General features: G+C 72.5%; 49 protein-coding genes and 1 pseudogene (1 of these 50 running past the window's edge). 36 read left to right on the top strand and 14 right to left on the bottom strand.

The window, feature by feature from the left end:
* Positions 1–495: the 3' portion of a tRNA pseudouridine(55) synthase TruB gene (truB, locus tag IH26_RS0110880; protein WP_030436026.1), read on the top strand. It extends 393 nt beyond the left edge of the window; 495 of the gene's 888 nt are visible here — the last part of the coding sequence; the start codon falls outside the window, past its left edge; it ends in the stop codon at positions 493–495.
* On the opposite strand, the gene IH26_RS0110875 is transcribed toward truB, so the two are convergent.
* Positions 492–869: a response regulator transcription factor gene (locus tag IH26_RS0110875; RefSeq protein ID WP_030436025.1), complete on the bottom strand. Its 378-nt coding sequence runs from the start codon at positions 867–869 to the stop codon at positions 492–494. The two genes, truB and IH26_RS0110875, sit on opposite strands and share 4 nt — an antisense overlap.
* Positions 866–2,743, bottom strand: a complete 1,878-nt coding sequence (locus tag IH26_RS55770) for a sensor histidine kinase (RefSeq protein WP_051807944.1) — start codon at positions 2,741–2,743, stop codon at positions 866–868. Before IH26_RS55770 ends, IH26_RS0110875 begins: the two co-directional genes overlap by 4 nt.
* 85 nt (positions 2,744–2,828) lie before the next feature.
* On the opposite strand from IH26_RS55770, the gene IH26_RS0110865 reads away from it, so the two are divergent.
* The 6 genes from IH26_RS0110865 to dapB all read left to right on the top strand — a co-directional run bounded on the left by IH26_RS0110865 (position 2,829) and on the right by dapB (position 9,725).
* Positions 2,829–3,761, top strand: a complete 933-nt coding sequence (locus tag IH26_RS0110865) for a bifunctional riboflavin kinase/FAD synthetase (RefSeq protein ID WP_030436023.1) — start codon at positions 2,829–2,831, stop codon at positions 3,759–3,761.
* A 114-nt stretch (positions 3,762–3,875) separates the two neighbouring features.
* Complete coding sequence (gene rpsO, locus IH26_RS0110860) at positions 3,876–4,145, top strand: 30S ribosomal protein S15 (protein WP_026206975.1); 270 nt, start codon at positions 3,876–3,878, stop codon at positions 4,143–4,145.
* Positions 4,146–4,337: 192 nt separating this feature from the next.
* Positions 4,338–6,677: a polyribonucleotide nucleotidyltransferase gene (locus IH26_RS0110855; protein WP_030436022.1), complete on the top strand. Its 2,340-nt coding sequence runs from the start codon at positions 4,338–4,340 to the stop codon at positions 6,675–6,677.
* Between the two features lie 6 nt (positions 6,678–6,683).
* Positions 6,684–8,012, top strand: coding sequence for a M16 family metallopeptidase (locus IH26_RS0110850; protein ID WP_034214687.1), 1,329 nt, complete (start codon positions 6,684–6,686; stop codon positions 8,010–8,012).
* 80 nt (positions 8,013–8,092) lie between these two features.
* On the top strand, positions 8,093–8,989 hold the full coding sequence (locus IH26_RS0110845; RefSeq protein WP_030436020.1) for a phosphatase PAP2 family protein: 897 nt from the start codon (positions 8,093–8,095) through the stop codon (positions 8,987–8,989).
* Positions 8,982–9,725 carry a 4-hydroxy-tetrahydrodipicolinate reductase gene (gene dapB, locus IH26_RS0110840; RefSeq protein ID WP_030436019.1) on the top strand — a complete coding sequence of 248 codons (744 nt, stop codon included), beginning with the start codon at positions 8,982–8,984 and terminating at the stop codon, positions 9,723–9,725. The genes IH26_RS0110845 and dapB overlap by 8 nt, the downstream gene beginning before the upstream one ends.
* Positions 9,726–9,885: 160 nt before the next feature.
* Here dapB and IH26_RS0110835 read toward each other — a convergent pair whose 3' ends face one another.
* The gene (locus tag IH26_RS0110835; RefSeq protein ID WP_030436018.1) at positions 9,886–10,551 is read right to left on the bottom strand and encodes a TetR/AcrR family transcriptional regulator; all 666 of its coding nucleotides are present in this window, start codon (positions 10,549–10,551) and stop codon (positions 9,886–9,888) included.
* A 136-nt stretch (positions 10,552–10,687) separates the two neighbouring features.
* Here IH26_RS0110835 and IH26_RS0110830 point away from each other — a divergent pair, with 136 nt between their 5' ends.
* Positions 10,688–12,181 (top strand): DHA2 family efflux MFS transporter permease subunit, encoded by a 1,494-nt coding sequence (locus IH26_RS0110830; RefSeq protein ID WP_030436017.1) that lies wholly within the window; start codon positions 10,688–10,690, stop codon positions 12,179–12,181.
* Positions 12,182–12,349: 168 nt separating this feature from the next.
* Here IH26_RS0110830 and IH26_RS0110820 read toward each other — a convergent pair whose 3' ends face one another.
* Entirely contained in the window at positions 12,350–13,186 is an 837-nt protein-coding gene (locus IH26_RS0110820) for a polysaccharide deacetylase family protein (protein WP_030436016.1), read from the bottom strand.
* A gap of 297 nt (positions 13,187–13,483) precedes the next feature.
* Here IH26_RS0110820 and IH26_RS0110815 point away from each other — a divergent pair, with 297 nt between their 5' ends.
* From IH26_RS0110815 to IH26_RS0110805, 3 genes are read left to right on the top strand one after another with little or no spacing between them, the layout of a single operon-like run.
* Entirely contained in the window at positions 13,484–14,719 is a 1,236-nt protein-coding gene (locus tag IH26_RS0110815) for a hypothetical protein (protein ID WP_051808028.1), read from the top strand.
* A 7-nt stretch (positions 14,720–14,726) separates the two neighbouring features.
* Positions 14,727–15,905 (top strand): AAA family ATPase, encoded by a 1,179-nt coding sequence (locus tag IH26_RS0110810; protein ID WP_030436014.1) that lies wholly within the window; start codon positions 14,727–14,729, stop codon positions 15,903–15,905.
* On the top strand, positions 15,898–17,088 hold the full coding sequence (locus IH26_RS0110805) for a vWA domain-containing protein (RefSeq protein WP_030436013.1): 1,191 nt from the start codon (positions 15,898–15,900) through the stop codon (positions 17,086–17,088). Before IH26_RS0110810 ends, IH26_RS0110805 begins: the two co-directional genes overlap by 8 nt.
* Before the next feature lie 90 nt (positions 17,089–17,178).
* On the opposite strand, the gene IH26_RS0110800 is transcribed toward IH26_RS0110805, so the two are convergent.
* Positions 17,179–17,574 (bottom strand): thiol-disulfide oxidoreductase DCC family protein, encoded by a 396-nt coding sequence (locus tag IH26_RS0110800; RefSeq protein ID WP_030436012.1) that lies wholly within the window; start codon positions 17,572–17,574, stop codon positions 17,179–17,181.
* Between the two features lie 4 nt (positions 17,575–17,578).
* A complete protein-coding gene (locus tag IH26_RS0110795) occupies positions 17,579–18,142 on the bottom strand; it encodes a GNAT family N-acetyltransferase (RefSeq protein WP_030436011.1) in 564 nt (187 codons plus the stop codon).
* A 47-nt stretch (positions 18,143–18,189) separates the two neighbouring features.
* Between IH26_RS0110795 and IH26_RS0110790 the strand changes: the two genes are divergently transcribed.
* The 6 genes from IH26_RS0110790 to IH26_RS57830 all read left to right on the top strand — a co-directional run bounded on the left by IH26_RS0110790 (position 18,190) and on the right by IH26_RS57830 (position 24,639).
* Positions 18,190–19,407 carry a winged helix-turn-helix domain-containing protein gene (locus IH26_RS0110790; protein ID WP_030436010.1) on the top strand — a complete coding sequence of 406 codons (1,218 nt, stop codon included), beginning with the start codon at positions 18,190–18,192 and terminating at the stop codon, positions 19,405–19,407.
* Positions 19,408–19,412: 5 nt separating this feature from the next.
* The gene (locus IH26_RS0110785) at positions 19,413–19,922 is read left to right on the top strand and encodes a DUF2752 domain-containing protein (protein WP_245665103.1); all 510 of its coding nucleotides are present in this window, start codon (positions 19,413–19,415) and stop codon (positions 19,920–19,922) included.
* Between the two features lie 25 nt (positions 19,923–19,947).
* On the top strand, positions 19,948–20,841 hold the full coding sequence (gene dapA, locus IH26_RS0110780) for a 4-hydroxy-tetrahydrodipicolinate synthase (RefSeq protein ID WP_030436008.1): 894 nt from the start codon (positions 19,948–19,950) through the stop codon (positions 20,839–20,841).
* A gap of 15 nt (positions 20,842–20,856) precedes the next feature.
* The gene (locus IH26_RS0110775) at positions 20,857–22,545 is read left to right on the top strand and encodes a ribonuclease J (RefSeq protein WP_030436007.1); all 1,689 of its coding nucleotides are present in this window, start codon (positions 20,857–20,859) and stop codon (positions 22,543–22,545) included.
* A gap of 77 nt (positions 22,546–22,622) precedes the next feature.
* Complete coding sequence (locus tag IH26_RS0110770) at positions 22,623–24,176, top strand: S1 family peptidase (RefSeq protein ID WP_030436006.1); 1,554 nt, start codon at positions 22,623–22,625, stop codon at positions 24,174–24,176.
* A 49-nt stretch (positions 24,177–24,225) separates the two neighbouring features.
* Complete coding sequence (locus IH26_RS57830) at positions 24,226–24,639, top strand: DUF2784 domain-containing protein (RefSeq protein WP_169789744.1); 414 nt, start codon at positions 24,226–24,228, stop codon at positions 24,637–24,639.
* Here IH26_RS57830 and IH26_RS0110765 read toward each other — a convergent pair.
* Positions 24,536–24,937 carry a type III secretion system chaperone family protein gene (locus tag IH26_RS0110765; protein WP_034214845.1) on the bottom strand — a complete coding sequence of 134 codons (402 nt, stop codon included), beginning with the start codon at positions 24,935–24,937 and terminating at the stop codon, positions 24,536–24,538. The two genes, IH26_RS57830 and IH26_RS0110765, sit on opposite strands and share 104 nt — an antisense overlap.
* An 88-nt stretch (positions 24,938–25,025) precedes the next feature.
* Here IH26_RS0110765 and IH26_RS0110760 point away from each other — a divergent pair, with 88 nt between their 5' ends.
* A complete protein-coding gene (locus IH26_RS0110760; protein WP_034214683.1) occupies positions 25,026–27,542 on the top strand; it encodes an FtsK/SpoIIIE family DNA translocase in 2,517 nt (838 codons plus the stop codon).
* On the opposite strand, the gene IH26_RS0110755 is transcribed toward IH26_RS0110760, so the two are convergent.
* Positions 27,490–28,752: a DUF2029 domain-containing protein gene (locus IH26_RS0110755; protein ID WP_030436003.1), complete on the bottom strand. Its 1,263-nt coding sequence runs from the start codon at positions 28,750–28,752 to the stop codon at positions 27,490–27,492. The two genes, IH26_RS0110760 and IH26_RS0110755, sit on opposite strands and share 53 nt — an antisense overlap.
* Before the next feature lie 101 nt (positions 28,753–28,853).
* On the opposite strand from IH26_RS0110755, the gene rimO reads away from it, so the two are divergent.
* The 6 genes from rimO to pspM all read left to right on the top strand — a co-directional run bounded on the left by rimO (position 28,854) and on the right by pspM (position 33,854).
* A complete protein-coding gene (gene rimO, locus IH26_RS0110750) occupies positions 28,854–30,311 on the top strand; it encodes a 30S ribosomal protein S12 methylthiotransferase RimO (protein ID WP_030436002.1) in 1,458 nt (485 codons plus the stop codon).
* Positions 30,304–30,900, top strand: coding sequence for a CDP-diacylglycerol--glycerol-3-phosphate 3-phosphatidyltransferase (gene pgsA / locus IH26_RS0110745; RefSeq protein ID WP_030436001.1), 597 nt, complete (start codon positions 30,304–30,306; stop codon positions 30,898–30,900). Before rimO ends, pgsA begins: the two co-directional genes overlap by 8 nt.
* A gap of 9 nt (positions 30,901–30,909) precedes the next feature.
* Complete coding sequence (locus IH26_RS0110740; protein WP_030436000.1) at positions 30,910–31,410, top strand: CinA family protein; 501 nt, start codon at positions 30,910–30,912, stop codon at positions 31,408–31,410.
* Between the two features lie 157 nt (positions 31,411–31,567).
* Positions 31,568–31,960 carry a helix-turn-helix domain-containing protein gene (locus IH26_RS0110735; protein ID WP_030435999.1) on the top strand — a complete coding sequence of 131 codons (393 nt, stop codon included), beginning with the start codon at positions 31,568–31,570 and terminating at the stop codon, positions 31,958–31,960.
* 241 nt (positions 31,961–32,201) lie between these two features.
* Complete coding sequence (locus tag IH26_RS0110730; RefSeq protein ID WP_030435998.1) at positions 32,202–33,056, top strand: PspA/IM30 family protein; 855 nt, start codon at positions 32,202–32,204, stop codon at positions 33,054–33,056.
* Between the two features lie 30 nt (positions 33,057–33,086).
* Positions 33,087–33,854: a phage shock envelope stress response protein PspM gene (gene pspM / locus IH26_RS0110725; protein ID WP_030435997.1), complete on the top strand. Its 768-nt coding sequence runs from the start codon at positions 33,087–33,089 to the stop codon at positions 33,852–33,854.
* Here the strand turns inward: pspM and IH26_RS0110720 are convergent, their stop codons facing one another.
* Positions 33,855–34,640 carry a DNA-formamidopyrimidine glycosylase family protein gene (locus IH26_RS0110720; protein ID WP_030435996.1) on the bottom strand — a complete coding sequence of 262 codons (786 nt, stop codon included), beginning with the start codon at positions 34,638–34,640 and terminating at the stop codon, positions 33,855–33,857.
* A 17-nt stretch (positions 34,641–34,657) separates the two neighbouring features.
* Complete coding sequence (locus IH26_RS0110715; RefSeq protein ID WP_030435995.1) at positions 34,658–35,449, bottom strand: SAM hydrolase/SAM-dependent halogenase family protein; 792 nt, start codon at positions 35,447–35,449, stop codon at positions 34,658–34,660.
* Between the two features lie 51 nt (positions 35,450–35,500).
* On the opposite strand from IH26_RS0110715, the gene IH26_RS0110710 reads away from it, so the two are divergent.
* Entirely contained in the window at positions 35,501–36,427 is a 927-nt protein-coding gene (locus tag IH26_RS0110710; RefSeq protein ID WP_030435994.1) for an LLM class F420-dependent oxidoreductase, read from the top strand.
* Positions 36,428–36,446: 19 nt separating this feature from the next.
* On the opposite strand, the gene IH26_RS0110705 is transcribed toward IH26_RS0110710, so the two are convergent.
* A complete protein-coding gene (locus IH26_RS0110705) occupies positions 36,447–38,345 on the bottom strand; it encodes a LamG-like jellyroll fold domain-containing protein (protein ID WP_084598809.1) in 1,899 nt (632 codons plus the stop codon).
* Positions 38,346–38,414: 69 nt separating this feature from the next.
* Here IH26_RS0110705 and IH26_RS55765 point away from each other — a divergent pair, with 69 nt between their 5' ends.
* Positions 38,415–39,329 (top strand): hypothetical protein, encoded by a 915-nt coding sequence (locus IH26_RS55765; protein ID WP_051807940.1) that lies wholly within the window; start codon positions 38,415–38,417, stop codon positions 39,327–39,329.
* Positions 39,330–39,746: 417 nt separating this feature from the next.
* Here the strand turns inward: IH26_RS55765 and IH26_RS0110695 are convergent, their stop codons facing one another.
* Positions 39,747–44,276, bottom strand: coding sequence for an ATP-dependent helicase (locus IH26_RS0110695; protein ID WP_030435991.1), 4,530 nt, complete (start codon positions 44,274–44,276; stop codon positions 39,747–39,749).
* A gap of 178 nt (positions 44,277–44,454) precedes the next feature.
* Here IH26_RS0110695 and IH26_RS0110690 point away from each other — a divergent pair, with 178 nt between their 5' ends.
* From IH26_RS0110690 to IH26_RS0110675, 4 genes are all read left to right on the top strand, one after another.
* The gene (locus IH26_RS0110690; protein WP_030435990.1) at positions 44,455–45,309 is read left to right on the top strand and encodes a DUF4397 domain-containing protein; all 855 of its coding nucleotides are present in this window, start codon (positions 44,455–44,457) and stop codon (positions 45,307–45,309) included.
* A 300-nt stretch (positions 45,310–45,609) separates the two neighbouring features.
* Positions 45,610–46,179 (top strand): sortase domain-containing protein, encoded by a 570-nt coding sequence (locus IH26_RS0110685; protein WP_211268631.1) that lies wholly within the window; start codon positions 45,610–45,612, stop codon positions 46,177–46,179.
* 78 nt (positions 46,180–46,257) lie between these two features.
* A complete protein-coding gene (locus IH26_RS0110680; RefSeq protein WP_030435988.1) occupies positions 46,258–47,919 on the top strand; it encodes a serine/threonine-protein kinase in 1,662 nt (553 codons plus the stop codon).
* Between the two features lie 85 nt (positions 47,920–48,004).
* Positions 48,005–49,111: a sporulation protein gene (locus tag IH26_RS0110675; protein WP_030435987.1), complete on the top strand. Its 1,107-nt coding sequence runs from the start codon at positions 48,005–48,007 to the stop codon at positions 49,109–49,111.
* 309 nt (positions 49,112–49,420) lie between these two features.
* Here IH26_RS0110675 and IH26_RS0110670 read toward each other — a convergent pair whose 3' ends face one another.
* On the bottom strand, positions 49,421–50,683 hold the full coding sequence (locus tag IH26_RS0110670) for a bifunctional pyridoxamine 5'-phosphate oxidase family protein/GNAT family N-acetyltransferase (protein ID WP_030435986.1): 1,263 nt from the start codon (positions 50,681–50,683) through the stop codon (positions 49,421–49,423).
* Positions 50,684–50,734: 51 nt separating this feature from the next.
* Between IH26_RS0110670 and IH26_RS0110665 the strand changes: the two genes are divergently transcribed.
* Positions 50,735–52,081 (top strand): aminotransferase class I/II-fold pyridoxal phosphate-dependent enzyme, encoded by a 1,347-nt coding sequence (locus IH26_RS0110665; RefSeq protein WP_030435985.1) that lies wholly within the window; start codon positions 50,735–50,737, stop codon positions 52,079–52,081.
* A 96-nt stretch (positions 52,082–52,177) separates the two neighbouring features.
* Positions 52,178–52,852: a UdgX family uracil-DNA binding protein gene (locus IH26_RS0110660; protein WP_030435984.1), complete on the top strand. Its 675-nt coding sequence runs from the start codon at positions 52,178–52,180 to the stop codon at positions 52,850–52,852.
* Here the strand turns inward: IH26_RS0110660 and IH26_RS0110655 are convergent, their stop codons facing one another.
* A complete protein-coding gene (locus IH26_RS0110655; RefSeq protein WP_030435983.1) occupies positions 52,853–53,581 on the bottom strand; it encodes a hypothetical protein in 729 nt (242 codons plus the stop codon).
* An 86-nt stretch (positions 53,582–53,667) separates the two neighbouring features.
* On the opposite strand from IH26_RS0110655, the gene IH26_RS0110650 reads away from it, so the two are divergent.
* The 4 genes and pseudogenes from IH26_RS0110650 to IH26_RS62075 all read left to right on the top strand — a co-directional run.
* Complete coding sequence (locus tag IH26_RS0110650) at positions 53,668–53,868, top strand: DUF3046 domain-containing protein (RefSeq protein WP_030435982.1); 201 nt, start codon at positions 53,668–53,670, stop codon at positions 53,866–53,868.
* Positions 53,869–54,066: 198 nt separating this feature from the next.
* Positions 54,067–55,113: a recombinase RecA gene (recA, locus tag IH26_RS0110645; protein WP_030435981.1), complete on the top strand. Its 1,047-nt coding sequence runs from the start codon at positions 54,067–54,069 to the stop codon at positions 55,111–55,113.
* Between the two features lie 566 nt (positions 55,114–55,679).
* Positions 55,680–56,285, top strand: a pseudogene (locus tag IH26_RS0110640) (regulatory protein RecX); the annotation flags it as partial.
* 689 nt (positions 56,286–56,974) lie between these two features.
* Positions 56,975–57,671 (top strand): hypothetical protein (locus IH26_RS62075; protein WP_425394372.1); only part of this gene is annotated, 697 nt, incomplete at its 3' end.

The following is a 57,671-nucleotide window of genomic DNA, read 5'->3' as shown; positions in this document are numbered from 1 at the left end:
CGGGTCCGAGACGGCGAGACCGTCGAGCTACCCCCGAGGCGGGTGACGATCACCAAGCTGGACGTACGAGAGATCCGGCGCGTGAACGAGCCAGCGGTGATCGACGTGGACATCGACGTGGACTGTTCCTCCGGGACGTACATCCGGGCGATCGCCCGCGACCTGGGCAAGACACTCGGCGTGGGCGGCCACCTGACCGTCCTGCGCCGAACCGCGGTCGGCAGGATGACCCTGGCCGAGGCGGTGACGCTGGAGCAACTCGAGGAACGGGCCCCCGACGTGATCGGCCTCTCCCTCGCCGAGGCCGCCCGCCAGGCGTTCCCGCAGCGCACGGCCACCCCCGAGGAGGCGAAGGTGCTCAGCCACGGCGGCACCCTGGACCCGGTCGGCATCACCGGCCCCTACGCGGTCTTCGACCCGGGCGGCGAGGTGCTGGCGATCGTCTCGGAGCGGGCCGGCCGCGCCCGAGCGGAAATAGTGCTGGCCCCCGCTTAGGACGTCAGATGGCGGGACACGACCGCCACCAGGTCCGCCGCCGCGTACGGCTTGTCCAGGAAGTCGTCGCAGCCGGCCTCGATCGCCGCGACCCGGTCCTGGGGCAGGACGCTGGCGGTGACCGCCACCACCGTCGGCCGCGGAGAGCGCGACGACAACTCCCGCGCGAGCGTCAACCCGTTCCCGTCCGGCAGGTTCATGTCGAGCAGGATCAGGTCGATGTCGTCGTCCGCCAGGCGCTCGCGGGCCGCCGCCAGGCTGGTCGCGTCGACCACCGCGGCCGAGCGCACCGACGGCTCGGCCGAGCGGGACAGCACCGCCTTGACCAGGGTGCGGTTCAGCTCCTCGTCCTCGACCAGCAGAATCGTGCTCATACTTGCTCCCTCGGGCGGGCCGCCGGGTGGTTCGTGTGGGGCAGGTCGTCGGGCGGGGCGGCGGGCAGCCGTACGGTGAAGGCACTGCCCTTGCCGAGGACCGAGACCAGGGTGATCTCGCCGCCGTGCGCCTCGGTCAGGCGTTTGGTGAGGGCCAGCCCGAGGCCGGTGCCGGCGCGCTGCCGGTCGGGGTCGCCGACCTGCTGGAACTCCTCGAAGACGCGCTCCTGGTCGGCCTCGGCGATGCCCACACCGGTGTCGATCACCGACACGTACGCGTCATCGCCGGCCCGCTCGACCTCGACCGTGACCGAACCGCCCGGCTCGGTGAACTTTATGGCGTTGGAGAGCAGGTTCTCCACGATCTGGCGGAAGCGGACCCGGTCGGCCATCGCGGTGGCCGGCGGCAGGTCGGTGCGGACCTCGATGTCCTTGGTCGAGAAGAGCGGGGCCAGGCCGGTCAGCAGTTCGGCCACCGCGGTGTCGATGCGCAGCGGGGCGGGGCGCAGGTCGAGCCGGCCCGCCTCCACCTTGGCCAGGTCGAGGATGTCGTTGATCAGGCCGAGCAGGTGCCGGCCGCTGGTGTGGATGTGCTCGACCCATTCGGCCGGCACCCGGCGGCGGTCGCCGTCCGGCTCCTCGCCGCGCATCAGGTCGCTGAACCCGATGATGGCGTTGAGCGGGGTGCGCAGCTCGTGGCTCATGTTCGCCAGGAACGCGCTCTTCGCCTGGTTGGCCCGGGTGAGCGCGTCGACCGAGGCGGTCAGCGCGGCGGCCACCTCCTGGCGGTCGGCGAGGATGCCGGCCTGGCCGCCGAGGGCCGCGAGCAGGCGCAGGTCGTCGTCGCTGAACAGGGTGCGGTGCCGGTTGAACAGCAGCGCCGCGCCCTCGATGTCGGGCGGCACCGGCAGGGTGAGCAGCGTGACGAAGTCGTCGCCGAGCCGGTCGCCGTAGTGCGCGACCAGCACCGGGGCGCCTTCGCGGAGGCGGGCGGGCCGGCCGGCCCGGACCAGCGCGGTGAGGTCGGCCGGGTCGAGCTCGGGGTGGGAGAGCACCGGCGGGCCGGCGAACGCGGTCCGCTCGAGCTGGCCGTCCGGGCGGGGCAGGAAGACGGCGACCGCGTCGGCGCCGGTCTGTTCCCGCATCAGGTCGGCGTACAGCTGCCAGACCTCGGCGGACGACTCGACGGGGGCGCGCAGCAGCAGTTCGGTGATCCGGTGCGCGGCGCTGCCCGCGAAGACCCGGCGCAGCCGGCGCGGCGGCAGGAAGGTGATCAGGTAGCCGAGGCCGCTGGCCAGGGCGAGCAGCCGGCTCGCGGTGAGCAGCGCGGGGTGGCCGTGCCAGACCCCGGCGAGGCCGACGAGGAGGATGAAGATGGCGAACGCGAGGGTGGCGGCGGCCGCGATCATCAGGCGGGCCCGGTTCGCGCCGGCCCGGGTGCGGGCCTTGCCGAAGAGCAGGGCGGCCGGGATCGTCTCGCTCACGCCGAAGCCGATCACGATGGTCATCAGCGCGGTGGTGTCCAGCGGGCGCGGCTCCCGGACGATCGGGACGGCCAGCGCCACCCATCCGCAGAAGACCAGCCGGTCCAGCCAGCGCGGCACGTGCCGGAGCCGGGCGGCCAGCCGGACCGTGAGGTAGGGCTGGGCGAGCAGCACCGTGGTGGAGACGAGGGTCACCCAGGCCGGCGGGTCGCCGCCGATCCGGCGGGCGATGTCGGCGCAGAAGACCACCGTGCAGGGCAGGAAGACGAGCGTGACGTTGCCCTGCAGGGAGTCGCGCCGGCGTAGGTAGCCGCCGAGCGCGCGAAGGAAGAGCACCGCGAAGGTGAACTCCGCCGCGAGCAGGACGAGAGCACTCCACTCGATGCGCATATCGGTCTCAATCGTACCTTTTTGGCCGCACGGACAGACCGATACGCTGGGGCGACAAGCGACCTACGCGGAGAGGGCGGAGACGATGCAGCGGTGGCGCGGCTACGAGTCGGTGCCCGGTGGGTGGGGCCGGTCGGTGGTCACGATCGGCGTCTTCGACGGCGTGCACCGCGGCCACCAGGCGATCATCGGGCACACGGTGAAGCGCGCCCACGACCTCGGCATGCAGTCGGTGGTGATGACCTTCGACCCGCACCCGGCCGAGGTGGTCCGCCCCGGGTCGCACCCGGCGGTGCTCACCGAGCCGGTCCGCAAGGCCGAGCTGGTCGAGCAGCTGGGCGTCGACGCGCTCTGCGTGGTGCCGTTCACCCCCGCGTTCTCCCGGCTGCCGGCCGAGGCGTTCGTGCACGACGTGCTGGTCGAGGCGCTGCACGCGGCGGTCGTGGTGGTCGGCGACAACTTCCGGTTCGGGCACAAGGCGGCCGGCGACGTGGCGCTGCTCGAGCGGCTCGGGCGGTCGTTCGGGTTCACCGTCGAGGACGCGCCGCTGGTGTCGGACGACGGCGTGGTCTTCTCCTCGACGTACATCCGCAGCTGTGTCGACGCCGGGGACGTGCGCGCGGCGGCGGCGGCGCTCGGCCGGCCGCACCGGCTCGGCGGCGTGGTGGTCCGTGGTGACCAGCGCGGGCGCGAGATCGGCTTCCCGACCGCCAACCTGATGGTCCACCGGTACGCCTCGGTGCCGGCCGACGGGGTCTACGCGGCCTGGCTGATCCGCGGCGGCGAGCACGCCGGCCGGCTCCCGGCGAGCGTCTCGATCGGCACCAACCCGACCTTCTCCGGCCGCGAGCGCCGGGTCGAGGCGTACGTGCTCGACTTCGCCGGCGACCTGTACGGCGAGCGGGTCAGCCTCGACTTCGTCGCCCACCTGCGGGAACAGCGGGTCTACGACGGCATCGAACCGCTGGTCGCGCAGATCCGGCAGGACGTGGAGGAGACCCGCGCGCTGCTCCGGTGACCCCCTGGTAGGGTTGGTACGACGTTGGCTATCCAACGGCCGGTTTCCGCGTGCCTGCCCGACGCCGCGGGTGCGGAAGACCGTGTTTGCCGGCAACACAGAATCCTGGAGACCATGGCGCTCGATCAAGAGACCAAGACCAAGATCATCGACGAGTACAAGGCGCAGGACGGCGACACCGGGTCGCCCGAGGTCCAGGTCGCGATGCTGACCAAGCGGATCGCCGACCTCACCGAGCACCTGAAGGTGCACAAGCACGACCACCACAGCCGGCGTGGCCTGCTGCTGCTGGTCGGCCGCCGCCGGCGCCTGCTCAACTACGTGCAGAAGAAGGACATCCAGCGTTACCGGTCGCTCATCGAGCGGCTCGGCCTGCGCCGATGACTTGAAGGGGGAGCTGCCAACGGGCGGCTCCCCCTTGCAACAACCCACGGACCCGCGCGGTTGGAGGCCAACAGACACCGGTCCTCGGTAGTGGTTCCCAGGCAGACTTCCTGGGCACTTCGATCGAAGACCGGCCGCCTGAACCACCGCGTAGCAGACCGCCGGGTCCTCGACGAAGGAGTACCGCAACACATGCCAGAGCAGAACAACGCTCTCGGGACCGAGTCCCGCACTGCCATCATCGACAACGGTGCCTTCGGCACCCGCGAGGTGACCTTCTCGACCGGCCGCCTCGCGAAGCAGGCCGCCGGCTCGGTCATCGTCCAGCTGGGCGAGACCGTGGTCCTGTCCGCGACCACCGCCAGCAAGGCGCCGAAGGAGCACTTCGACTTCTTCCCGCTGACCGTGGACGTCGAGGAGCGGATGTACGCCGCGGGCCGCATCCCCGGCTCGTTCTTCCGCCGCGAGGGCCGCCCGAGCGAGGACGCGATCCTCACCTGCCGCCTGATCGACCGGCCGCTGCGCCCGTCGTTCACCAAGGGCCTGCGCAACGAGGTCCAGGTCGTCGAGACCGTCCTCGCGCTGGACCCCGCGCACCCGTACGACGTGGTCGCCATGAACGGCGCCTCGATGTCGACCAAGCTGTCCGGCCTGCCGTTCTCCGGCCCGATCGGCTCGACCCGGGTCGCCCACATCGACGGCCAGTGGGTCGCCTTCCCGACCATCGAGGAGCTCGAGCGGGCCACCTTCGACATGGTGGTCGCCGGCCGCGTCGTCGCCGACGGCGATGTCGCGATCATGATGGTCGAGGCCGAGGCCACCCCGAACGCGGTCAAGCTGATCGCTGGTGGCGCCGCCGCGCCGACCGAGGAGATCGTCGCCGGTGGCCTCGAGGCCGCCAAGCCGGCCATCCGCGAGCTCTGCCGCGCGCAGAGTGAGCTGGCCGAGATCGCCTCGAAGCCGGCCGTCGAGTTCCCGGTCTTCCTGGACTACCAGGACGACGTGTACGCCGCCGTCTCCGAGGCCGTCCGCGAGGAGACCGCCGAGGCCCTCAAGATCGCTGCCAAGCAGGAGCGCGAGGAGGCCCTCGACCTGGTCAAGGCCAAGGCGCACGAGCTGCTCGACGAGCGGTTCGAGGGCCGGGAGAAGGAGATCTCCGCCGCCTTCCGGTCGGTCACCAAGACCGAGGTGCGCCAGCGGGTGCTGCGCGAGCAGATCCGCATCGACGGCCGCGGCCCGCGCGACATCCGCCCGCTGAGCGCCCAGGTCGGCGTGCTGCCGCGGGTGCACGGCTCGGCGCTGTTCGAGCGGGGGGAAACCCAGATCCTGGGCGTCACCACGCTGAACATGCTGCGCATGGAGCAGGCGCTGGACACCCTCTCGCCGGAGAAGTCCAAGCGCTACATGCACAACTACAACTTCCCGCCGTACTCGACCGGTGAGACCGGCCGGGTGGGCTCGCCGAAGCGCCGCGAGATCGGGCACGGCGCGCTGGCCGAGCGGGCCCTGGTGCCCGTGCTGCCGTCGCGCGAGGAGTTCCCGTACGCGATCCGCCAGGTCTCCGAGGCGCTGGGCTCCAACGGCTCGACCTCGATGGGCTCGGTCTGCGCCTCGACCCTGTCGCTGCTGCAGGCCGGCGTGCCGCTGAAGGCGCCGGTCGCCGGCATCGCGATGGGCCTGATCTCGGACGAGGTCGACGGCAAGACCCAGTACGTGGCGCTGACCGACATCCTCGGCGCCGAGGACGCGTTCGGCGACATGGACTTCAAGGTCGCCGGCACCAGTGAGTTCGTCACCGCCCTGCAGCTGGACACCAAGCTCGACGGCATCCCGTCGGACGTGCTGGCCGGCGCCCTGCAGCAGGCGCACGACGCCCGCACGACGATCCTCGGCGTGATGGCCGCCGCGATCGAGGCTCCGGCCGAGATGAGCGAGTACGCCCCGCGGGTCACCACCGTGAAGATCCCGGTCGACAAGATCGGCATGGTGATCGGCCCCAAGGGCCAGACGATCAACGCGATCCAGGACGAGACCGGCGCCGACATCTCGATCGAGGACGACGGCACGATCTACGTCGGCGCGACCAACGGCCCGTCGGCCGAGGCCGCGGTCGAGCGGATCAACGCGATCGCCAACCCGACGATGCCCAAGGCCGGCGACAAGTTCCTCGGCACCGTGGTGAAGACGGCCGCGTTCGGCGCGTTCATCTCGCTGCTGCCCGGCCGCGACGGCCTGCTGCACATCTCCAAGGTGGGCGACGGCAAGCGGGTGGAGAAGGTCGAGGACTTCCTCAACGTCGGCGACAAGGTCGAGGTCTCGATCGCGGACATCGACGCCCGCGGCAAGATCTACCTCGACAAGGTCCGCCCCGAGGGCGAGGAGGCGCCGGCCCCGGCCGAGGGTCAGGCCCGCGAGTCCCGTCCGCGCGAGGACCGCGGTCCCCGCGGCGACCGCGACGGCGGCGGCGAGCCGCGGCGACGCCGGCAGCGCACCGGCGGCGAGCGCGGCGACCGCGCGCCGCGCGCCGAGTAACGACCGGTGACAACCAGTTCGCGCGGGTCGGCCGGCAGGCCGACCCGCGCGGTCACCACTGCTCTGGAGGGCACCGCGCGACGGACGGTGCTGCCCAGCGGCCTGCGGATCGTCACCGAGTCGATCCCGAGCACGCGCAGCGCGTCGCTCGGCGTCTGGGTGGGCATCGGCTCCCGGGACGAGACGCCGGCCATGTCCGGCGCCTCGCACTTCCTCGAACACCTGCTCTTCAAGGGCACGCACAAGCGCACCGCGCTGCAGATCTCGGCCGAGATCGAGGCGGTCGGCGGCGAGACCAACGCCTTCACCACGAAGGAGTACACCTGCTACTACGCGCGGGTGCTCGACGAGGACCTGCCGCTGGCGGTGGACGTGCTCTGCGACGCGGTGGCCGACTCGCTGCTGGAGCCGGCCGACGTCGAGATCGAGCGGGGCGTCATCCTCGAAGAGATCGCCATGCACGAGGACGAGCCCAGCGACGAGGTGCACGACATCTTCACCGAGGCCATCTTCGGTGACCACCCGCTGGGGCGGCTGATCTCGGGGACCGAGGAATCGATCACCCCGATGACCCGGAACCAGATCAACGGCTTCTACCGCCGCCGGTACACCGCACCGCACATCGTGATCGCGGCGGCCGGCAACCTCGAGCACGCGACGGTGGTCCGGCTGGTCCGCAAGGCGCTGGCCGGCACCCCGCTGGACGCGTCGGCGGCCGACCCGGCCGGTCCGCGCGCCCGGAAGCGGGTCCGGCACCAGAAGCCGCACACGGTCGTCCGCAACCGGGACACCGAGCAGGCGCACGTGGTGCTGGGCGGGGTCGGCATCGGCCGCCTCGACGAGCGCCGGTTCGCCCTGGGCGTGCTCAACAACGTGCTCGGCGGCGGCATGTCCAGCCGGCTCTTCCAGGAGATCCGGGAGAAGCGGGGACTCGCCTACTCGGTCTACTCGTACGCGAGCCAGTACGCCGACGCCGGCCTGTTCGGGGTCTACGCCGGCTGCGCGCCCGGCAAGGTCGAGGAGGTCCTGGACATCACCCGGGCCGAGCTCGAACGGGTGGCCACCAAGGGCCTCACCGCCGAGGAGATCGCCCGCGGCAAGGGCATGGTCAGGGGTTCGTACGTGCTGGGCCTCGAGGACTCCGGCTCGCGGATGAGCCGGCTGGCCAAGTCCGAGCTGCTCTATGGCGACCTGATGGGCGTGGACGAACTGCTCGGCCGGGTCGACGCGGTGACCGCCGAGGACGTGGACGCCATCGCGTCCGAATTGCTGACCCAGCAGATGTCGTTGGCCGTGGTGGGGCCGTTCGATGAGGCGGAGTTTGGCCGCCGTTAACCTTGGACCTCGTGACGACCCTGGAGACACCGCCCGAGACCCCCGTCGTGCCCGATGTGCGCAAGCGCCGGATCGCCGGGATGGCTACTTGGGCGGTGGCCTTCGCCCTGTTCGTCGCCTTCGTCGGGGTGCCAACCAGCGACCCGCTCGTCGCGTTCGGCTGGCTCTGGCTGGCCACCATCGCCTGGCGCAACTTCCGGCCGTGGCGGGAGCATCTGCTGTTCCTGCGCGACTGGCTGCCGGTCGTCGCGCTGCTGGAGTTCTACAACGTCTCCCGCGGCTCGGCCGACGACTTCTTCGCGCCGCACGTCCACTTCATGATCGACGCGGACGAGCGGATGTTCGGCTGGCTCACCGGCGGCCGGATCCCGACGATCTGGCTGCAGCAGCACCTCTACCAGCCCGGCCACGTGCAGTGGTGGGAGGTGGTGGTCACGCTGATCTACGTGTCGCACTTCCTCACCGTGCCGACCGTGGCGGTGGTGCTCTGGGTGCGCAACCGGGCGCTGTCCTACCGCTTCATGCGCCGCTGGATCACGCTGAGCCTGGCCGGGCTGATCACGTACTTCCTCTACCCGGCCGCGCCGCCGTGGTGGGCCTGGGAGCACGGGGCGCTGACCGAGCCGGTGGCGCGCATCTCGTCGAACGGGTTCGCCGCGATCGGCCTGCACAGCGCCGGGAACACGTTGAACGCGCTGCAGGCCGACCAGTCCAACCCGGTGGCCGCGATGCCGAGCTTGCACACGGCGTACGCCATGATGGCGGTTGCTTTTTTCCTGCCGATGGTGGGCAGGCGCTGGTGGCCTCTGCTGCTGGCGTATCCGCTGGCGATGACCTTCACGCTGGTGTACACGGGCGAGCACTACGTGGCGGATGTGCTGGTCGGCTGGCTCTACGTGGTGTTGACCTTCGTCGCGGTGGGGCTGGGGGAGCGCTGGTGGGCCCGGCGGCGTGCGGTAGCTTCACCGGGTGACTGACTCGATTCGCGTTGGTGTGCTCGGTGCCCGCGGCCGGATGGGCCTCGAGGTGTGCAAGGCGGTGGATGCCGCCGACGACCTCGAGCTGGTCGCCATGATCGACCAGGGCGACGAGCTGTTCAGCGGCGCCACCGCCCAGGTGCTGGTCGATTTCACCAGCCCCGACGTGGTGATGGATAACGTGCGCTGGGCGATCGGGCAGGGCATCAGCCTGGTGATCGGCACGACCGGCTTCACCGAGGAGCGCCTCGACCAGGTGCGCGGCTGGCTCGCCGAGAAACCGGGGGCGAATGTGTTGATCGCCCCGAATTTCGGCATCGGCGCCTTGCTGATGATGCGCTTCGCCGCGACCGCCGCCCGCTATTTCGAGTCCGTCGAGATCATCGAGCAGCACCACCCGCGCAAGTTCGACGCCCCCAGCGGCACCTCGGCACACACCGCCCGCCTGATCGCCGAGGCGCGCGCGGCCGCCGGCAGTCCGCCGATGCCCGACGCCACCAAGGAGGAGCTCGACGGCGCCCGCGGCGCGCTGGTCGAGGGCGTCCGCATCCACTCGGTCCGCGCCGCCGGCCTGGTCGCCCATCAGGAGGTGCTGTTCGGCAGCGCCGGCGAGACCCTGACGATCCGGCACGACTCCCTCGACCGCGTCTCGTTCATGCCGGGCGTCCTGCTGGCGGTCCGTAATGTCCTGCGTTTGCCGGGCCTCACCGTGGGCATCGACGAACTGCTTTCCTGAAACCATGCGGCCGTACGCTCGACGGCTCCCTCAACCGCAGGGCGGGCCGCACCCGCCCGCGCCGGCGAGCTTGCTGCAACGCAAGCCCGTGCCGCCACCGCCGGGCTGAGCTGCCGCTCCCTCCGCTCCCCGGTCAGCGGACCCATCGGGCTGAGCCGCTCTAGGCGCGGCTCGCCCGGTGCCGGCCCGGCATCCACTCGCGGGCGAGGGCCTCGACGTCGTCGCTGGTCAGCGGCTGGCCGAGGGCGCCGTTGTCCGGTGCGGGGCGCAGCCCGTCGAGGAGCAACTGCAGGTAGCGGCCGTAGATGTCGGGCCGGATCGCCTGGCTGTGGTGGGCCACCTCGCTGACCATCATCATCACCAGCGGCAGGTCTTCCACGGTCACGTCGGGCCGCAGCGACCCCTCGGCGTGGGCGCGGTCGATCAACTGCTCCAGAACCGGTAGGACGCGGTCCCGCATCCGAGTGAAGTGCCGCAAGTCGATCTCGGCGCCCAGGGCGATGTCCCGCAGGCCGCGGTCGGCCGCGTGCATCTCGGCGGCCTCGCGCAGGAACGCGGTCAGCCCCGCCCAAGCGGTCGGCGCCCGGAGCGCCTCCTCGGCGGATCGGGCGTGCCGCTCGAGCAGTTCCTCGAGGGCCACCTCCAGCAGCGCCTCCTTGGTGGGGAAGCGCCGGTAGACGGTGCCGATGCCGACACCCGCCCGGTGCGCGATGTCGTCGAAGGTGGCGGCCAGGCCCCGCTCCGCATACACCACGCGGGCGGCCTCGATGATGCGCTGCCGGTTGAGCTCGGCATCCCGGCGCAACGGGCGTTCGACGTCGGTCACCCACCCAGAGTAACAAGTGGAGAACGTTCCTCAACTTTTGTGATCCGGCCGACAAAGTGGAGCGCCTTCATCAACTTAGCGGCTACCGTTCCGAACCGGACGGCATCACTCAACTTAGGGGCAGCGAGGATCCGAGATGACGACCACGGCGCAAGCGCAGGGCAAGACGGCGGCCGGTGCCGCCGTCGACAGGCATTCCGGCAGGTGGTGGGCGCTCGTGGTGCTCGCCGTGGCGCAGCTGATGGTGGTGCTCGACGCCACTGTGGTGAACATCGCGCTGCCCACCGCCCAGCACGACCTGGGCTTCTCCGACTCCGGCCGGCAGTGGGTGGTGACCGGCTACGCCCTCGCCTTCGGCAGCCTGCTGCTGCTCGGCGGCCGCCTCTCCGACCTGGTCGGCCGCAAGCGGATGTTCCTGATCGGCCTGGTCGGCTTCGCGCTGGCCTCGGCTCTCGGCGGGGCCGCCAACGGCATCGAGATGCTGATCGTCGCCCGGGTGCTGCAGGGCATGTTCGGCGCCGTGCTCGCCCCGGCCGCCCTCTCGCTGCTCTCGATCACGTTCACCGACCCCGCCGAGCGCGGCAAGGCGTTCGGCATCTTCGGCGCGATCTCCGGGGCCGGCGGCGCCGTCGGCCTGCTGCTGGGCGGCGTCCTGACCGAGTACGCCTCGTGGCGCTGGTGCCTCTACGTCAACCTGGTCTTCGCGGTCGCCGGCGTGATCGGCGGCATGCTCAAGCTGCGCGACGAGCCGGTGCCGCACCGCGACCCGCTCGACTGGCCCGGCGTGATCACCGCGGTGGGCGGCCTGGTGGCCCTGGTCTACGGCCTCGGCAACGCGTCGAGCGACGGCTGGAGCGATCCCCGGACGTACGGTTTCATCGCCCTCGGCGTGGTCCTGCTCGCCGTCTTCGTCGTCATCGAGCGCCGGGTGGCGCATCCGCTGCTGCCGCTGCGGGTCGTGACGGACCGCAACCGCGGCGGGGCGTACGCGGCGGTCGGCATCGCCGGCATCGGCATGTTCGGCGTGTTCCTGTTCCTCACCTACTACCTCACCGGCGTGCTCCACTTCTCCCCGATCCAGTCGGGCCTGGCGTTCCTGCCCATGCTCGGCGGCGTGATGATCTCGGCGACCACGATCGGCTCGCTGCTCACCCCGCGGATCGGCCCGCGCCCGCTGGTGCCGATCGGCGCGCTGATCGGGGCCGCCGGCATGGTCTACCTCACCCGGATCGGGCTGGACTCCGGCTACGTCACCGGCGTGCTGCCCGGCCTGATCATCACCGGCCTCGGCATGGGCCTGATCTTCGCGCCCACCCAGAACGCGGCCACCTCCGGCGTGCAGCACCACGACGCCGGCGTCGCCTCGGCGATGGTCAACACCGCCCAGCAGATCGGCGGCTCGATCGGCACCGCGCTGCTCAGCTCGGTCGCCGCCTCGGCCGCCACCGGCTACCTGGCCGGCCGGATCCCCAGCGCGCAGACCGCGGCGCTGGCCCAGATGCACAGCTACCACACGGTGTTCTGGTGGTCGGCCGGGTTCTTCGTGCTCTGCGCCGTCATCGCCGCGCTGTCCTTCCGGAGCGGCCCGCTCGCGGTCGACCCGGACGCGGAGCCGGTGCTCGCGCACTGAGCTCCGGGCAGCGGGGTCAGGACAGCTCGAGGCCCGCGGGCAGGCCGGTCAGGATGGTGCCGTCGAACGACACCTCCTGGCCGGCTATCCGCAGGCCACCCACCGCCGGCGCGCCGGGGAGCGGGCGCGGCCGCACGTCTTGGCCGGCCGCACGACGCGGGGCGGTCGTTACCTCGTGCCGATCGCCCGGACCGCCGCCGGCCCCGGCAGCGGCTTCGCCGAGGCGGTGGCCAGCAGTTCGGAGACGGTGACCATGCGGAACCCGCGGCGGCGCAGCCCGTCGAACATGGCGGCCAGGCCGCGGATGGTGACCAGCCGCTGGTCGCCGCCGGCGTCGTGGGCCAGGATGATCGATCCGGGCCGCGCCGACGCCACGATGTCGCGCGCCTGCCCGGCCGGGTCGCCCTTGTACGTGTTCTCGTGCATCTCCATCGACCACAGCACGACGTCGTATCCCCGCTGGTCCGCGGCGAGCACGGTGGATCCGCCCAGGTGCCCGTACGGCGGCCGGAACAGCGTGGCGGTCCGGCCGGTGTACTTGCGGATCGCGGCCTGGGTGCGGTCCAGGTCGTCGCCGACCCGGGCCAGGTCCTCGGTGGCCAGGTCGTCGTGCTTCCACGAGTGGTTGCCCACCTCGTGCCGGGCCAGCCGGCCGTCGACCAGCGCGGAATGCTGCGACAGGTTGCGCCCGACCATGAAGAACGTGGCCGGGACCTGGGCCTTGTCCAGCTCGTCGAGCACCATCGGGGTCCAGTGCGGCGCGGGGCCGTCGTCGAAGGTGAACGCCACCACCGGCTCGGTCGTCCGCGCGTAGTAGTGGATCGACACGCCCGGGTTCGCCACGGCCTCGAGATGGTCGGCCGAGGCGGCGTACCCGCCGCTGACCGGCGGCCGGTCCAGGCCCAGCCACCCGCGGACCAGCGGCGTCCCGGCCACGCCGGTGGCCACCCCGGCCGCGCCGAGAACGGCCCCGCCGAGGAGGGCCCGGCGGCTCAACCCAGCCATGGTTCGTCCCGGTTTCGGAGGCACCTGAGTGCTGCCAGCGTCATGAAAATCTCCCCCGTGCACGTGGTACTCGCTTGCAGCATCGTCGATCGCGTCAAGCGACGCTTCGGCCATTGGGTCGGATTCCGCCCCCGGGCATCGGTCGATCGGCCGATCTCACCGCCGGCGGTATCCTGGCGGCCGATCTCACTGGCGGCGGTATCCTGGCGGCCGATCCCACCGCCGGGCGGTATCCTGGCGCACGATGAGAATCTTCTCGTGCCGAAGGGAGGCCCCGTCCCCGCAAGGTGAGTGCTGATGCGCTCGATCCCTGCCGACGGTGACCTCCGTCTTCTCCGCTGGCTGCGCGTGCGCGAGTTCGCCGTGCCGCCCTCGATGATCGAAACCGCGACCGCCCGCCGTACGGTGGGCGACTGGGCCGGCGCCTGCGCCGCCGCGCGGATCGACGTGGATCTGGACCCCCGGACCGTGGCCCGGGTCCACGGCCGGGAGCTTGCCGCACTGCTCCGCGCCGACCTGCGCCATCTCGCCCCCGACCTGCTGCGCTGGCACCTGCCCCGGATCGCCCCGGACGGCCTGCTCCGCCCGGGCCTCACGGTCGCCCTGGCCCGCTACCCGCAGGGTCCCCAGTTGGTCGTCCGAACCGCGCCGGCCTGGGCGGACTCCGGTCAACGGATCAGCCTCGCCCTCTGGGACGGCCGGCCCGGGCCGAACCGGTCGCATCCGCACGCGCGACCGGACCGGCGCTTCCGGCTTGATCTCCACCGGCATCTGTGGGACGCCCGGCGCGCCGGCGACCTGCGGGAACGCTCCGGCGCGGCGACCTGGCGAGCCGCCGCGGGCGGCCTGGCCGTCCATCGGTGGGCGGCCGAGGCGGCGATCGTGCGGCGGGCCGGCGAGCCGGTGATCGTCCGGGTGGCGAGGCGTCGCCGTCTCGCCGTTTACCCGGGCGATCCGGTCCCGCGGGCCTTCAGCGGCCCGGTGCTGGCCGCTCCGCTGCTGCCGGACGCGGCCGTCTGGGTGTCGCCCGATCTCGCACTGCTGCGCGCCGGGCTGATCGAACCCGGCCGGCTGCATCCGCTGGTAGCCGCCGCCCTCACCGGCGATACCACGATAAATCGGGAAATAGAAGCCTCGGGCGTGCGTCTGATCGCGTGCGGCGACGCCCGGCATCGGATCGGGATCGTGGACGGGGTGCTGTCGGCGCTCGACCACGACCCGGCGGAGCTGCGCCGGGAGGCGGCGCTCGTCGCGCTCGGCGGGAAGCCGCTGCCGTGCCTGCGGGCGATCGACCTGGCCGCGCGGGAGCCGACCGAGCTGGACGCCATCCGGGGGCGGCTCGACCACGGCGACACCGCCGGCGCCCTCGCGGTCGTCGAAGGGCTGCTCGGCGCCGCCGCCGCGCTGCCGGACGGGGCCCTGCGCGACGAACTCGACCGCGCGGCCGAGCGCCGCGTCACCCACGGGCTGTACCGGGCCGGGCTGGCCGGGCGCGGCCCGCTCAAGACCTTGCCCTCCTCTCGCCGAAGGTGATGATCGGATGACCGAAACTCTTGACCTCGCCGCCGGCCTGCTCGGCCTGCTCGCCGACACCGCCACCGAGCCGCGGGCGAACGCCCAGCTCGAGGCGCTCACCCTGGCCGTCGCGGCCGACCTGCCCGTGCTGCTCTGGGGCGAGCCGGGAATCGGCAAGACCGCCGCGCTCGGCCAGCTCGCCGAGTCGCTCGGGCTGCCGCTGACCACCGTGATCGCCAGCGTGCACGAGCCGACCGACTTCGCCGGACTGCCGGTGGTCGGCGCCGACCCGGCCGCGCACGGCGTGCCGCTGGCCCCGCCGGACTGGGCGGTCCGGCTGGCCCGGGCCGGGCGCGGGCTGCTCTTCCTGGACGAGCTCTCCACCGCGCCGCCGGCGGTGCAGGCCGCGCTGCTGCGGCTGGTGCTCGAACGGCGGGTCGGCGCGCTACGGCTGCCGCCGGGCGTGCGGATCGTGGCGGCGGCCAACCCCCGCGCCTCCGCCGCCGACGGCTGGGAGCTGAGCGCGCCGCTGGCGAACCGCTTCGTCCATCTGGACTGGACCTTCGACCACGACGTGGTGGTACGCGGCCTGGGCGGGACCTGGCCGCGGGCGTCACTGCCCCGGCTCGATCGGGCCGCGTTGCCGGAAGCGGTGGACTACGCCCGGCGCGCGGTCTGCGGGCTGCTCGCCGCCCGGCCCGCGCTGGTGCATCAGCTGCCGAAGACCGAGACCCGCCGGGGCGGGGCCTGGCCGTCGCCGCGGACCTGGGACATGGCGCTGCGGCTGATCGCGTTCGCCACCGCGGCGGGCGCGTCCCGCGAGGTGCTGTCGATGTTGGTGCGCGGGGTGGTCGGGGACGGGCCGGGGCTGGAGCTGCTGGCCGGTCTGGACCGGATGGACCTGCCCGACCCGGAGGACCTGCTGGCCGACCCGGCCGGCGCCCGCCTGCCGGAGCGCGGGGACCTGCGGCAGGCGGTGCTCGACGGGGTGGTGGCGGCGGTGCGGCGGCGGCCGGAACGGGCTCGCTGGGACGCGGCCTGGCAACTGCTCGCCCGGGCGCTGGAGACGGGCGCGCCCGACCTGGTGGTGGTGCCGGCGAGCACGCTGGCGGCGCTGCGCCGGGACGACTGGCCGGTCCCGGCGACGATCGACCGGCTGGCCGGCGCGATCTCGGTATCGGAGCTGGCCGACGCGCATGGATGAGCGGAAGTTGTACGCCGCCCGGCTCGCGGCCGCTCGGGCGAGGCCCTACCTGGCGGCGGCCCTGTACGCGCTGCGGCCGGTGGCTTCGGAACGGGTGCCGACGATGGCGGTGGACCGGCACTGGCGCTGCTACGTGTCGCCGGCGTTCGTGGCCGCGACGCCGGTCGAGGAGCTGGCCGGGGTCTGGGTGCACGAGGTCTCGCACCTGCTGCGCGACCATCACGGCCGCGGTGACCGGTACGCGGCCCGGCACGGGCTGAGCGGCCGCGGCGAGCGGCTGCGGATGAACATCGCCGCCGACCTGGAGATCAACGACGACGTGTACGGCGAGGGGCTGGCCGAGCCCGCGGGTGCCGTCCGGCCGAGGCTGTTGCGGCTGGAGGAGGGCCTGCTGATGGAGGAGTACCTGGGCCGGTTCACGCTCGGGCCGGCCACTCAGGACTTCGTCTGGCTGGACTGCGGCAGCGGCGCCGACGGGCTGGAGCGGGAGTGGGATCTCGGGCCGGACGGCGCGCACGGGCTGTCCGACGAGGAGCGGGACGCGGTCCGGTTCCGGGTGGCGCGGGGCATCGAGGGGCATCCGGGGGAGGTGCCGCAGGGTTGGCGGCGGTGGGCCGAGGAGGCGTTCCACCCGCCGCAGCCGTGGCGCGACCTGCTGGGCGCGGCGGTGCGGGCGGCGGCCTCGGGGGCGGGGGCCGGGCAGGACTACACGTACGGGCGGCCCGCCCGGCGGTCGGCCGCCCTGCCCGGGATCGTGCTGCCGGCCCTGCGCCGCCGGGTGCCCCGGGTGACCGTGGTGATCGACACGTCCGGCTCGGTGAGCGACGCCGAGCTGGGCAGCGCGCTGCTGGAGGTGACCGCGATCGGCCGGTCGCTCGGCGGGCGGCGCGATCAGGTCGGCGTCATCTCGTGCGACGCCGCGGCCGGGGTGGTCCAGCGGCTGTGCGGGGCCGAGGGTATTCCGCTGATCGGGGGCGGCGGCACGGACCTGGTGGTCGGCATCGATCGGGCGCTCTCCGCCCAGCCGCGGCCGGATGTGCTGGTGATGCTCACCGACGGGCAGACCCCGTGGCCGATGGCGTCGCCGGGGCGGCCCACGGTGATCGGGCTCTTTCCGCGCCGGGACGCCTACAAGTGGCCGCCGCCCTCGTGGGCCCGGGTCGTCAAGATCGACGGCGGCTGAAAGGCCATGCAGGACAGCCCGGCAGCCGCACGCGGAGAGTGAGTTGCAGTCAGCTCGGGCGCTGCACCGGGGACTTGTCCCACGCGTACGTCAGGAAGGTTTTCCGAAGAGTGCGTCGCGCTGAGCTTGCGGCAGCGAACATGCTGCCGTTCCGCCGGGAAGCAGGTGGCGGTGGTCGGCGATCCAGCGATAGGCCGGCCAGGCGGCCAGGCGGACCGGAGCGAATCGGAGGCCGGCCCCGGCGAATCGCCACATCCGACCGGCGTCGGAGAGCAGGAGGGCGATCGCGTCGGGGCCGGAGCCGCGCTGCTCGGCGGAGACCCACTGGACGGACTGCTCGCACTGCTCCTGGGTGAGCCCGAGGTCGTCGAGGTCGGCGAACTGCCACGGCACGATGCGGGCGCGCGTCGGGATGCGGCGCTCGATGAACTCGGCGCACGTGGTGCAGAAGGAGCAGTCGCCGTCGTAGACGAAGGTCGGGGTCACCTGATCATTCTGCGCCCAGGTCGACGTGCAGCCGGAGCTGGGGGACGAGCATGTCGTCGACGTCGAGCGCGCGGCCGGCGCCGTCGGGGGACCAGCCGGCCGAGGCCAGGAACTTCTGGGTGGCCTGGTCCTGCTCGTAGGCCCAGGCCACGGCGTGCGTGAAACCGTCCTCGCGCCACAGGTCGACGGTCGCCGAGAGCAGCCGGCTGCCGTGGCCGCGGCGGCCCCAGCGCGGCTCGACCAGCAGGTCGGTGAAGGCGGCCACCTCCGCCGGCAGCGCCGGTTCCTCGGGGGCCTGGGCCTGCTCGTCGGCGGGGCCGGCGGCGGCGAAGCCGACCACCTCGGTGGCCGACTCGCCCTGCTCGACGGCGATCAGCACCCGGTGCCGCGGCGACGGGGGCCGCTCGATCGCCTCGAGCCAGGTGCGGGCCAGGAAGGCCTCGTCGAGGTTCGCCAGGACGTGCGCCGGGAACATCCGCCGGTACGCCGTGCGCCAGGTGGCGAGCTGGATGCGGGCGACCTCGGCCGCATCTTCGGGGCGGGCGGGGCGGACGAAACCGAGAGCCATGCGAGGAGCCTACTTTTTGTCGTACCCCTCCTCTAACGTGCGGGTCGATGGCACCCGAATCGCTCTCCGTCAGCCAGGCCCGGCGCATCGCGCTGGCGGCCCAGGGCTTCACTGATCCACGGCCGGGCGGCAGCACGGATATGCGCCACCTGCGCCGCGTGCTGCGCCGGCTGCACCTGATCCAGATGGATTCGGTGAATGTGTTGCAGCGCGCCCACTTCATGCCGCTCTACAGCCGCCTGGGGCCCTATCCGGTCGAGCTGCTGGAGCGGGCCGCCTACCGCAAGCCCCGCGAGCTGTTCGAGTTCTGGGGCCACGAGGCCTCGCTGATCACCACCGACCTGCAGCCGCTGTTCCGCTGGCGGATGGCCCGGGCGGCCGATTTCGCCTGGGGCAACATGCGACGGTTGGCGGCCGAGCAGCCCGAGCTGGTCGCCTGGGTGCTCGACGAGGTGCGCGGCCGGGGCCCGATCACGGCCGCCGAGATCGAGCACGACGCGCCCCGCCGCAAGGACCACTGGGGGTGGAACTGGTCGGTGGTGAAACAGGCCCTGGAGTGGCTGTTCTACACCGGTCAGGTGACCGCGGCCGAGCGGACGACGTCCTTCGCCCGCCGCTACGACCTGCCTTCTCGCGTCTTGCCCGCGGCGGTGCTGGAGGCGCCGACCCCGGCGTATCCGGATGCGATCCGGGCGCTGGTCGAGATGTCCGCCCGGGCGCTGGGGGTGGCGGCCGAGCCGGAGATCCGGGACTACTTCCGGCTGCCGGTCGACGGCTTCAAGCAGGCGATCTCGGAGCTCGTCGAGGACAAGGTGCTCATTCCGGTCAGCGTGCGGGGCTGGCGTGCCCCGGCCTACCTGCACAGCGCGGCCAAGGTCCCGCGCTGGGTGAAGGCGTCGACCCTGGTGAGCCCCTTCGACCCGTTGATCTGGGAGCGCGGCCGCACCGAGCGACTGTTCGATTTGTCCTATCGTATCGAGATATATGTGCCCGCGCCGCAGCGGCTCTACGGCTACTACGTCCTGCCGTTCCTGCTCGGTGATCGGTTTGCGGCCCGGGTCGATCTGAAGGCCGACCGGAAGGCCGGCGTGTTGCAGATCCCGGCCGCGTGGCTGGAGCCGGCCGCGGATCAGGAGGAGACCGCTGTCCACCTGGCGGCCGAGCTGCACCGGCTGGCCGGTTGGCTCGGGCTGGAGACGATCGCGGCTCCGATCAAGGGCGACTTCGCGGGCCCGCTGGGTGCTGCCCTCGCCGGTGTACCGTGACGCTCATGACCCTGGCAGATGAGCCCATGCAGGGTCCGGCCCTGCCTCCGGAGTGGGCGGCGCCCCGGCCCGACGTGGTCACCCGGTTCGTCCAGCGCGCCTGGACCAGGTCGCCGGTCTGGGCCGCGCCGGTCGCGATGCTGGTCTGCATGTCCGGCTCGATCGGTTACACGCTGGCCACCCACCCGACCGAGGCGGGCGCCGGCGACGCCCCGACCTGCCTGCTGAAATACACCACCGGCTTCGTCTGCCCGGGCTGCGGCGGCACCCGCGCCGCGTGGTATCTGCTGCACGGCAACATCCCGGCCGCCGCCCGGCACCACGCGATCTTCACATTCGCGGTGCCGTTCCTGCTGTACATGTACGTCGCCTGGGCCGGGAAGCGGCTCTTCAACTGGAAGCTGCCGCAGCTCACCGTCGGTCCGCGTACGATGATCGCATTCGTGGCGGTCTGGGGCGTCTGGAGCGTGCTGCGTAACCTGCCCTGGGCCCCGTTCACCGCTTTCTACGTCTGACCGGCCCGTCCGATAGGTTGTGGGTATGACGCACGACCCGCGACCCTTCGGACGGCTGCTGACCGCCATGGTCACCCCGTTCGCCCCGGACGGCTCCCTCGACGTCGAGGGCGCGGCGAAACTGGCCACCTACCTGGTCGACGAGCAGCGCAACGACGCGCTCGTGATCAGCGGCACCACCGGCGAGTCCCCGACCACCACCGACGCGGAGAAGGAGACGCTGCTCCGCGCGGTGATCGAGGCGGTCGGCGACCGGGCCCGGGTGGTGGCCGGGGTCGGCACCAACAACACGGCGCACACCGTCGAGCTGGCGCATGCCGCGCAGAAGGCGGGCGCGCACGGCCTGCTCGTGGTGACGCCGTATTACAACAAACCGCCGCAGGCCGGCGTGGCCAAGCATTTCCGGACCGTGGCCGAGGCGACCGACCTGCCGATCATCGTCTACGACATCCCGCACCGGGCCGGCACGGCGATCGCCACCGAGACCATGTGCCGGATCGCCGAGCACGAGCGGATCGTCGCGGTCAAGGACGCCAAGGGCGACCTCGTCGCCTCCTCCTGGGTCACCAGCCGCACCGATCTCGCCTACTACTCCGGTGACGACGCGGCGACCCTGCCGCTGCTGTCGATCGGCGGGGTCGGGCTGGTCGGCACGTCCACCCATTTCACCGGGCCGATCGCCAAAGACATGATCGAGGCGTACGAGCGCGGCGACGTCGCCGCCGCCCTGACCCTGCACCGGCAGGCGTTGCCGCTGTTCACCGGCATCTTCCGGGCGCCCGGCACCATGCTGGTGAAGGCCGGCCTGCGTGCCCGCGGCCTGCCCGCCGGCCCGGTGCGGTCCCCGCTGGTCGACGCCGGCGACGAAGAACTGAACCAGTTGCGCGAGGACGCGGCGAAAGCCGGCATCGTCCTCTGATCGAGAAAGACGCGAATGAGTCAAGCCCATATGGAGCTGGATCCACCACCGCCGCTGCCGGAAGGCGCCCTGCGCGTCATCCCGCTCGGCGGCCTCGGGGCCATCGGCCGCAACATGACCGTGCTCGAGTTCGACGGCAAGCTGCTGATCATCGACTGCGGGGTGCTCTTCCCCGACGTCGAGCAGCCCGGCGTCGATCTCATCCTGCCCGACTTCACCCCGATCCTCGGCCGGCTGGATGACGTCCAGGCGATCGTGCTCACCCACGGCCACGAGGACCACATCGGCGCCGTGCCGTACCTGCTGGCGCACAAGGCGGACATCCCGCTGGTCGGCTCGGAGTTCACGCTGGCGCTGGTCGAGGCCAAGCTGGCCGAGCGGCGCCTCGACCCGTACACGCTGACCGTGCGCGAGGGGCAGACCGAGCGGCTCGGGCCGTTCGAGTGCGAGTTCTTCGCGGTCAACCACTCCATCCCGGACGCGCTGGCGGTGGCCGTGCGGACGCCGGCCGGCCTGGTGCTGCACACCGGCGACTTCAAGATGGACCAGGTGCCGCTGGACGGCCGGATCACCGACCTGGCCGGCTTCGCCCGGCTCGGCGCCGAGGGCGTCGACCTGCTGCTGTCCGACTCGACCAACGCCGAGGTGCCCGGCTTCGTGGCCCCCGAGCGGGACATCGGCCCGGTGCTCAGCTCGATCTTCGGCAAGGCCCGCGGCCGGATCATCGTGGCCAGCTTCGCCTCGCACGTGCACCGCGTCCAGCAGGTGATGGACGCCGCCTGGGAGTACGACCGCAAGGTCGCGCTGATCGGCCGCTCGATGGTCCGCAACATGGGCATCGCCCGCGACCTCGGCCTGCTGCACATCCCGGACGGCCTGCTGGTCAGCCTGGACGAGGCGACCAACCTGCCGGGCGACGAGATCGTCTTCATGTCCACCGGGTCGCAGGGTGAGCCGATGAGCGCGCTCGGCCGGATGGCGACCGGCGACCACCGGCACATCACCATCGAACCGGGCGACACCGTCGTGCTGGCCAGCTCGCTGGTGCCGGGCAACGAGACCTCGGTCTACCGGGTGATCAACCGGCTCTCCCGGGCCGGCGCCACGGTGGTCCACAAGGAGACCGCGAAGGTGCACGTCTCCGGCCACGCGCCGGCCGGCGAACTGTTGTTCCTGCTCAACGTGGTACGCCCGAGCAACCTCATGCCGGTGCACGGCGAGTGGCGGCACCTGCGCGCGCACGCCCAGCTCGGCATCGAGTCGGGCGTGGCGGCCGACCGGGTGGTGCTCTGCGAGGACGGCGACGTGGTCGACCTGGTCGAGGGGCACGCGCGGCACGTCGGCCGGGTGGCCAACCGCTACGTGTACGTGGACGGCCTCGCGGTCGGCGACGTCAGCGAGTCGCTGCTCACCGAGCGGCGGATCCTCGGCGACGGCGGCTTCATCTCGGCCACCGTGGTGATCGACTCGGTGACCGGCAAGGTGGTCGGCGAGCCGAACATCTCCGCGAAGGGCTTCTCCGAGGACCCGCAGGCGTTCAGCCCGGTCATCCCGTTGCTCACCGCCGCGCTGCACAGGTCGGCCGAGGACGGCATCACCGACACCCACCAGTTGCAGCAGGTCGTGCGGCGTACGGTGGGCCGCTGGGTGAACGACGCGTATCGACGCCGGCCGATGATTGTGCCGACCGTCGTCGAGGTCTGAACCTTCCGTCCGCTTCGTCCGTACCTCTTGTCACGGTGCCGCCCCCACGGCACCCCGTGGCGAGGGGAGTTCCTCAGATGCAGCGCAGACGGATCGCCGTGGCGGCGGCGGTCGTGGCGGCCGCCGGGGCAGCGGTGGCGTTCACCCTGCCCTCGATGGCCGGCACGACGCCGTCGTCCACCAAGCCGGCGTCCACCAGGTCCGGCGTGGCTCCGCAGATTCTCGCGGCCATGCAGCGCGACCTCGGGCTGGACGGCGATCAGGCGACGGCCCGGCTCAAGCGCGCGAAATGGGCCAGCGGGGTCTCGGCCACGCTTGCGGCGAAGACCGGTTCGGACTTCGGCGGCGCGTGGCTGGCGACCGACGGCACCACCCTGAAGGTCGCGGTGACCAACGCGGGCGCGGCCGACGCCGTACGCGCGGCCGGCGCGGTGCCGGTCATGGTCAAGCGGAGCGAGCAGACGCTCGACGCGGCGAAGGAGAAGCTCGACGCGGTACGCGCCGACGCTGCCGGGGTGTCCGGCTGGTACGTCGACGTCAAGACCAACAAGCTGGTCGTGGTGGCCAAGCCAGGCCGGACCGCGGCGGCGAAGAGCCTGGCCGCGGAGGCCGGCGTCAAGACCGACGCGGTGAGCGTGCTGACCAGCCCGGCCACGCCGAAGCCGCTCGCCGGGACCGACCTGCACGGCGCGGACCCGTACTTCATCTCGCTGGCCGAGGGCACCGCGCGCTGCTCGATCGGCTTCGCGGTGCAGGGCGGCTTCGTGACCGCCGGGCACTGCGGCAGCGCCGGCGACCAGACCTTCGACCAGAACCAGGTCGCGATGGGCTCGGTCAAGGCGTCGATCTTCCCGGGCGACAACGACGAGGGCTTCGTGCAGGTGACCAACGGCGACTCGCTGCAGCCGTTCGTCAACGACTTCAAGGGCAACCTGCTGCCGGTGGCCGGCAGCACCGAGGCCCCGGTGGGCGCGGCCGTCTGCCGCTCCGGCTCCACCAGCGGCACGCACTGCGGCACCATCGAGGCGAAGAACCAGACGGTGGTCTACCCGGAGGGCGCGGTCACCGGCCTGACCCGGACCAACGCGTGCGCCGAGTCCGGCGACTCGGGCGGCCCGTGGCTCGCCGGCGACCAGGCCCAGGGCGTCACCTCCGGCGGCTCGGGCGACTGCACGACCGGCGGCGAGACGTTCTTCCAGCCGGTCAACGAGATCCTGGCGATCAACAACCTGACGCTGCTGACGACCGGTGGCGACGCCTCTACTCCGCCGAGTTCCGCGCCGACCGAGGAGCCCAGCACCGCGCCGACCGACGCCGCCGACGCCTGCGCGAACCTCCCGGTGCAGGCCCAGGGCTCGCTCAACCGGGCCGGGCAGGCGCAGGCCATCCCGGGCAACGGCGCCTTCCGGGCCAACGCCGGCCGGCAGGTCGCCTGCCTTGACGCCCCCGCCGGCGCCGACTTCGACCTGTTCCTGCAGCGGCACACCGCCACCGGGTTCCGCACGGTGGCCAAGGCCACCGGGACCGGCGACAAGACGCTGAGCGCGAACCTGCGCTCGGGCGTCTACCGGTACGTGGTCGTGGCCTCGGCCGGCAGCGGCGCGTACACCCTGGGGTTCGCCGCCCCGTGACCGCGGCCGGGGCGGGGCGCGGATGGGCGTCCCGCCTTACCGTGGAGTTGTGTTCTTCGAAGCCGTCGCGTACGTCGCCGTGGGCCTGCACTTCGCTTTCCTGGCCCTGGGACTGCTCGGCGGCTTCGCCGCGTGGCGCTGGCCGTGGCTGATCTGGTTCCAGGTCGCCGCGGCCGCGTGGCTCGTGCTGGTCGTGGCGGCGAGCCTGCCCTGCCCGCTCACCTGGGCGGAGGACCGGGCCCGCGCGCACGCCGGCCTGCCCGCGCACGAGGGCGGCTTCCTCGCCAACCACGTCGCCGGGGTCTTCTACCCCCACGGGCAGGAGCGGACCGCCCAGATCGTGGCCGCCGTGGTGGTGCTCAGTTCGTGGGCCGGCTTTGCTTCAGTTCGGCGACGGCGTCGGCAAGCTGGCAACCCGTCGCGATCCCGCAGACGATCACCTGATCGAGTTGCTCGGCCGTGACGCCCTTCTCCCAGTCGGCGATCACCTCGCCGACCACGTTGACCGTGCCGTCGTCCTGCACGTGCACGTACGCCTTGGGCCAGAGCCGGTCGTGGTTCCAGGCGTTGCAGAACTCGTAGAGCCGCACCACGTCCTCCATCCCGAAGACGTGCTGCACCATGGCGCGCACCTGGAGCATCTCGTTGTTCTCGCCGATCTGGAAGAAGTAGACGAGGTTCCCCTGGAAGTTGCCGAGAACATCACCGTCCTCGTCGACCATGTAGGCGTAGTCACGCGCGTCGAGCACCGACTTGATCAGTTCATGGGTAAGAGCCTGCACTTGATCGAGGGTAACGCCGCGGTGCGCCTGCGCGGTCCGGGTGTCCATCGACGCTACGGTGTATTCCATGGCGGGCCGAACTCCGCCGGCGAAGGCGAGCCGGGGCCGTGCCACGTCGACGCGTGGCGCCGCGACGCCGCGTGCCCGGAAGGCGGCACCGCGCAAGGCCGCGGCCCGGCGCGCGCCCGCCCGTCCGGTCCGAAGAGCCCGTCCCTCGGTGGGCGCCGTCGTCGCCGGTGGCGTCGGGCGGGGCATCGGCGCGCTCTGGATGGGTGTCGCGCACGGCGTCGGCTGGGTCGCCCGCGGCGTCGGCAAGCAGGCCGCCACCGCCAAGGAGATCGACCCCGAGCATCGCCGCGACGGCGCCGGCCTGCTCATGCTGGGCCTGGCCATCCTGATCGGGGTCGCGGTCTGGGCGGGCAGCGCCGGCCCGGTCGGCAAGTGGCTGGCCGACGCGATCCGGCTGTTCTTCGGCGGGCTGGCCGTGTTCCTCCCGCTGCTGCTGCTCTACGGCGCGATCCGGCTGATGCGCCGCCCGGGCGACCCCGAGCACCGCGGCCGCAGCCTGGTCGGCTGGAGCGCGATCATCCTGTCCACCGCGGCGCTGCTGCACATCGCCCAGAAACCGGCCGACGACCTGGCCGTGGACAAGGCGGGCGGCCTGCTCGGCTACGGCGTGGGCGGGGTGCTGGAGAGTTCGGTGACCGCCTGGGTCGCCGTACCGCTGCTGGTGTTGCTGTTCGTCTTCGGCCTGCTGGTGATCACCGCGACGCCGATCAACCGGATCCCCGAGCGGGTGATGCTGCTGGTCGACGTCATGCTCGGGCGCTCGACCGAGCGCGCGCCGCTGCCCGACATCGATCTCGACCTGGAAGACCTCGACGAGGACGGCGAGGACGGCGAGCCGCTCCAGCCCCGGCGCCCGGCGAGGCGCCGGCAGGGCTCCCTGGCCGACATCGGGCTGGCGCCCGACGAACCCGAAATTTCCGACAACGACGACATTGAGCATGACGTCGTCCCGATCCCGAAAATTCCGAAAAGTCGGAAAAAGGCCGCGCCGGACCACTCGCCGCTGCCGACCCGCGCCGAGCAGTTGGAGATCACGGCGCTGGAAGGGGACTACCACCTTCCGCCCCCGAGCCTGCTGGCCGAGGGTACCCCGGCGAAGGCCCGCAGCCGCGCCAACGACGAGGTGATGGCCGCGCTGGCCACGGTCTTCGACCAGTTCAACGTCGACGCCGTGGTCACCGGCTTCACCCGCGGCCCGACGGTCACCCGCTACGAGGTCGAGGTCGGCCCGGGCGTCAAGGTCGAGCGGATCACCCAGCTCTCCCGCAACATCGCGTACGCGGTGAAGTCCGCCGACGTGCGCATCCTCAGCCCGATCCCGGGCAAGAGCGCGGTCGGCGTGGAGATCCCGAACACCGACCCGGAGAACGTCTCGCTCGGCGACGTGCTGCGCTCCCGGGCCGCGACCAGCGACCATCACCCGATGGTGGTCGCCCTCGGGAAGGACATCGAGGGCGGCTTCGTGGTGGCCAACCTGGCCAAGATGCCGCACATCCTGATCGCCGGCGCGACCGGTGCGGGCAAGAGCTCGTGTCTCAACTCGCTGCTGGTGTCGCTGCTGACCCGGGCCACGCCGGACGAGGTGCGGCTGCTGCTGGTCGACCCGAAACGGGTGGAGATGACCGCGTACGAGGGGATCCCGCACCTCGTCACGCCGATCGTCACGAACCCGAAGAAGGCCGCCGACGCGCTGGAGTGGGTCGTCGGCGAGATGGACATGCGCTACGACGACCTCGCGGCCAACGGCGTACGCCACATCGACGACTTCAACCGCAAGGTGCGCAACGGCGAGATCACCGCGCCGCCCGGCAGCGAGCGGGAGATGAAGCCGTACCCGTACCTGCTGGTGATCGTCGACGAGCTCGCCGACCTGATGATGGTCGCCCCGCGCGACGTCGAGGACTCGGTCGTCCGGATCACCCAGCTGGCCCGGGCGGCCGGCATCCACCTCGTGCTGGCCACCCAGCGCCCGTCGGTCGACGTGGTGACCGGCCTGATCAAGGCCAACGTCCCGTCCCGGCTCGCGTTCGCGACGAGCTCGCTCGCGGACAGCCGGGTCATCCTCGACCAGCCGGGCGCCGAGAAGCTGCTCGGCCGCGGCGACGGCCTCTTCCTGCCGATGGGCGCCTCCAAGCCGACCCGCATCCAGGGTGCGTGGGTCGACGAGAAGGAGATCGCGGCGGTCGTCAAGTTCTGCCGCGACCAGCGCGAGCCGGAGTTCCGCGAGGGCGTCACCGACGCGCCGCCGAGCAAGAAGAAGCAGATCGACGAGGAGATCGGCGACGACCTCGACCTGCTGCTGCAGGCGATCGAGCTGGTGGTGACCAGTCAGTTCGGCTCGACCTCGATGCTGCAGCGCAAGCTGCGGGTCGGTTTCGCGAAGGCCGGCCGCCTGATGGACCTGATGGAGCAGCGCGACATCGTCGGGCCCTCGGAGGGCAGCAAGGCGCGCGACGTGCTGGTCAAGCCCGACGGGCTGGAAGAGGCGCTAGCCGCTCTCCGCCTGGACGACTGATCTCGTCCTCGAGCTCCTCGGGAGTGTCCGGGATCTCCGTGCTTTCAAGGTGCTGGGTTGATTCAAGATCAAGAGCATCCTTGAGTACGTGGTGAAGCACCGTCACCAGGGCGGCGAGCATGAGCGTCGCCGGGACGGTCAGCGGCAGCATCTGCGGCGTGCGGCCGCCGAACAGGAAGGGCTCCAGGCTGATCAGCGACGCCGCCTGCACCAGGAGCGGGACCGGCCACAGCCGTGGCTTGTGGATCGCCAGCAGCACCGTGGTGACGTCGGCCAGGAAGAAGTAGCGCTCGTGCATGCCCGGCAGCAGGAACGGCATCGCGATCGCGAACAGCGCCGCGTAGGTGACCAGCCGGTCCCGAGTGATCTGGACATTCCGGATTATCAGGACGTAGAGGATGCCGAGGATCAGGGCGGCCGTGAAGATGTAGCCGAGCACCCGGACCGTCTCGGCGCGGCGGCCCGCCTCGATGAAGGCGTACACGCTGGGCGCCCGCAGGGTCAGCCCCTCGACGTGCACCGCCTGCCGGCCCATGTCGTAGACGGTGAGCAGGTCCATCGGGGACCGGCCGGCCAGCAGGGCGGGGACGTCCAGCACCGCGAAGACGGCGGGGACCGTCAGTAACGTACGCCAGGGAAGTCGCCCACCCAGCGCGAGCAGCAGCAGGAGCGGGAAGATGAAGATCCCCTGTGGCTTGATCGCCAGGGACACCGCGCACAGCGTGACCGCCACCCAGGGCCGCTCGCGCATCAGGAAGTAGACCCCGCCCAGCGCGAAGCTCGCCCACATGGCGTCCATCTGGCCGTACCAGGAGGCGTTGATCACGACAGTGGGCAGCAGCAGCATCGCCAGCCCGGCCGCGGCCGGCGCCCGACGTCCCTCGAACCGCAAACCCACAATCTGGTACGTGAAATATGCTAGTAACACATCGAACAGCACGAAGATCGCTTTGATCTTGACGAGCAGCGACCCGGGCAGGTAGATGACGGCGGCCAGCAGGTACAGGAACGGCGCGTTGTAGTTGCCGATCTGCTGGCCGATCCCGCGCCAGCCGCCGGCCGCGCGCATCTGGTCGACCCACTGCATGAAGATCGTGGTGTCGTTCGTCTTGATGAACCAGCCGGCCCGGCGGGCCAGGACGGCGAGCGAGGCCAGCGCGGCGAGCAGCACCCACTCCGCGTACGGCGGCGGTTTTCTGACGTTCGGCATGATGCTGAGTATTACGAGCGGAAGGGCGCGTCCGATCAATTCCGGCGTTCCCGGCCGTGCGGGGGAACGGCGGCGCGCGGTCGCCCGGTAACCTTTGGCAAGTGTCAGTGACTCCTTCGCCGCGTCGTGTTGCTCTGCTCACCCTGGGCTGCGCCCGTAACGAGGTCGACTCGGAGGAGCTCGCCGCCCGCCTCGACGCCGGCGGCTGGCAGGTGAGCACCGACGCCACCGGGGCCGATGTGGTGCTCGTCAACACCTGCGGCTTCGTGGAGAAGGCGAAACAGGACTCGATCGAGACGCTGCTCGCCGCCGCGGACACCGGCGCCAAGGTGGTCGCGGCCGGCTGCATGGCCGAGCGGTACGGCAAGGAGCTGGCCGAGAGCCTCCCCGAGGCGCAGGCCGTGCTCGGCTTCGACGACTACGCCGACATCGCCGCCCGGCTCGACGGGGTGCTGGCCGGCGAGCGGTTCGACGCGCACACCCCGCGCGACCGCCGCGAGCTGCTGCCGATCACTCCCGTACAGCGCCAGGCGGCCCGGGTGGTGATCCCCGGGCACGCGACCGTGGACGAGCACACCCCCGCCCACCTGCGGAGCGTTCTGCGCCGCCGGCTCGACTCCGGCCCGGTCGCCTCGCTGAAGCTGGCCAGCGGCTGCGACCGGCGCTGCTCGTTCTGCGCGATCCCGGCGTTCCGCGGCGCGTTCGTCTCCCGCGACCCCCAGGAGCTGCTGGCCGAGGCCGAGTGGCTGGCCGGGACGGGCGTGCGCGAGCTGGTGCTGGTCAGCGAGAACAGCACCTCGTACGGCAAGGACCTGGGCGACCCGCGCGCGCTGGAGAAACTGCTGCCCCAGCTGGCCGCGGTCGCCGGCATCGTCCGGGTGCGGGCCAGCTACCTGCAGCCCGCCGAGACCCGGCCCGGCCTGGTCGAGGTGATCGCCACCACCCCGGGCGTGGCCGCCTACTACGATCTCAGCTTCCAGCACTCCAGCGAGCCGGTGCTGCGCCGGATGCGCCGCTTCGGCTCGACCGAGCGCTTCCTGGAGCTGCTCGACGCGGCCCGCGCGCTGGCCCCGGCGGCCGGCGCCCGCAGCAACTTCATCGTCGGCTTCCCCGGCGAAACCCGGCAGGATGTCGACGAGCTGGTCCGCTTCCTCACCGACGCCCGGCTGGATGCGATCGGCGTCTTCGACTACAGCGACGAGGACGGCACCGAGGCGGCCGGCCTGCCCGGCAAGGTCCGCGAGGAGACGATCAAACGCCGCTACGACCGCCTGGTGTCGCTGGCCGACGAGCTGTGCGCCCAGCGGGCCGAGGAACGGCTCGGCTCGCTGGTCGAGGTGCTGGTCGACACGGTCGCCGGCGGCGAGGTCGAGGGCCGCGCCGAGCACCAGGCCCCCGAGGTCGACGGCTCCACTACGCTCGTCTCGGGGGACACCGGCGTAGACCTTGAAAAGTTGGTGCCCGGCGATCTCGTCCGGGCCCGGGTGACCGCCACGGAAGGCGTCGACCTGATCGCCGTGCCGGTCGAGATGATCGACGCGGTAGCTACGCGTGGCTGACGAGCCGGTCCCCGCGACGGCAGCCAAGGTCGTTTCGCCCTACAACCCGGCGAACGTCCTGACCGTGCTGCGGATCGTGCTGGTCCCGGTGTTCGTGGTGATCGTGATCGCCTCGGGTCTGACCGGCAGTGGCGCCCGGATAGCCGCCTGCCTCGTGTTCTGCCTGGCCTCGGCGACCGACTTCGTGGACGGCTGGATCGCCCGGAAGTGGTCGCTGGTCACCTCGTTCGGCAAGGTCGCCGACCCGATCGCGGACAAGGCGCTGACCGGCACGGCGCTGATCCTGCTGTCCGCGTACGACCGGCTGCCGTGGTGGGTGACGATCGCCATCCTGGTCCGCGAGTGGGGTGTGACGGCGCTGCGCTTCTGGGTCATCCGGTACGGCATCATCCCGGCCAGCCGCGGCGGCAAGCTCAAGACCGTGCTGCAGATCGCCGCGATCGCCTGGTACCTGTGGCCGATGCCGCACCCGCTCGACCTGGTCGGCCCGTGGCTGATGGGCGCCGCCCTGATCGTGACCGTGGTCACCGGCGGCGACTATCTGCTCCAAGCGCTCCGTCTGCGCCGCGATCATCAAGCCAAGCAATAGGATCGAGTCGTGGATCTCACCGAGACGGGCCGCGTGGCTGCCGACGCGGTCCATCGCCTGGTGGACCGGGGCGAGACGGTGGCCACCGCCGAGTCGCTGACCGGCGGGCTGGTGGCGGCCACGATCGTGGAGATCCCCGGGGTGAGCGCGGTCTTCCGGGGCGGCCTGGTCGTCTACGCGACAGATCTGAAGGCGCAGCTGGCCGACGTCCCCGAGGAACTGCTCGCCGAGCGCGGGCCGGTCGATCCGGACGTCGCGGCGGCGCTGGCGGCCGGCGCCCGGCAGCGCTGCGGCGCCGACTGGGGCCTGGCCACCACCGGGGTGGCCGGTCCGGATGCGCAGGACGGCAAGCCGGTCGGGCTGGTCTACGTCGCCGTCCGGGGGCCGGGCCACTCGGCCGTCCGTGAGCTGCGGCTCGAGGGAAATCGGGACGCCGTCCGCACCGAAAGTGTGACGCGCGTACTACAGCTGCTGTCGGAAACCCTGCGGGAGGCGTCGAAACCCGCCTGAGCTGGGGAATGTTCCAGTGATCTCGGTTGTTGGACCGAGGTCCCGCCCGGGGGGTCCCCCGGAATTCGGCGGGGCGGGATGTCGGCGTCGCCGGCAACGGGTACGGTTGCGGGAAGCCTCCGGCGCGTGCCGGCGGCCCGCCGCAGGAGGAGGTGCCATGGTCCTGCTACGCCGGGTGATCGGCGACGCACTTCGGGCGCGCCGGCAGGGACAGCACCGCACGCTGCGCGAGGTGTCCACCGCCGCGAATGTCAGCCTGGGGTATCTGTCCGAGATCGAGCGCGGCCAGAAGGAAGCGTCGAGCGAGCTTCTCGCCGCGATCTGTGATGCGCTGGGCGCGCGCCTGTCCGAGGTGCTCGGCGAGGTCAGCGATACGCTGCTGCTCGCCGAGGAGATGGAGGGCGTGCTTCTTCCGGTCGAGGGAAAGGCCGAGGGGAAGCCGGTCGCCCGCGAGGGGGAGGTTTCCGTCTCGGTGCGCCAGGATTCGCCGCTCAAGGCGACTCTGCGGGCCACCCGGAAACCCCAGCGCGAAGTGGTGTATGCCGCCTAGATCGTCGCAGTCTCACCAGGGCCGGGCCGCTGTGAAGCGGTCCGGCCCTGCGCGTCTTCGGTGTCCGCTCCGGGGATCGACCCTGACCCGGACAGCGGCGTAGCCTCGAACCGTTGGGGGAGACCCTGAGATCCCCCGGAGGCCACGTGACGCCGGTGGCGGTGAGCTGTCACGATGGTGGTCACGCCATCGCTTCGTCGGTGGCGCCGAAGACTGAGCGACATTGAGGGGATACCGCGAGATGGCGAACCCGTTCGTCAAGGGCTGGCGTTACATGATGGCGCTCTTCGGTGCGAAGATCGACGAGTACGCCGACCCGAAGGTGCAGATCCAGCAGGCCATCGAGGACGCGCAGCGGCAGCACCAGGCGCTCGTGCAGCAGGCCGCGGCGGTGATCGGCAACCAGCGCCAGCTGGAGATGAAGCTGTCCCGCCAGATGTCCGAGGTCGAGAAACTGCAGGGCATGGCCCGTCAGGCTCTGGTATTGGCCGACAAGGCGCGCGCCGACGGCAACGAGTCCGAGGCCCAGAAATACGAGTCGACCGCGACGACGCTCGCCACCCAGCTGGTCTCCGGCGAGCAGTCGATGGAAGACCTGAAGACGCTGCACGACCAGGCGCTCGCCGCGGCCGGCCAGGCCCGCAAGGCGGTGGAGAACAACGCGATGGTGCTGCAGCAGCGCATCGCCGAGCGCTCCCGCCTGCTCAGCCAGCTCGAGCAGGCCAAGATGCAGGAGACGGTGGCCAAGTCGCTCGAGTCGATGTCGTCGCTCGCCGCGCCCGGCAACACGCCGTCGCTCGACGAGGTCCGCGACAAGATCGAGCAGCGGTACGCGAACGCGATGGGCCGGGCCGAGCTCGCGTCCAACTCGGTCGAGGGCCGCATGCTCGAGGTGCAGAAATCGAGCCTCGACCTGGCCGGCCAGTCCCGGCTCGAGCAGATCCGGGCGAGCATGGCCGGGGAGAAGCTCGGCGCCGCGCCCAGCCAGCCCGCGGTCGAGTCGGCCCCGGCGGCCGACCCGGCGAGCGTGGCCCGGCTCGACGAGATCCGCGCCAGCATGAACCAGAAGCGGGGCGACACCACCGCGGCCGGCTGAGCGGCCCGAAGTCAGCGGGGAGGACGAGCGGTGGACGAGCGGACCAGATATTTCCGGCGGCTCCGGAAGCTGCGCAATTCGGCGCGGCGGTGGAGCGTGCTGGGCGGTGGCCTGGTGGCGGCCACCGCGGTCCTCACTCCGTATTCGGGGATAGGCATCGCCGACGCGATCTGGGCCGGCGCGGCCGGCTCCTCGGTCGCGCTCGCCTGGTGGCGGTGGAGCGACCATCGTGCGCTCGCCGCCCTCCCGCCGCCGCCCCCGCCCGACCCGGCGCTGACCGGCCAGCGGCTGACCGCCGCGATCGAGCGGTTCCCGGCCGGCCGTACGGTGCTGAACGAGGTGCGCCGGCAGAAAAACCGGTACGCCCTGCGCGGCTCGGCGATCACCCAGGCGTGGGATCGGCTGGATCGTGCCTCGGCCACCCTGACCGGCTTGGCCGGCCGGCTGACCGGGCCCGGCGAGGCGGCGCTGCTCGAGGCGGCCGTGTCCGAGCAGTGGCTGCGGGATCTCGGGCAGCGGGTGGCGAGCGTCGAGCGGGCCATCCCGCTGAGCCCGGCCGGCGGCCCGCGCGCCGCCCTCGAGGAGTCGCATGCGGCCCTCGCCGAGCAGTTCACCGCGGGCGTCACGGCGTTCGAGCAGCTGGTGGCCGCGGCCGCCAGTTATGTCGCCGAGGACGGCCACCCGGTCACCGACGGCCCGCACCCGGCGCTGTCCAGCCTGATCGACGCCACCGACCGGCTGCGCGGCCTGGCCGAGGGGCTCGCCGAACTCAAGCGCCCGACGGCCACGCAGTTGTAGCTACTCGGCCTGGCACCGCGGGCACCAGTATGTGACGCGTTCATCCTGATCGGCCTTCTTGATGGCGGTGCCGCACCGCCGGCACGGGAGAGCGCGTCGTCCGTACACATAGGTCGTTTCGCCGCGGCGTAACGAGCCGGTGGTGGACTGCGTCCAGCGGCCCTTGTTCGAGGCCACCAGTTTCTGCGCGAGCGTCACCACGCCGGGCAGGTCGGGCACCTCGGCGACCGGTGTCCACGGCCACAGTCCACGTAGGAACATCGTCTCGGCCTTGTAGAGGTTGCCCACCCCGGCGAGGTTGCGCTGGTCGAGCAGCGCCTCGGCGATGGTCGCCGCCGGCTTGGCCGCGATCCGCCGCGCCGCCTCGGCCGGGTCCCAGTCCGGGCCGAGCAGGTCCGGGCCGAGGTGCCCGACCAGCGACTCCTCGTCGGCCGTGGGCACCTGCGTGACGTCGTGCAGGTGGTAGCCGACCAGCACCGACCGCGCGGTCCGCAGCACCACCCGGATCAGGTGCGCCGGCCGGCCGGACCAGCGTTCGCCCGGCGCGTACGCCCGCCACGCGCCGTCCATCCGCAGGTGCGAGTGCAGGGTGAGCGGCTTCTCGCCCGCCCGGGTGAGCCGCAGCAGCAGGTGCTTGCCGCGGCTGGCCGACTCGGCGACGGTCCAGCCGGCCAGGTCGGCGGTGGCCAGCCGCGGCACTCGGAAGTCGCTGCCGGTCAGGACGTCGCCGACCAGGGCACGCTCGAGCACCCGGGCCGTGTTCCACACGGTGTCACCCTCGGGCATGGCTCCATCATCTCGCGCTATCGGCGCTCGGCGATCCGGACGGTGTCGCCGGGGCGGACCGAGAGGACGACCACGGCCCGGCCGTTGTTCACCGCGATCGCGACGAAGCCGGCCGAGTCCTCGTACACCAGCAGCTCGCCGCGCTCGACGTCGGCGAACGTGGTGCCCCGTCGGGCCCGCACCGAGCCGTTGACGAGCAGCTCGTGGCCCAGCCCGGCCAGCACGTCGCCGGTGGCCGCGAGCTGCACGTTGCCGAAGCGGTCGACGGTGCCGACCTCGGACTCGATCCAGCCGTCGCCGATCGTGACCAGCGGGTCGGGCAGCCGGATCAGGTCGGCCGGGTCGATCGCCGGGCCGGCGTCGACCGGGCTGGCGCCGAGCGAGAGATGCGCGCCGGCCGGGGCGAACACGTCGCGCCCGTGGAAGGTGCGGGCCACCGTGCCCAGCTGCCAGTCCTTGTTGGCCAGTTCGAAGGCGCGGTCGACGCCGCCGAGCGCGTCGGCCGCCCAGATCAGCAGCCCGTTGTCCGGACCGACCAGCAGGCCGCCCGGGGTCTCGAGGACCAGACCGCGGCGGGCCGTGCCGACGCCCGGGTCGACCACCGCGACGTGCACCGAGGGCGGCAGGTGCGGCGCGGTCTGGGCGAGCACTGCGGCGCCGCGCGTCACGTCGGCCGGGGGCACGTGGTGGGTCACGTCGATGACGCGTACGGCGGGCGCGACGCGCGCGATCGTTCCGTGGCACGCCGCGACGAAACCGTCGAACGTCCCGTAGTCGGTGGTGAGGCTGATCCATTCATATCCGGCCATGGTGGCCAACGTTACTGCCCCGGCACGCTTCGTGTGTGGCAGGTTGGACCTGTGCGTCTTGTGATCTTTACGGAGCCCCAGCAGGGGGCCACCCACGGCGACCTGACCCGGGTCGCGCGGACCGCGGAGGCGGCCGGCTTCGACGGCTTCTTCCGCTCCGACCACTACCTGGCGATGGGCGTGCCGGGCGAGCCCGGGCCGACCGACGCCTGGGTGACGCTGGGCGCGCTCGCCGTGCAGACGTCCCGCATCCGGCTCGGCACGCTGGTCACCTCGGCCACGTTCCGGCTGCCCGGGCCGCTGGCGATCGCGGTGGCCCAGGTCGACGAGATGAGCGGCGGCCGGGTCGAGCTGGGCCTGGGCGGCGGCTGGTTCGAGCGGGAGCACGCCGCGTACGGCATCCCGTTCCCGGCGGTCGGTGAGCGGTTCGACCGGCTCGAGGAGCAGCTGGAGATCGTCACCGGCCTGTGGTCGACGCCGGCCGGCGCGACCTTCGACTTCCACGGCAAGCACTACGACCTGAGTGACTCGCCGGCGCTGCCGAAGCCGGTGCAGTCACCGCGCCCGCCGGTGATCGTGGGCGGACACGGCAGGAAGCGCACGCCGTCGCTGGCGGCGCGCTTCGCCGACGAGTTCAACGTCCCGTTCGCGCCGGTCTCCGAGGTCGCGCCGACCTTCGAGCGCGTCCGCCAGGCCTGCGCGGCGATCGGTCGCGAGACGCCGCCGGTCTTCTCGGCCGCGGTCGAGACGGTGGTGGGCCGGGACGACGCCGAGGTGCGGCGCCGGGCCGCCGCCATCGGCGCCGATGCCGGCGAGCTGCGCGCCAAGGGCGCGGCGGTGGGCACGCCCGGCGAGGTGGTCGAGGTGATTCGGCGGTACGCCGAGGCCGGCGCGACCCGTCTGTTCCTCCAGACGATGGACGTCACCGACCTCGACCACATCGAGCTGATCGCCTCGACCGTCGCCGCGCAGCTCTGAAACCTCCTGCCGGCCCGGGTCAGGCTTTCAGGAACTGATCCGGGCGCAGGGCCCGGCCGACGATCCGTACGTCGCCCAGCCAGCCGTAGTAGGCCTGCTCGACGATGTCGGCGTAGTGGTAGGCGCCGACCAGCCACGGCTTGCCCGCGGTCGCCAGGCCGATCGCGGGGGTGGACGGATTGCGGACGACCGGGCAGCCGTCCACGTACATGATGGTGTGTTTTCCGTCGTTGACCACGGCGACGTGCCACCACTTGCCGAGCGGGAGCAGGTGGCTCCAGTTCGTCGACATCCGGTTCTGGTTGCGGGGGAAGACCGCCCACTGCAGCTCGGCGACGGAGGAGAGGTTGAGGCAGCCGGCGGGCTCGGACGGGTCGTCCCCGGTCTTGCCGGCGTCGCCGCCGGTGCCCATCCGGGTGAGCACCCCGCACCAGGCGTGCGCGTCGCCGAAGTCGGCCGGCAGCTTGACGAACGTCTCGATGGTGTAGCCGCGGTCGAGGGTGAGGGCGTTCAACGGCGCGCCGTCGGCCGTACGCAGGTAGGCGCCCCGCGCCGGCTTCTTGCCGCCCCGGAACCGCAGGCTGGCGTGCGCCGGCTGGTCCGGGTGGTGATCGTCGGACCAGGTCAGCGTGTCCGGGCCGCCGGACAGCTCGACCCGGGTGAGGTCGTTGCGGTTGCCGGAGAGGTCCGGGATCACGCCGCCCACCGCGCCGCCGGTCGCCTGGTCGAACCGCCAGTAGGCGAGCGTACCCGGCACCAGCACCGCCTTGGCCGGCCGCGCGGGCCGGGCCGGCGCCGCGCCGAACCGGGTGGCGAAGTCGATGTCGATGCTGAACCGGTTGGTCGGGCCGGTCAGCTGCACCTCCAGCTCGGCGAGCTCGTCGCGCTTCTCGGCGGCCATGCCGAGGAAGTACGGCGAGATCGTCTCGACGTCCACGCAGCCGCGTGCGAGGTCGAACCGGTACAGCCGGATCATCGCCCCGCCGCCGTAGTAGCGGTCCTGGTAGTTGGTGATGTGGACGTGCACGTCGTGGCCGGCGTCGTTCTTCAGCACGGTGCGTCCCGGCGGCCAGAAGTGCCCGTTGAGGGTCAGGAAGACCCGGTCGTTGCGGGCGATGAACTGGTCCCACAGCTGCCGGCCGAAGTCGGACAGGTGCGCCTCGCCGTCATCGTCGGCGAACGCGATCTCGTGGGTCGTGAGGATCACCGGCAGCGCCGGGTGCTGGTCGAGCACCGACTGCGCCCAGGCGATGCCGGCCGCGCTCGGCCGCCAGTCGAGGGCGAGCACCAGCCACTGCCGGCCGCCGGCGGTGAAGAGGTGGTAGCTGTTGTAGCCGTCCGGGCTGGCCCCGCTCGTCACCCCGCTTCTCGCCCCGCGGAAGCGCTTCGGTCCGAAGGTCTGCAGGTACGGGCTGTCGCCGCGGCTGTCGTCGGTGCCCGAGTCGATGTCGTGGTTGCCGGCCAGCACGCTGTACGCGGCCCCGGCCCGGTCGAGCCGCTCGAACGCCTTGCCGATCGAGGCGAACTCGCTGGCCAGGCCGTTCTGGGTGAGGTCGCCGAGGTGGGACAGGAAGACGATGTTCTCGTCCTCGGCGTGGTCCAGGATCCAGCGCAGCGACGCCTCCAGCGGGCGGGAGTCGCCGCGGTCCTCGTCGAACAGGTACTGGGTGTCCGGTATGACCACGAGCGTGAAGCGCGGGCTGTCGCAGTCGTTCTGGAAGGTGCCGCGAGGGTTCGCCTCGGCGGCGGCAGCCGGCAACGCGGCGGTGGCCATCGCGCCCGCGCCGAGCAGACCGGCGGCGCGCAGCAGGCCCCGCCGGCTGGCCCGCGGAGTGGTGTCGCCGTGTTCGTGCAGGTCGGCGCAGTTCGCCGACGACGACAGGGCGTGCTGGAGACAGGAATCGCCATGATCGTGCATGCGGTCACTGTGGGCACCCGACCCGACCGTGCCCATAACAGCTGGCGAACGGCGAATTACTGTTGAGCCATGGGGCTGTACGTCGCGAAGGATCGGAACCGGACGGTCGTCTCCCGGACCGGCCTCCGCGTGCCCGGCGGGCGCGGCCTCCGCGTGCCCGGCGGGCGCCGGGTGCGCCGGGCGTGGGGTTCCCTGGCCGAGGAGCGGGTGCCCGGCCACCAGGTGCGGGTCGATCCGACACTGCCGACGATTTTGGTCATCGGGCTGCCGACGATCGTGGCGGTGCTGGCCGTTCTGCGGTATTTCGGGCCGATGATGGCGCTCGTGGCCGGTTTGGTGGTTCTGTGCCTCACCGGCTTCCTGGTGCCCCGGTTCGTCCGGCGCTACCTCGTGCGGCGCCATCTCGGCCGGCGCGGGATCGTCGGGCTCGAGGGCGGCATCGAGCTCACGGCCGCGGCCGAGCGGACCGCCTTCGACCGGGCCGTGACCGTCGCCGATCGGGTGGCGAAGACCTGGCCGGCGCTCGACGGCCTGATCGACGTGCCGGAGGCGGAAAATCTGCTGGCCGAGGCGCTGTGGGAGATCGCCGGCGGCCTGGCCCGCCGCCAGGAACTGAAGGCGGTGCTGGCCCAGCTGACCCGGCCCGACTTCGCCGCGGCGCCCCCGGCCGACGCCACCGCGGCCAAGCTCCAGACCCAGATCCGCGCCACCAAGGAGGCGCTCTCGGCCGTCGAGATCGACCTGGCCGGCCGCCTGGCGAGCCTGGGACGCGCCGAGGAAGCCGGGCGCACCCTCATCCGCGAGCGCGAGATGCACGAGGCCATCCGAGCCGCCGAGCGCTCCCTGGCCACCACCTCACCCGACCCGGCCACGGCCGCCGCGCCCGCTTCCGACCCGGCCGCCGACCTGGCCGAACACACGCACCTGGTGCTCACCGCCTACCGCGAACTGACCACCACCCTCCACCCGGACGACCGCCCCTGACCGCCGCCCCGTTTGCGCCGGTGGCCGTTTACGCTCGGCGGCCGTTTGCGTGTGGCAGCCGTCCTGTGCCCGGCGGCTGTTTGGGCGCGGCGGCCGTTTGCGTGTGGCAGCCGTCCTGTGCCCGGCGGCCGTTTGCGCGTGGCAGCCGTCCTGTGCCCGGCGGCGGTTTCGGCTCGGCGGCCGTTTGCGCGTGGCAGCCGTCTTGCGCCCGGCGGCGGTTTGGGCGCGGCGGTCCTTTGCGCGTGGCAGCCGTCTTGCGCGCGGCGGCCGTTTGCGTGTGGCAGCCGTTTTGCGCTCGGCGGCCGTTTGCGCGTGGCAGCCGTCTTGCGCGCGGCGCCTCTCACCCCGCGCAGGCGCAGCGTCCGACCTGTGGCTCCTCCCGTCCCCGCAGGCGCAGCCCCCGGCCTGCGGCGCTTCTCACCCGCGCAGGCGCAGCCCCCGAGGTGTCGCGCGGAAGCCGGCCGCGGTCAGCGCGTCGCGCAGCGGGGACGCGTGCACCGCCTCGCCGTCCGCCCGCTCGACCGACATCGCGCCCAGCGCACCCGAGCGCACCGCCTCGCCCAGCCCTCGCCCGGCCGCGATCAGCGCCTCCGGATCGTCCACGAACGACAGCAGCGTGCGGCCACCCCGTTCCACATAGAGCACCAGCTCGCCGCCGACCAGCACCACCAGCGCCCCCGCCTTGCGTCCCGGCCGGTGGCCGGCACGGGTCGTCGCCTCCCCGTCCCCGCTGTCGATCACCCGCTCGGGCCAGCCCAGCGCCGCGCCGTACGGGTTCGCCGGATCGGTCGCCGCCAGCACCTGAGCCGTCCCCGCCCGCCGGGACAACTCCTCCGGATCGGCCAGCGCCCGCAACCGGTCGACCGCCCCCGGCACCGCGAACTGCGCCGCCCCCAGGCCCTCGACGAAATACCCCCGGCGGGCCGCACCGCGCTCCTCCAGCGCGCCCAGCACCGGATAGACCGCCGCGAAGCCGCCGGTCACCCCCTCGGCCATCACCGCGCCGCGGGTGACCACGCCGTGCCGCTCCAGCAGCAGGTCGGCCAGGGCGGCCGCCCGGCGGGTCGGGTCGAGGTCGCGCTCGGGCAGCCGGGACCAGCGACCCGCCATGTTCGGCGGCCCGCCGCGGGCCGGCAGCACCGCGCGCCCCGGCCGCCGGTAGCGGGTGCGGGCCGGGGCCGGTTTCGCCCGGTGCGCGCCGCTCCCGCCGAGCAGCGCGCGCAGCGGGGCGAGCGTGTCGTTGGTCAGGTGCCCGGCCCACACCAGATCCCACACCGCGGCCGACAACTCGGCGTCGTCGGTGGCGCCCAGCCGGTCGGAGAGGTTGCGGAAGAACAGCGCCTGCCCGTCCCCGAGCGCATCGAGGATCCGCTGGTGCAGCGGGGTGAGCGCGAGCTCGTCGTCAGGCGGGGGCAGCAGCAGCGGCGCGCTGTCGGCCCAGGCCAGCGTGACCCAGCCGTCGTTGCCGCTGATCGAGCCGGACCCGGCCCAGAGCACGTCGCCGCCCGCGCACAGCTCGTCGAGCATCGGCGGCGCAAAGTCGGCGACCCGGGCCGGCAGCACCAGCCTTTCCCACGCGGAGGCCGGCACCGCGATGCCCTGCAGCTGCTCGATCGAGGCGGCCACCGCGTCCACCCCGCGCGCGTTGCCGCCGATCTGGTGCCAGCGAGGCAGGAACGCGGCCAGCACCCGCGGCGGCACCGGCTCGATCTCGCGGCGCAGCGCGGCCAGCGACCGGCGCCGCAGCATCCGCAGCACCTCGGCGTCGCACCACTCGCTGCCGGCGCCGCCCGGGGTGAACTCGCCGCTCGCGACCCGGCCGGTGGCGCTGAGCCGCTTGAGCGCCTGCTCCACCACGAAGACGCCGAGCCCGAACCGGGCGGCGCAGGTCGCCGCCGGGAACGGCCCGTGCGTGCGGGCATACCGTGCGACCAGGTCGCCGAGCGGGTCGGCCACCGGCGACAGATACGCCTCCGGCAGCCCGACCGGCAGCGCCACGCCGAGCGCGTCCCGATAGCGGCCGGCGTCGTCGATGCCGATCCAGCGCTCCTCGCCGGCCACCCGCACCCGGATCGCCCGGCGCGCCGCCTCGAGCTCCAGCACCCAGGCCTCGTCCACGCCGCGGGCCGCGAGCTCGGTCGGCGACAGGTCGCCGAGCAGGCGCAGCAGCTCGGCCGTGTCCTCGGCGTCGCGGGGCTGGCGGCGACTGGTCAGCCACTGCAGTTGCGCCTCGGTCTCGGCCACCACCGCCGGGTCGAGCAGCTCGCGCAGGTCCACCCGGCCGAGCAGCTCGCCGAGCAGCGTCGAGTCGAGCGCGAGCGCGGCGGCGCGCCGCTCGGCGAGGGGCGCGTCCCCCTCGTACAGGAAAGCTCCGACATAGCCGAACAGCAGCGAGCGGGCGAACGGCGACGGCCGCGGCGTCTCCACCTCGACCAGCCGCACCTTGCGGCCGGACACCTCGCGCATCAACCCGACCAGGCCGGGCACGTCGAAGACATCTTGCAGGCACTCGCGGGCCGCCTCCAGCGTGACCGGGAAGTCGGCGAACTCGCGGGCCACGTCGAGCAGCTGGGCGGCGCGCTGCCGCTGCTGCCAGAGCGGCTGGCGACGACGCGGGTCACGGCGGGGCAGCAGCAGCGAGCGGGCCGCGCATTCGCGGAACCGGGACGCGAACAGCGCCGACGTGCCGACCGACTCCTCCACCAGCTGGGCGATCTCCTCGGGGTCGAACGCCACCAGCTCGGCGCCCGGCGGCTCCTCGGCGGTGTCCGGCAAGCGCACCACGATGCCGTCGTCGGAGGGCATGACCTGGCCGTCCACGCCGTACCGCTCGGACAGCCGGCGGGCGATCGCGAGCGACCAGGGCGCGTTGACCCGGGCGCCGAGCACACAGTGTACGGTCATCCGCCAGTCGCCCAGCTCGTCGCGGAAGCGCTCGACCACGACCGTACGGTCGTCGGGCAGGTGCCGGGTCGCCTCCCGCTGCTCGCGAAGGTACGCCACCAGGTTGTCGGCCGCCCACTCGTCCAGCCCGGCCTCGCGCAGCGTGGCGGTGGCCGACTCGTCACCGGCCTTGGCGAGGGTGCGCAGTTGCTTGCCGATCGCCCGGCCCAGCTCGATCGGCCGGCCCAGGCTGTCGCCCTTCCAGAACGGCATCCGGGCCGGGGCGCCGGGCGCGGGCGAGACCAGCACCCGGTCGGGGGTGATGTCCTCGATCCGCCACGAGGTCGAGCCGAGCAGGAAGACGTCGCTGACGCGCGACTCGTACACCATCTCCTCGTCGAGCTCGCCGACCCGGGCCGCGCGCTCGGCGCCGGCCAGGAAGACGCCGAACATGCCCCGGTCGGGAATGGTGCCGCCGCTGGTCACCGCGAGCCGCTGGGCGCCCGGCCGGCCGGTGAGCACGTCGGCGCCGCGGTCCCAGACCAGGCGCGGGCGCAGCTCGGCGAAGGCGGTCGACGGATAGCGCCCGGAGAGCATGTCGAGCACCGCGTGCAGTGCCGACTCGGGCAGCTCGGCGAACGGCGCGGCCCGCCGGACCAGCGCGGCCAGCTCGTCGACCTGCCACGGGTCCAGCGCGACCATCGCCACGATCTGCTGGGCGAGCACGTCGAGCGGGTTGCGGGGATAGCGCAGCTCCTCGATCGCGCCGGCGCCCATCCGCTCGGCCACCACGGCGCAGGAGACCAGGTCGCCCCGGTGTTTCGGGAAGACCACCCCGCGGGACACCGCGCCCACCTGGTGACCGGCCCGGCCGATGCGCTGCAGGCCGGCCGCGACCGAGGGCGGCGCCTCGATCTGCACGACCAGGTCGACCGAGCCCATGTCGATGCCGAGCTCGAGGCTCGAGGTGGCGACCACGGCCGGCAGCCGGCCGGATTTCAGCGCTTCCTCGATCTGTTTGCGCTCCTCGCGGGAGACGCTGCCGTGATGCGCGCGGGCCACCACCGGCGGGGCGCCGCCCGCCTGCCCGGCCTGCGCCATGATCTCGGCCGGCGATCGGGCCGGCACCGGCAGGACCTCGCCCGCTCGCTCGGCGGCCAGCTCGTTGATCCGGGCGCAGAGCCGCTCGGCGCCGCGCCGCGAGTTGGTGAAGACGATGGTCGAGCGGTGCGCCTGGATCAGGTCGAGCACCCGTTCCTCGACCGCCGGCCAGATCGACGGGGTGTGCCGGCCGCCGCCCGGGTCGTCGGGGTCCACGTCGGGCACCTCGTCGAGACGCGTCATGTCCTCGACCGGGACCTCGACGGTCACCTCGATGGTCTTGGCGCTGGGCGGCTGGACGATCGTCACGTCGTGCCCGCCGCCGAGGAAGCGGGCGGTCTCGTCGATCGGGCGGACCGTGGCGGACAGGCCGATGCGCTGGGCCGGGCGGGGGAGCAGCGCGTCGAGCCGCTCCAGGGAGAGCGCCAGGTGGGCGCCGCGCTTGGTGGCGGCGACCGCGTGCACCTCGTCGACGATCACCGTCTCGACGCCGCGCAGCGACTCCCGCGCGGCCGAGGTGAGCAGCAGGAACAGCGACTCGGGGGTGGTGATCAGGATATCCGGCGGGGTGCGGGCGAACAGCCGCCGCTCGTCGGCCGGGGTATCGCCCGTACGCATCGCGACGGCGATTTCCGGCGGCGGTATGCCGAGGCGGCCGGACGCCTGCCGGATGCCGGTGAGCGGAGCCCGCAGGTTGCGCTCGACGTCGACCGCGAGCGCCTTGAGCGGGCTGACATAGAGGACCCGGCAGCGGTGTTTCGGATCCTTCGGCGCCGGCTCGTGGGCCAGCCGATCGAGCGACCAGAGGAAGGCGGCCAGGGTCTTGCCGGAGCCGGTCGGGGCCACCACCAGGGCATTACGGCGGGCGCCGATCGCCTGCCACGCCCCGGCCTGGGCCGCGGTGGGCGCGGCGAAAGCCGCCGTGAACCACTCCCGGGTGGCCCGGCCGAAACCCTCCAGCACGTCTCGCACCCGACCATCCTCTCTCGGGGGTACGACAAAAAACCGCGGAGAGACGAGGGTCTATCGGTCGGACAGCGGGATTTACTGCCACGGCGGACCATGGTGAGGTCAACAAAGCCAGGCATATACAGATCAGCACCACCAGAGCGACACAAGTGGCCACCAGACAGGAGGCTCCGTGTTCATCCGAACCCCACACGTCCGGCGCCTCAGCAGCGCCGCCGCGGTCCTGGCCGCGGTCGCCGTCAGTGCCCTCTTCGCGGCCCCGGCGCGGGCCGCCGGCGACGGTTATGTCCGGCTCGCACACCTATCTCCCGACACCCCGGCGGTGGACGTCTACCTCCGCTCCACCACCAACGAGATCAAGCCGCAGACCTTCAAGGGCGTGGCGTACGGCGCCATGTCGGCCTACCTGCGGCTGCCCACCGGCACGTACCAGGTGGCGATGCGCAAGGCCGGCGCCCCGGCCAGCACCAAGCCGGTGATCACCACCCAGGTGGGCGTCCAGAACGGCGACGCGTACACGGTCGCCGGCGTCGGCCGCTTCGCCGACCTGGGGCTCCGCGTGCTCACCGACGATCTGAAACTCCCCGACCCGGGCATGTCCAAGGTCCGCATCATCCAGGCCTCGGTCAAGGCGCCGATTCTGGACGTGGCCGGCAAGAACGGCAAGACGATCGCCGACGGCGTCCAGTTCGCCACCACCACCGCGTACCGCGAGGTCAACCCGGGCAAATGGAGCGTCCAGGTGGTGCCGACCGGCGGTGGCAAGACCAGCGTGCTGCCCTGCACGCTCGGCGCGGGCAGCGTGTATTCGCTGGTCGTGCTCGACGACAAGGCGGGCGGCCTGAAACCCGAGTTGCATGTGGACGCCGAACGGCAGGGCTCGGTCCCGCTGGGCGGCGTGGCCACCGGTGGCGGCGGCACCCAGCCGGCCTCGCCGATGCCGATGGCGTTGCTGCTGGCCGGCGTCGCGGCGGTGGTCACCGGCGGTCTCGTCGTGCTGGTGCGGCGCCGGCTGCGGGCTGGCTGAGCGGGGCAGGTCGTGAAGGACCGGGCGGACGTGACGGCCGACGACTACGTGGCCGTGGGTGTGGCGTCGGTGCCGGGTGCGCTCTCCTGGCCCCGGCCCCGGGCGTCCGCCCGGGTCCGGACCGCGCCGCCGGTCCTTCCCCTTCGGGCTCCAGCGCCGGACATGCCTAGGAGCGTGACGGACAAACCCCGCGAAAAACCTGATCATCCCGTACGGGATAAAAGGTTCTGGCGTGGTGCGACGTTGCCGGTGTTGGCGGCGGTTCTGGCCGCGTTTGTCGTTGGTACCACGTATGTCGCGGTGGCGGACCGTGCCGAGCGGCCGGCAAACGACCCTGACCTGGGGCGATGGGCCGCGACCGGGCCGGTGGCCGAGGCTGCGGGGAACGCGGGGCGGGCGGCCGGAGATCCGTTCGGCAGTGCCGGCGTCGAGGCGCCGGGCGAGCCCACCCGCGTTCGGATCAAGACGATCGGGCTGGACAGTCCGCTCGAGACGCTGCATGTGGTCGGGGGAGCGCTGCAGCCGCCGAAACGGTACGACCGCGCCGGCTGGTACGCGGACGGGACGGTGCCGGGAGACACCGGTCCCGCGGTGATCGCCGGGCACGTCGACTCGAAGGCGGGGCCGGCGGTCTTCTACCGGCTGCGCGAGCTCGTTCCGGGCGACAAGGTCGAGGTGCTGCGCGGCGACACGCTCGTCACGTTCACCGTCACCCGGGCGGCCTGGTATCCGAAGAACGCGTTCCCGACCGACGCGGTCTACGGGCCGACGCCCGACCGGCAGCTCCGGCTGATCACCTGCGGCGGCGTCTTCAACCACGCGCTTCGGTCCTATCGGGACAACCTGGTGGTCTACGCGGTAGCCGGGTGATCGCCGTTCCCCTGGTCGGTCTGCCGTGCTTATCCTGAAAACGAGTCGACGGGTGGGGGCGGGATGGCGGTCAGACGCATGCTCATCGCCGGTCGGTATCGCCTGCTCGAACCGGTCGGCTCCGGTGGCATGGGCCGGGTCTGGCTGGCCCGCGACGAGATGCTGGACCGCGACGTCGCGGTCAAGGAGTTCGTGCCGCCGGAGTGGATGACCGAGGACGAGCAGACCCGGCTGCGCGACCGTACGCTGCGCGAGGCCCGCAGCGCCGGGCGGCTCAACCACCCGCACGTGGTCCGGGTCTACGACGTGGTGCACGCCGACGGGCTGCCGTGGATCGTGATGGAGTACGTGGCGTCCCGGTCGCTGCACCAGGTGATCATCGAGGACGGCCCCTATTCGCCGGTCGCCGCGGCGCGCATCGGCCTGGCCGTGCTCGACGCGCTGACCGCCGCGCACCGGGCCGGCGTGCTGCACCGCGACGTGAAGCCGCACAACGTGCTGATCGGCACCGACGGCCGGGTGGTGCTGACCGATTTCGGACTGGCCACGTTCGTCGACGACGGCGCCGTGACCGGGCCGGGGCTGGTGGTCGGCTCACCGCAGTACGTCTCGCCGGAGCGCGCCCGCGATGGTGCGTCCACCGTGGAATCGGACATGTGGTCGCTCGGCGCGACGCTGTACGCGGCGGTCGAGGGCCGGTCGCCGTACGCCCGCGAGACGGCGATGGCGACGCTGATGGCGCTGGCCACCGCGCAGCCCGATCCGCCGGAGAAGGCCGGGATGCTCGGCCCGGTGCTGCTCGGGCTGCTCCGGCACGACCCGGCCACGCGCCTGACGGCGAGCGAGGTCGAGCGCCGGCTGCGCATGGTGGTGGCCGCGGCGCCGGGTGGCGGGGGCGTGCCGTCGCCGCGGCGCGCCCGGGTGGCGGCATCGGCGGCTTCGCCGGTGTCCGTACGCACGTTGCCGGTCCAGCGCGTCTCGTCCGCGCCGGTGTCGCCCGCGCCGCTCGACCCGCCCCCGGATCCGCCGCCGCGCCGCCCCGCGCGAGCGCGGTCCATGCTGATCGCGATCGGTCTGGCCGGTGCCGTGCTGATCGCGGCCGGCGGCTACATCCTGAACCGCACCGACGTGCCGGTCGCCCGGCCGGCGCCGACCGCCTCGTTCGTGCCGTCGGCGACCCGGCCGGTCGTGACCGCGGCCGGCTTCTCGCCGGCGTCGTGTTCCGGGCCGGCCCCCTCGACCGCCGTCCGCCTGCCGCAGTCGGGGGCGGCGACCGGGGTCAACGGGTGGTCCATCACGCCGGGCTGGTCCTTCTTCGACGACGGCTCGGGCTTCCACATGCCGGTGCCGGACGGTTGGACGTACACGAAGTCGGGGTCGATGTACTGCTTCCGGGATCCGGAGGGCTATCGGGTGCTGACCCTCGACACCGCCCGTAACCCGGCCGGCGACCCGGTGGTGGCCTGCCGGAACGAGGCGGCCCGGCTGGTGGCGGCGGGGGCGCTGCCCGGTTATTCGCTGATCTCCATCGAGAGGCGGCCGCTGCTCATCCGCGCCGCCGATTGGGAGTACCGGTATCGCGACCCGTCCGGGGTGTTGCTGCACGTGCAGACCCGGTGGTTCGCGAGCGAACGGCACGGCTACGCGCTCAGCTGGGCGACCCGGGAGATCGATTGGACCGCCGACCTCGGGAAGATCAACATGGTCCTGAGCACGTTCTATACCGACAAGGTCAGCTGACCTCACAGGAACCGCTCAGGCTGTTTTGATACTCATCTAGGCACGCTTGACTTCGCCACCCGTTTGTTCGAGGAGGAATGACCTGGTGGTCTTCAAGAAGATGATGCGCGCCTTCGGCGTCGGCGGCCCGTCCGTCGACACGGTGCTCGCCAACCCGAACACGCGACCCGGCCTGCCCCTGGACGGCCAGGTCCGCGTCCTCGGCGGCGACCACGACGTGACCGTCGAGCGGGTGGTGCTCGGGCTGGTGACCAGGGTGGAGCACGAGCACGGCGACGGTCTCGCCGAGTTCCACCGCCTGCCGGTGGCGGGCGCGTTCGCGTTGCGCGCGGGTGAGCAGCGGGATCTGCCGTTCTCGTTCCCGGTGCCCTGGGAAACCCCGATCACCGACGTGTACGGGCAGCGGCTGCACGGCATGACGATGGGCCTGCGCACCGAGTTGTCGGTGGCGAAGGCGGTCGACAAGGGCGACCTGGACGAGGTGGCGGTGCACCCGCTGCCGGCCCAGGAGCGCATCCTGGCGGCCTTCGCCCAGCTGGGTTTCCGCTTCGCCCGGGCCGACCTGGAGCGCGGCGGGATTCACGGCGTCCACCAGCAACTCCCGTTCTACCAGGAGATCGAGTTCCACCCCGCCCCGCAGTACGCCGGCGCGATCAACGAGGTGGAGCTCACCTTCGTCGCCGACCCGTCCGGCGTGGAGGTGATCCTCGAGTTCGACAAGCGAGGCGGCTTCCTGACGCCGGGACACGACGCGTACGGCCGCTTCCGCGTCGCCCACACCGAGGCCGACTCGACGAACTGGACCGCCGTGGTCGACTCCTGGGTAGCCGAGGCCGCCGGCCGCTACCAGGGCTTGCGAGGCACCCACGGCTTCGCCGGTCACGGCGCGCCCGGCAGCCACGGCGGCTTCGCCGGTCACGGCGCGCCTGGCTCGCCCGGCGGCTACGGTGCGTCCGGCGTGCAAGGCGGCTACCCCGGCGCCTACGGCCATTACGCCGGTCATGGCGCGCCTGGCCATGGCTCACACGGCGGCGGCGGGCACGGGCACCACGGCCACTACCGCCGTCGCGGCTCCGGAGCCGGCGCCATGGCCGCCGGGATCGCCGGCGGCGTCCTCGGCGGCTTCGTCCTGGGCGAGGTGGCCGAGGAGGTCTTCGACGGCGACGACGACGGCTTCGACTTCGGCGACTGACCGCCCCCGCCGTTGCAGTTGGCGCCCGGTGGCGTTCCGCCCGCGCCCGTCGCAGCGGCGCCCGGTGGCGTTCTGCCGCCGCCCGTGGCAGGGGCGCCCGGTGGCGTTCTGCCGCCGCCCGTGGCAGGGGCGCCCGGTGGCGTTCTGCCGCCGCCCGTGGCAGGGGCGCCCGGTGGCGTTCCGCCCTCGCCCTGGAGCGGGACGCCACCCACGTCAGCCGATGCTCGCGGTGGCCAGTTTGATGCCGAAGCCGACGAACAGGCGCCCACGCCCGTCCGGACCCCGGCCGCGAGTTTGCGGCAACGACCCCTAAGCGCTGGCCAGAGCGGCCGACCCACCGGCGGCCAGGCGATCCCGCAGCCGGTCGGAGGCGGCCGGCCACTCCTCGGACGTCATCGCGAACACCACCGTGTCGCGCCACGTACCGTCCGGCCGGAGCCGCTGCTTGCGGATCAAGCCGTCCCGGGTCGCGCCGAGCCGGGCGATCGCCTGCTGGGACCGGTCGTTGCGGACGTCCGTATACCAGAACACCTTCTCCGCGCCGAGCGTCTCGAACGCGTGCTCCAGCAGCATCAGCTTGGCCTCCGTGTTCACCCCGGTCCGCCACCAGCGGCGGCCGACCATCGTGTGCCCGATGCCGAGCGAGCGGTTGACCGGGTCGATGTCGTGATAGGTGGTGATGCCGATGACCGTGCCGGTGGCCGGCTCGACCTGCGCCCACGGCAGCTGGAAGCCGGCCCATTGGCGGCGGTGCAGGTCGCTGACGTGCTCGGCCATCTGCTCGTGCGTGCGCGGCGGCAATGTCGGCAGGTAGCGCCACACCTCGTCGTCGGCGAGCGCGGCGAGGAGCCCGTCGACGTGCCCGTGGGCGAGCGGCTCGAGCCGGACGTGCCGGCCCTCGAGCAGCACCGGCTTGACCCAGGGCGAGCCGCCGCCGGGCAGGTAGGACGGCGGCGCGGCGGTCACGCCCACGTCGGTCTGCGGCGGCCCGAAGCCGCGGCTCACCGGGAGCACCCCCGCCCAATGGGGGAGCGGACGGTCGGCTGGGTCGTCGACGACGCCGTGCCCGCGGGCCTTCACGGCGACCTCGTCGAGCGGGAGGGCCAGCACCGCGGTGGCCGCGAACTCCTGTGCGTTCGGCGGGCGGCTGTCGGCGGCCCGGCCGGCGCCCACCTTGTCGGCCAGCGCGCGCATGGCGGCCCGCTTGGCGTCGGCGTCGACGACCGGGCGAGCGGTGCCGTGCACGATGACCGACCGGTAGTTGGCGCTGTGGTTGTTCTGTGACCTCGCGTACACAATGCCGTCGAGGATCGTGACGCTCACGCAGACCCGGAACCCGTCGCCGCGGGCCGACAGGCCCATCCGGCCGCCGGAGGAGCCGTGCAGAAAGAGCGTGTCACCGACGCGGACGTGCAGGGTGGGCAGCAGCCGGGGCTCACCGTCGACGACGAAGGCGACGGAACAGTCATACGCCTCGTCCAGGATGGCATGGACGGCCTCGCGGTCGTAGGACATCCGGTCGCGGTGGCGGGTGGCGGTCGTGCGATCCGTCTGGGCGTAGGTGTCGGACATTCCGGCTCCTCCTGCTTGCCTTTGATACTGTACTAGTACAGAATCTGCCTTGTGCCAGCACAGTATCAGGTCAGCGGCGACAGCGCCGCCTCGATTTCCGCCAGCATCGAGACCGGCGTCATGCGCGGCGAGTGGAACTGGGGCGCCCCGCTGCCACCGATCCGCGTGCTCGCCGGCGAGCTGAATGTCAGCCCCGCCACGGTGGCGAAGGCGTATCAGGAGCTGCGTCGTCGCGGCGTCGTCGAGGCCGACGGCCGCCGGGGCACCCGGGTCCGCGACCGGCCGCCGCTGGCCGGGGTGCGCTCGGCGATGCGCCTGCCGATCCCGGAGGGTGTGCTCGATCTCTCCTCCGGCGAGCCCGACGTGCGGCTGCTGCCGCCGATCGGCCCGGCGCTGCGCCGCATCGCGGAGGAGGGCGGTCCGCCCCAGGGCTATGCCTCCGCGATCGCGATGCCTGAGCTGATCGACATCGCGCGCCCGCGCCTCGCCGCCGACGGGGTGCCGATGGAGGGCGCCGCGATCGCCGCGACCTCGGGCACGCTCGACGCCATCGAGCGCCTGCTCACCGCCCACCTGCGGCCCGGCGATGCGGTCGCGGTGGAGGATCCGGGCTGGGCCAACCTGCTCGACCTGCTCGCCGCGCTCGGCCTGCACGCCCGGCCGGTCACGATCGATCGGGAGGGTCCCGATCCGGAGTCGCTCGCTGCGGCGCTCCACTCCGGCGCCCGGGCGGTCGTGGTCACCGTCCGCGCGCAAAATCCGACCGGCGCCGCCGTCTCCGCCACCCGCGCGGCCGACCTGCGCGAGGTGCTGGCCGCGCATCGCGACGTCCTGCTGATCGAGGATGATCACGCCGCCGAGCTCGCCGCCGCCCCGCTGCACTGCCTCGGCCCGGTCACCGCGGCGTGGGCGTTCATCCGGTCGGCGTCCAAGCCCTACGGCCCCGACCTGCGCATCGCCGTGGTGGCCGGCGATGAGACCACGATCGCCCGGGTGGTCGGCCGCATGCGCCTGGGCACCGGCTGGGTCTCCACCGTCCTGCAGCGCCTGCTGCTGCGGCTCTGGCTGGACGAGGAGGTGACGGCTCAGGTCCGGGGAGCGGCCGCCGGCTACGCCCGGCGACGCCGATCTCTCTGCGACGCGATCCAGGAGCGGGGGGTCGCGGCCGAGGGTGCGACAGGCATAAACACGTGGGTACGCGTGGCCGACGAGACCCGTACGATCGGCCTGCTCCGCGACGCGGGCTACGCGGTGGCGCCCGGATCGCTCTTCCGGATCAACACGCCACCCGGCGTCCGCATCACGATCAGCGCGCTGGACGAGTCCGAGATACCGGCCCTGGCCGAGGCGGTGGCGACCGCCGCCCGCCCGGCCAGCTTCGTGACGCCGTCGCGATGAGCGGTCGCACCGAACGCGTCGGCGGTCCCCACCACGGCCGGCCGCCGGGCGGGTGCCGCCGTGCGTACCTCCTCCCGCTTCGGGTAAAACGGTGGGATGCCAGGGACCGAGGCGCCGGTCGGCGCGCAGAAATGGGTGCCACCGCGGCCGGCGAGCATCGCCGACCTGAAGGCGGCCGCCGCCGGCTGTCAGGGCTGCGAGCTGTACGAAAACGCGACCCAGACGGTCTTCGGCCGGGGCGCCGAGCACGCCCGCATCGTGTTCGTCGGCGAGCAGCCGGGCGATGTGGAGGACCAGCACGGTCTCCCGTTCGTCGGCCCGGCCGGTCGCCTCCTGCGCGAGGCGGTCGACGACGCCGGCATCGACCCGGCCGACCTCTACATCACCAACGCCGTGAAGCATTTCCGTTTCGAGCTGCGCGGCAAGCGGCGCATCCACCAGACGCCCGGCCCGGCGCACATCGTCGCCTGCCGGCCCTGGGTGGTCGCCGAGTTCGCGTTGCTCAAGCCCGAGCTGGTGGTGCTGCTCGGGGCGACCGCGGGCAAGGCGCTGCTCGGCCCGTCGTTCCGGGTCACCCAGCAGCGCGGCCGGCTGCTGCCGTGGCCGGCCTCGGCCCAGCACCCGGAGGACTTTCCGGTCGCCGAGATCCAGGCGATGGCGACGATCCACCCCTCCGCGGTGCTGCGCGCCGACAACCGCGACATCGCGTACGGCGGCCTGGTCGACGACCTCAAGGTGGCCGCGGCCGCGGTGTACGGAAAGCCGTCCTGATCAGCGCAGCTTGCTGTCCGCCTTGGCCCATGCCTGTCGAGTGAAGGGCGCGAGCAGCGTTCCGGGCGTCCGGCTCAGAGCCAGCGTGGAGACGACCAGCCCGCCTCGGCGGATCATGACGGTGTCGAAGGAGATGCCGCCGGGCGAGGCCATCCGGATCCCGTACGAGTCGTCGCCCATCCGGGCGACGGGCGGCGCGCTGAGGTCGAGGGAGATCGTGTGGCCTCCGGTGGCCTGGAGGGTCACCGTGTGACACGTGCCGACCACCGAGCGGGCGACGCGGAGGAATTCCTCCGCGTCCGGCTCCGGCATCGTGCCGACGCCCTCCACCAGTTGGCTGGCGCCGTCGCCCGCGACAAAGCCGATCACTACCTTCGTCATCGGCCAGGTGTTGATCCGGTCGAGCGGCCCGCAGCCGGTGGGCGCCTGGCCGGTCGAGTTGGTCGCGCTGGTCCCGACGGTCCAGCCCGGCGCGAGGTCGGCCAGGGTGAGCAGCGCGTCCTCGAGTTGGGCCGCGGTGAAGGCGCCCGGTGGCGCGGAGGAGGCGGTGACCACGATCGCGGAGGGGAGATTGGGCGGGATGCCCGGCATCTCGCCGGCCTCGGACGCCGGGCGGCTGGTCGCCGGCGCGGTGGCGACGATGAGGCCGTGTCGCTGCACCCCGCAGCCGGTCAGGACAAGAAGGAAGGTGAGTGCCGCAGCGCCGCGTACGTCTCGGAAGGTCAACATCGTCGTACCCCCGCACATCGATGCCGGTGACCTTTGACGCTAACTCGCCCGCGCCACTCGCCTTCGCCCGTGAGTAGGCTCGTGAGGTGCGGTTGACGGATTTCTGGGCGCGGCTCGAGCAGGCCTTCGGCGATACGTATGCGCGGAGCATCGCCGCCGACCAATCCTTCGCCGACCTGGGGGACCGCACGATCGACCAGGCCATCGCGGAGGGTATCGACACGGCTACCATCTGGCGCGCCGTGGTGGCGGCGTACCCCGATCGGGTGCCTTCCCGCCTGCACTGATCAAACTTTCGTACGCTTGTTCTGGCGTGTTGCTTCGATCTAGTACAGGTGTTCGGCTATTGTCCACAACGGCCCGGTATCCACAGCTCGTGGCAGGGCGGCGGATTTTTGTCATACCCACCGCCTACCTTGTAGCCCGTGGTGAACAGAGGCTCATCGGCGAAGACGCCTGCGAAATCGAATACAGGGGTGGCGGACATGGTGGCAGGACCCGACCGAGACAAGGCGCTCGATCTAGCGCTGGCACAAATCGACAAGCAGTTCGGCAAGGGCTCGGTCATGCGGCTCGGGGAGCGGCCGGTCATCCAGACCGCCATCATCCCGACCGGCTCCATCGCCCTCGATGTGGCGCTCGGCGTCGGTGGCCTGCCGCGTGGCCGGGTCATCGAGGTCTACGGGCCGGAGTCCAGCGGTAAGACGACGGTCGCCCTGCACGCGGTGGCCAACGCGCAGCGCAACGGGGGCATCGCGGCGTTCATCGACGCCGAGCACGCGCTCGACCCGGAGTATGCGAAGGCGCTCGGCGTCGACACCGACGCCCTGCTCGTCTCCCAGCCCGACACGGGCGAGCAGGCGCTCGAGATCGCCGACATGCTGATCCGGTCCGGCGCGCTCGACATCATCGTCATCGACTCGGTGGCCGCGCTCGTGCCGCGCGCCGAGATCGAGGGCGAGATGGGCGACAGCCACGTCGGCCTCCAGGCCCGCCTGATGAGCCAGGCGCTCCGCAAGATCACCGGTATTCTCAACAACTCCGGTACCACCGCGATCTTCATCAACCAGCTCCGCGAGAAGATCGGCGTCATGTTCGGCTCGCCCGAGACGACGACCGGCGGCCGCGCGCTGAAGTTCTACGCGTCCGTGCGTCTCGACGTGCGCCGCATCGAGAGCCTGAAGGACGGCACCGACGTGGTCGGTAACCGCACCCGGGTCAAGGTCGTGAAGAACAAGGTGGCGGCCCCGTTCAAGCAGGCCGAGTTCGACATCATGTATGGCAAGGGCATCTCCCGCGAGGGCTCGCTCATCGACGTCGGCGTCGAGCAGAGCATCATCCGCAAGTCGGGCGCCTGGTACACGTACGACGGCGACCAGCTCGGCCAGGGCAAGGAGAAGGCGCGCGAGTTCCTGAAGGAAAACCCAGATGTCGCCGCCGAGATCGAGAAGAAGATCCTGGAGAAGCTCGGCGTCGGCCAGACCACGGGCGACGCGGCCGGCGGCCCCGAGCTGCCCCCGGTCGACTTCTGACCGCGGCCTCCCGATCGAGCTGACGCCAGATGGCCGGCCGGCGCGGCGCGCGCTCCGGGCGCGGGTGGGATGCCCTCCCTCCCCGCCCGCCACGCCACCCACCCGATGAGCACCCGCCCGGCGAGGCCGCCGACGGCGAGGCGGAACGCGGCAACGTTCCCGCCCGCCGCCGCCGACCCTCGCCGGGCGGCCACCCCACGACGCCGAGCGAGCCGGGCGCCCACCCGACGACGCCGAGCGAGCCGGGCGCCCACCCGACGACGCCGAGCGAGCCGGGCGGCTATTCCGGCGCGTCCAGCACGCCAGGCGGCCATTCCGGTGCGTTCAGCACGCCAGGCGGCCATTCCGGTGCGTCCAGCGCGCCCGGCAGCTATCCAGCCGGAGCCGACGGGTCGGGCGGTCGCTCCGCCACGTCCAGCGGGTCGGGCTACCCAGCCGGGGGCGGCGAGCTGGGCGGTTCGGCTGGCTACCGTGCCCGGCCCAGCGGTTCGGGCGGTTTCCTCGGTGCCTCCGGCGGGTCGGGCGGCTACTCCGTCGCGCCCGGCGGTAGCGGCCGGGGTGGCTTCAGGCGGGGCAGGAGCGGCGCCGAGGGCGGGGCCGGGTCCGGGGAAGCGGTTCGGCGGGGCGACGCGCCCGAGCAGAGCGAGTCGGAGCGGGCGCGGGAGATCTGTCTGCGGCAGTTGGCGGTCCGGCCGCGCACCCGGGCCGAGCTGGCGAAGGCGCTCGCCCGCAAGGAGATCTCCGGCGAGGTGATAGCCGAGGTTCTCGACCGGTATGACGAGGTCGGGATCATCGATGACGCCGCGTTCGCCCGGGCGTGGGTCTCCAGCCGGCATCACGGGCGCGGGCTCGCGCGCCGGGCGCTGGCGAACGAGCTCCGGCAGCACGGGGTGGACTCCGAGGTGGCGAGCGAGGCGCTCGAGACCCTCGACGACGAGGAAGAGGCAGCGACCGCCCGCGCCCTCGTGGACCGCAAGCTGCGCACGGCCCGGGGCACACCCGAGGCGGTGTTCCGGCGGCTGGTCGGCATGCTGGCGCGCAAGGGCTACCCGGCGGGCGTGGCCATTCGCGCGGTGAAGGACGCGCTCGCCGCCCGAGATGCCGAGGCTGCCGAGTTCGCCGACCAGATCGACGCCGACGCCCTGGCCGACGAGGCAGGCGAGCCTTCGTAACCGGACCGCCCCGGCCTGTCGCAAGCCTGGCGCCGGACTGGCTCGCGTGGTCGGTAGCCGCTGTGCCAAGCCTGGTGCTGGATCGGCTCGCATGATCGGCGGCCGCTGTGGCAGGCCTGGCGCCGGACTGGCTCGCGTGGTCGGTAGCCGCTGTGCCAAGCCTGGCGCCGGGCCGGCTCGCGTGATCGGCAGCTGCCACGGCAAGCCTGGCGCTGGATCGGCCGCGCGAATGCCCGACGCCGCGGCCGGGCCGGCGTGGGCCGGCTGGTGCCGGACCGGTGCGGGGGACTTGGCGGCGCGGCGAGCTTCCGCGTGTATGCCGTGACCTGCGCCGCGTCCCTCAGGGACAGTGGCAGCGGTCGATGATGGAGATCGACACTCGCCACTGGCTGCTAGCGTGAGGTGCCGTGACCGAGGACTCGCGGAACCAGATGCGGGGCTACGGTTCCTTCCCGGAGGGTGCCGAGCCGACCGAGGAGATCGCCACGTTTGGCGACTCGCCGGCGGAGCCGCCCACGTCAAGGTCGTCCGCCCGCCCCAGCGTCCCCAGCCAGCCGCCTACCCCCGCCGCGGCCCGGCCCTCCCGCCCGTGGAGCGCCCCGCCGCCGGCTTTCGCCCACTCCGGCGTCCCCCATGCCGGGCCAACAGCGACCGCCGCACCGCTGACAACGGCCGGCCCACTGACGAGCGTGACGAGCGCCGAGCCGTTCGCGAGCGCCGAGCCGTTCGCGAGCGCCGAGCCGTTCAGGAGCGCCGACCCGCCATCCGCCCTAAGCTCGCCCGTCCGGCGTCCGCTTTACGGCGGTATCCGTCGCGCGACCGACGCGCCGCCCAGCGCAACCCATCCAGTGACCATTGATCCGCCCAGTGGCGTCCGCCGCGCGACCGTCGAGCCGCCCGGCGACGTACAGCCTCTGATCATCAACCCGGTCCCCGCCGGCCCGCATCCAGGCCTCGACGACGTTCAGGCCGTCGCGGACCCGGACGACGAATACCCCGTCTGGCCCGCGAGCGTCGAAAAGCCGGAAGGCCACCACCCCACGCCCCCGCCCCGCTCAAGGCCGCCCGCCCCGTCCTGGGACCCCACGACGACCGGCTGGCCGGACGAGCCACCCGAAAGCGCCGCCAGCCGTCCCGAGGCCGCCGCCGAGGAGTACGCCTACCCCGCCAGCGCCCCACCCGGCCCGTTCTTCGCCCCGACAAGATCCGCCGAGGATGCGACGGGCCGCCGCGAAGATCCACCAGGATCTGCCCTCGACGAAGAGTGGTCCCCCCACGAGGCCCCCGGCGGCGATTGGTCCCCCCAAGCAAGACATGACCAATCCCACACCGCCGATCCCCACGGCCTCCCCACCGCCCCGTCGACCCGGATCACCCCTACCCCGC

Origin of the sequence: Actinoplanes subtropicus, from assembly GCF_000721705.1 — a bacterium.
Classification (GTDB): Bacteria; Actinomycetota; Actinomycetes; order Mycobacteriales; family Micromonosporaceae; genus Actinoplanes; species Actinoplanes subtropicus.
The sequence above is the reverse complement of the archived record's forward strand: the minus strand, read 5'-3'. Positions and strand labels throughout refer to the sequence as shown.

Coding starts and splice junctions, on each gene's coding strand:
- IH26_RS0110670 (WP_030435986.1), bottom strand. CDS start 50,683: ATGTCCGACACCTACGCCCAGACGGATCGCACGACCGCCACCCGCCAC.
- IH26_RS0110720 (WP_030435996.1), bottom strand. CDS start 34,640: ATGCCCGAGGGTGACACCGTGTGGAACACGGCCCGGGTGCTCGAGCGT.
- IH26_RS0110855 (WP_030436022.1), top strand. CDS start 4,338: ATGCCAGAGCAGAACAACGCTCTCGGGACCGAGTCCCGCACTGCCATC.
- IH26_RS0110760 (WP_034214683.1), top strand. CDS start 25,026: ATGGCGGGCCGAACTCCGCCGGCGAAGGCGAGCCGGGGCCGTGCCACG.
- IH26_RS0110770 (WP_030436006.1), top strand. CDS start 22,623: ATGCAGCGCAGACGGATCGCCGTGGCGGCGGCGGTCGTGGCGGCCGCC.
- IH26_RS0110735 (WP_030435999.1), top strand. CDS start 31,568: ATGGTCCTGCTACGCCGGGTGATCGGCGACGCACTTCGGGCGCGCCGG.
- IH26_RS0110730 (WP_030435998.1), top strand. CDS start 32,202: ATGGCGAACCCGTTCGTCAAGGGCTGGCGTTACATGATGGCGCTCTTC.
- IH26_RS0110660 (WP_030435984.1), top strand. CDS start 52,178: ATGCCAGGGACCGAGGCGCCGGTCGGCGCGCAGAAATGGGTGCCACCG.
- IH26_RS0110810 (WP_030436014.1), top strand. CDS start 14,727: ATGACCGAAACTCTTGACCTCGCCGCCGGCCTGCTCGGCCTGCTCGCC.
- IH26_RS0110775 (WP_030436007.1), top strand. CDS start 20,857: ATGAGTCAAGCCCATATGGAGCTGGATCCACCACCGCCGCTGCCGGAA.
- recA (WP_030435981.1), top strand. CDS start 54,067: ATGGTGGCAGGACCCGACCGAGACAAGGCGCTCGATCTAGCGCTGGCA.
- IH26_RS55765 (WP_051807940.1), top strand. CDS start 38,415: ATGGGGCTGTACGTCGCGAAGGATCGGAACCGGACGGTCGTCTCCCGG.
- IH26_RS55770 (WP_051807944.1), bottom strand. CDS start 2,743: ATGCGCATCGAGTGGAGTGCTCTCGTCCTGCTCGCGGCGGAGTTCACC.
- dapA (WP_030436008.1), top strand. CDS start 19,948: ATGACGCACGACCCGCGACCCTTCGGACGGCTGCTGACCGCCATGGTC.
- IH26_RS0110795 (WP_030436011.1), bottom strand. CDS start 18,142: ATGGCTCTCGGTTTCGTCCGCCCCGCCCGCCCCGAAGATGCGGCCGAG.
- IH26_RS0110790 (WP_030436010.1), top strand. CDS start 18,190: ATGGCACCCGAATCGCTCTCCGTCAGCCAGGCCCGGCGCATCGCGCTG.
- IH26_RS0110755 (WP_030436003.1), bottom strand. CDS start 28,752: ATGCCGAACGTCAGAAAACCGCCGCCGTACGCGGAGTGGGTGCTGCTC.
- IH26_RS0110805 (WP_030436013.1), top strand. CDS start 15,898: ATGGATGAGCGGAAGTTGTACGCCGCCCGGCTCGCGGCCGCTCGGGCG.
- IH26_RS0110705 (WP_084598809.1), bottom strand. CDS start 38,345: ATGCACGATCATGGCGATTCCTGTCTCCAGCACGCCCTGTCGTCGTCG.
- rpsO (WP_026206975.1), top strand. CDS start 3,876: ATGGCGCTCGATCAAGAGACCAAGACCAAGATCATCGACGAGTACAAG.
- IH26_RS0110815 (WP_051808028.1), top strand. CDS start 13,484: ATGCGCTCGATCCCTGCCGACGGTGACCTCCGTCTTCTCCGCTGGCTG.
- IH26_RS0110655 (WP_030435983.1), bottom strand. CDS start 53,581: ATGTTGACCTTCCGAGACGTACGCGGCGCTGCGGCACTCACCTTCCTT.
- IH26_RS0110845 (WP_030436020.1), top strand. CDS start 8,093: ATGGCTACTTGGGCGGTGGCCTTCGCCCTGTTCGTCGCCTTCGTCGGG.
- IH26_RS0110865 (WP_030436023.1), top strand. CDS start 2,829: ATGCAGCGGTGGCGCGGCTACGAGTCGGTGCCCGGTGGGTGGGGCCGG.
- IH26_RS0110785 (WP_245665103.1), top strand. CDS start 19,413: ATGACCCTGGCAGATGAGCCCATGCAGGGTCCGGCCCTGCCTCCGGAG.
- IH26_RS0110680 (WP_030435988.1), top strand. CDS start 46,258: ATGCTCATCGCCGGTCGGTATCGCCTGCTCGAACCGGTCGGCTCCGGT.
- IH26_RS0110875 (WP_030436025.1), bottom strand. CDS start 869: ATGAGCACGATTCTGCTGGTCGAGGACGAGGAGCTGAACCGCACCCTG.
- IH26_RS0110820 (WP_030436016.1), bottom strand. CDS start 13,186: ATGGCTGGGTTGAGCCGCCGGGCCCTCCTCGGCGGGGCCGTTCTCGGC.
- IH26_RS0110715 (WP_030435995.1), bottom strand. CDS start 35,449: ATGGCCGGATATGAATGGATCAGCCTCACCACCGACTACGGGACGTTC.
- IH26_RS0110830 (WP_030436017.1), top strand. CDS start 10,688: ATGACGACCACGGCGCAAGCGCAGGGCAAGACGGCGGCCGGTGCCGCC.